This is a genomic window from Nocardioides sp. 31GB23 (assembly GCF_040012395.1).
Taxonomy (GTDB): Bacteria; Actinomycetota; Actinomycetes; order Propionibacteriales; family Nocardioidaceae; genus Nocardioides; species Nocardioides salarius.
Genome location: NZ_JBDYKJ010000002.1, coordinates 56,307 through 112,360 on the forward strand (window position 1 = coordinate 56,307; position 56,054 = coordinate 112,360).

Sequence of the window (56,054 nt, forward strand, 5' to 3'; positions counted from 1 at the left end):
CGCCGCGGGTGCTGCCCACGGCGCAGCCCGACGGGGAGCGGATCCTCACCTGGGAGCAGGTCTACGACCTCGACGAGCTGCCCACCGAGCTGATCGTGGTCGGCTCCGGCGTCACCGGGGCGGAGTTCGCCAGCGCCTACCTGGCCCTCGGCGTGCCGGTCACCCTGGTCTCCTCGCGCGACCGGGTGCTGCCCGGCGAGGACGCCGACGCCTCGCTGGTGCTGCAGGAGGTCTCCGAGCGCCGCGGCATGAAGGTGCTCTCGAAGTCGCGCATGGAGTCGGTGACCCGCGACGGCGACGTCGTCACCGTCACCCTCACCGACGGGCGCACCGTGCAGGGCTCGCACTGCATCCTGGCGCTCGGCTCGGTGCCCAACACCGCCGACCTCGGTCTCGAGGAGTCCGGGGTGGTGCTCAAGGACGGTGGCTTCGTCAACGTCGACCGGGTCTCGCGCACCTCCGCGCGCGGCGTGTACGCCGCCGGCGACTGCACCGGGGTGCTGATGCTCGCCTCGGTGGCCGCGATGCAGGGCCGGATCGCGATGTGGCACTTCCTCGGCGACACCGTGCACCCCCTCGACCTCAAGAAGGTCTCCTCCAACGTCTTCACCGCCCCCGAGATCGCCACCGTCGGCTGGTCGCAGCAGGCCGTCGACGCCGGCGAGATCCAGGCCGAGGTCGTGATGCTCCCGCTGGGCGGCAACCCCCGGGCCAAGATGCAGGGGGTGCGCGACGGCTTCGTCAAGCTCTTCTGCCGCCCCGGCACCGGCATCGTCGTCGGCGGCGTCGTGGTGGGCCCCCGCGCCAGCGAGCTGATCCACCCGGTGGCCCTCGCGGTCGCCGAGTCGATCACCGCCGACCAGCTGGCCCAGACCTTCACCGTCTACCCCTCGATGAGCGGCTCCATCGCCGAGGCCGCCCGCCGGCTGCACCGGGTCTGACGCCGCAGGGTCCCGGGTGGAGTTCGAGCTCGAGGGGCCTGTGGTCGAGTGGCGCGGTCCTGCGCCGTTCTACTTCGTGCAGGTCTCCGCCGAGGACTCCGAGGACCTCAAGGAGGCGGCGAAGGGCGTGGAGTACTGGGGCCAGGTCCCGGTGCTGGCCCGCCTGGGAGACGTCGAGTTCCGCACCGCACTCTTCCCCAAGGGCGGCCGCTACCTGGTGCCGCTCAAGGTCGCGGTACGCCGGGCGGCCGGGGTCGAGCACGGTGAGGTCGTGACCGTGCGGCTCGACGTCGTTCGCGGCTGAGGTGGATCAGACCGGCAGACCGTCCTGACGAGCCTCACGCGACACGCCGACGGCGGCGTACGGATCGTCAGGACGGCTGCAGCACCCGCTCCTCGTGGGCGTGCCGGCGCGCGGTCGGCGCGGCGCGACGGCCGGTCGCGACCAGCGCCAGCCACACCGTGAACCACAGCTCGGCGACGACCGAGGGCACCGCGACGATCGCCAGCATCAGGTCGGCGTACGCCTCGTAGTCGCTGAGCACCAGGTGCACGACGGTGTCGGTGGCGTACGCCGCTCCCGCGAGCACCAGCAGCCACGCCAGCGGGCGCGGGGCGCCGGTGGCCCGCAGCAGCAGGAGCCCGACGAGCACCAGGTGCACGCCGAAGGCCGAGAGGCCCACGACCCACAGGAAGTCGAAGGACTGCAGGGCCAGCGGCACCGAGCTGTCCGCGGCCCCGGGAGTCTCGACCAGCTCGAGGGCCACGAAGAGCGCCACCATCGACGCGCCGAGCAGCACCGTGTAGGTCAGCCGGAACCACGCCGCGAGCAGCGCCAGGTCGGGCTGGACCGCGCGCAGCAGCACGAGCAGCGCCCAGGCGATGACCACGTCGAGCAGGAAGATCGCCAGGAAGGCGGCCGCCCCCAGCCGCATGGACGTCTCGTGCTCGACGAGCGCCGCGGCCGTGGCGGGGGCGTCGCCCGGGTCGAGCACCTGGTCCAGCGCGATGAAGTTGGCGAAGATCGCCAGCACGAACAGCAGGGCGTAGGAGACCGCGGCCCAGCCGGCGGCGGTGCGCGCCGAGGTGCGCGGCGCCGTGGTCGCGGCGCTCACGGGGCCACCACGATCTTGCCGCGCACGTGGCCGTCGACGAGGTGGTCGATCGCCTTGGCGGCCTCCTCCAGGGCGTAGGTGCGCTCCAGCACCGGTCGCAGCTCGCCCCGGTCGGCCATGTCGGCCAGCGTGGCGAAGTCGGCGGCGGTCTCCTTGCTGAGCAGCGAGGTCAGGCGCTGGCGGACGAAGGGGGAGAGCGCCATCGCGCCGAGCTGGCGGTGGGTGCCGCCGAGCCAGCGGTCGCCGCCCTCGCCGCCGGCGATCACGAGCGTGCCGCCGGGCGTCAGGCAGCGGCGCAGCAGCGAGAGGCGACGCAGTCCGGCGAGGTCGATGATGACGTCCCACTGCTCACCGGTGGCGTCGATCTCGTCGCGCGTGTGGTCGATGACGCGGGCCGCCCCCAGCGAGCGCACCAGGTCGGCCTTGGCGCCGCTGGCCACGCCGGTGACCTCGGCGCCGCGCGCGGCCGCGACCTGCACGGCGTACGACCCGACGCCGCCGGAGGCGCCGATGACCAGCACCCGGTCGCCGGCCTCGACGCCGGCGCGGCGGACGACCTGGAGGGCGGTGGCGCCGGAGACCGGCAGGGTCGCTGCCTCCTCGAAGGAGAGGCTGGCGGGCTTGCGAGCCAGGCGGCTGACCGGGACGACCGCGAAGTCGGCGTACGAGCCGTTGGCGGTGCCGATCACCTCGTCGCCGATCGCGAACGACGTCACGTCGGCGCCGACCCGGTCGACGACGCCGGCGACGTCGCGGCCCACGACGGGGAACTTGGGGCGGCGCAGCCCGAAGGCCAGGCGCACGGCGTAGGGCTGCCCGGCCATCAGGTGCCAGGTGCCGCGGTCGACTCCCGCGGCGCGTACCCGCACGAGCACCTCGTCGGGCCCGGGGGTGGGGGCCTCGATCTCGGTGAGCTGCAGGGTCTCGGTGCCGCCGTAGCGGTGCTGCGTGATCGCACGCATCGTGATCTCCGTTTCTTACGTCGTAAGGTTGTGGTGCCCACCGTAGGCTTACGGTGTAAGTTCAGTCAAGGACCAGATCGGGTATAGGAGGCACGGATGGGCAGGAGCGGCCTGACTCGGGCGGGCATCGTGGCGGCGGCGGTGGGGGTCGCCGACGCAGAGGGGGTGGCGGCCCTGTCGATGCGCTCGGTGGGCAAGCGGCTGGGGGTGGAGGCGATGTCGCTCTACCACCACGTGGCCAACAAGGAGGACCTGCTCGACGGCATGGTCGACGCGGTCTTCGCGGAGTTCCACGCCCCCGAGGTCGGGGGAGCGTGGCGCGAGGAGATGCGCGCGCGCCACCACTCGGCGCGCGCGGTGCTGAAGAAGCACCCGTGGGCGGTGGGCCTGATGGACGCGCGCCGCAACGCCGGCTTCGAGACCCTGCGCCACCACGACGCGGTGCTCGGCTGCCTGCGCGAGGCCGGCTTCTCGTTGGCCCTGACCGGGCACGCCTTCGCCGTCCTCGATGCGCACCTGTACGGCTTCCTGGTCCAGGAGCTCAGCCTGGCCTTCGACGGCGAGCAGGACCTCGCCGAGCTGGGGGAGCAGATCCTCACCGCGCTGCCCGAGGGCCAGCTGCCCTACTTCCGCGAGTTCACCCTCGAGCACGCGCTGCAGCCGGGCTACGCCTTCGGCGACGAGTTCGAGGTCGGTCTGGAGCTGCTGCTCGACGGGCTCGCGGCCCGGCTCGAGGGGTCCTAGTCTGTCGAGATGCCCGACGACGAGGTTCTGCACCGCGCGCTGGCGCACGCCCGGGCCTGGCGGGCCGGCGCCCCCGAGCACCCCGTGGGGCCGAGCGCCGGCGTCGAGGAGATGCTCGCGACCTTCGGGGGCCCGCTGCCCGAGCAGGGCAGCGACCCCGCCGCGGTGGTCGACGAGCTGGGCGTGGGCGCGGTCCCGGGGCTGCTGAACATCCAGTCGGGCCGGTTCTTCGGCTGGGTGATGGGCGGCACCCTCCCGGCCGCGCTGGGCGCCGACTGGCTGGTGAGCGCCTGGGACCAGAACGCCGGCCTGCGCGACGCGATGCCGGCGGTCGCGGCGCTCGAGCAGGTGGCCGGGGCGTGGATCCTCGAGCTGCTAGACCTGCCGCGCGAAGCCGACGTCGGCTTCGTGACCGGCGCGACGATGGCCAACTTCACCGGGCTCGCCGCGGGCCGGTTCGCGGTGCTCGACCGCGTCGGGTGGGACGTTCACCGCGACGGGCTGACCGGTGCGCCGCGGGTGCACGTGCTGGTCGGTGCCGAGCGGCACGACACGGTCGACCTGGCGCTGCGCTACCTGGGGCTGGGCGCCCCGTCGGTGGTGGCGGCCGACGACCAGGGCCGGATGGACCCGGCAGCCCTGGCGGCCGCGCTGGCCGACGTACCCGACGGGGCGCCGCTGATGGTGTGCCTGCAGGCGGGCAACCTGCACTCGGGTGCCTTCGACTGCTTCCTCGAGCTCGTCGCGGCGGCCCACGACCGGGGCGCCTGGGTGCACGTCGACGGCGCCTTCGGGCTGTGGGCGCGGGCGACGCCACGACTGGCCCACCTCGCGCGCGGGGTCGAGGCTGCCGACTCGTGGGCCACCGACGCCCACAAGACCCTCAACGTCACCTACGACTGCGGCGTCGCGGTCGTGCGCGACCCGGTGGCGGTGCGCAGCGCGATGGGCGTGCACGCGAGCTACCTGCCCGACGCCGTCGGCCCCGGCAACCCCTACGAGAAGGTGCCCGAGCTCTCGCGGCGCGCCCGCGGCGTGCCGGTGTGGGCGGCGCTGCGCTCGCTGGGCCGCACCGGCGTCGCCGCCCAGGTCGACCGGCTGGCCGAGCGGGCGCGCGGCATCGCCGACGGGCTGGCCTCGGTGGCGGGCGTCGAGGTGCTCAACGACGTCGTCTACACCCAGGTCTGCCTCGCCGTCGGCGACGGCCGCACCCAGGAGGTCTGCGCCGAGCTGACCGGCTCGGGCGAGGTGTGGATGTCACCGTCGCGCTGGCAGGACCGCGACGTCGTGCGCGTCTCGGTCTCCAACGCCGCCACGACCGACGACGACGTACGCCGCACGGTGGCGGCGGTGCGCGCGGCCGTGGCCGGGTGCGGGGGCTAGGAGGGGAGCAGCCTCCAGTGCCCCTCGGAGACCACCTCGACGGTGCCGTCGACCACCACGATGGCCGTCTGGTCGTCGATCGCGTAGGCGGGCCCCGCGATGTCGGCCGCCCACTGCTCTGCCTCGGCCATGGAGTTGCCCGGCATGCCGTCCCTGGCGAGGTGCGGGCAGATCGAGAAGTCGACGAGGCCCAACGTGCTGTCGTCGCCGCCCGGTGGCCGCCACTGGATGAAGTCCTCCCCGACCTCGGGGGTCATCACCATGCTGCCGGCGCTCAGGCCCACCCAGGTCGTCTCCTCCAGCGAGGACAGCAGGTCGGCCAGGCCGGACTCCCGCATCCAGTGGCACAGGTACAGGACGTCCCCTCCCGCGGCCAGCAGGACGTCCGCCTCCCTGACCAGGGGCACCCAGTGCTCCTCGTGGATGCTGGGCAGGGCGGTGAGCTCCAGCACGCCGACGGACCGCCAGCCCAGGTCGACCATCGGGTTGCTCGACCTCCCGCTGATGAACTCCCAGGCCTTCACACCGGGACCGACCGACGGGTGCCCGTACTGGGCCGTGGGGATGCAGAGGGCGGTGGACTCGGCGATCGGCTTGCCCACGAGGTCGACGAGCGCCTGACGGATGCTCGTGTTGGTGACGCCCCCGGAGGTGAGGAGGAGCTTCACCATGCCTCCCGGCGGGTCCGTGGGTCGTGCGCGGCGGCGGCCGGGCTCATCCGGCCTCGACCTCGGAGCGGTCGCCCGACCAGAGGGTGTGGAAGACGCCGTCGCGGTCGGTGCGCCGGTAGGTGTGGGCGCCGAAGAAGTCGCGCTGGGCCTGGATCAGCGCGGCGGGCAGGCGCTCCGAGGCCAGCGCGTCGTACGACGCCAGCGCGGAGCCGAAGGCGGGGGCGGGGACGCCCGCGGTGACGGCGAGCGCGACGACGCGGCGCCAGGCGGCCTCGCCGTCGCGGACGGCCTCGGCGAAGTAGGGGTGCGCGAGGAGGGTGACCAGCGACGGGTCGTCGTCGTAGGCCTCGGCGATGCGGTCGAGGAACCTGGCGCGGATGATGCAGCCGCCGCGCCAGATGCGGGCCATCGCGCCGAGGTCGATGTCCCAGCCGTGCTCCTCGGCGCCGGCGCGGATCAGGTCGAAGCCCTGGGCGTAGGCGACCACCTTGGAGGCGTAGAGGGCGGCGCGCACGTCGTCCTCGAAGCCGTCGGGTGCCGCGGGCACCTCGGGGCGGTCGGTGAAGGTGCGGCGCACGGCGTCGCGGTGCTCGGCCGACGAGGAGAGCGCCCGGGCGAAGACGGCCTCGCCGATCGCGGTGGTCGGGACGCCGAGGCCGAGGGCGTTCTGCACCGTCCACACGCCGGTGCCCTTGGAGCCGGCGTGGTCGAGGATGACGTCGACCAGCGGCCCGCCGGTCTCGGCGTCGTCCTGGCGCAGCACCTCGGCGGTGATCTCGATGAGGTAGGACTCCAGGTCGCCCTCGTTCCACTCGGCGTAGACGTCGGCGAGCGAGGCGGGGTCGTGGCCTCCGATGCGCCGCAGCAGGTCGTAGGACTCGGCGATGAGCTGCATGTCGGCGTACTCGATGCCGTTGTGGACCATCTTGACGAAGTGGCCGGCGCCGTCGCTGCCGACGTGGGTGACGCAGGGCTCGTCCTGGGCGACCGCGGCGATGGAGCGCAGGGCGGGGCCGATGGCCTCCCAGGCCTCCTTCGAGCCGCCGGGCATCAGCGAGGGGCCGTTGAGCGCGCCCTCCTCGCCGCCGGAGATGCCGCAGCCCACGAAGTGCAGGCCGCGCTCGCGCAGCTCCTCCTCGCGGCGGATGGTGTCGTGGAAGTCGGCGTTGCCGCCGTCGATGATGATGTCGCCCTCCTCGAACCGCTCGGCGAGCTGCTCGATGACAGCGTCGGTGCCGGCGCCGGCCTGCACCATGATGATCGCCGTACGCGGCGTGGCCAGGGAGGCGACGAAGTCGTCGATGGTCTCCGCAGCGACGAAGCCGGCCTCGGGGTGCTCCTCGACCAGCGCGTCGGTCTTGGTGGTGGTGCGGTTGTAGACCGCGACCGTGTTGCCCTCGCGGGAGGCCAGGTTGCGGGCGAGGTTGGAGCCCATCACCGCCAGCCCGATGACGCCGATGGTGGCCTCGCCGCTGGTCTGGGTGGTCTGCTCGGTGTCGCTCACAGTGCTCCTCGAGTGGTCGGTGGCGTGCTCCTCTCGACGGTAGGAGGTGCTACCCAGTCGCCGCCTCGCCCTGCCGGTGGTGGGCGCGGAACTGCTGGGGGCTGGTGCCCGTGTGGGAGCGGAAGGCGGTGTTGAAGGCGGTCAACGACCGGAAGCCCGAGCTGTGCGCCACGTGGCTGACGGTGCTCGTGCGCCAGGCTGGGTCGAGAAGGCGCGACACGGCACGCTCGAGCCGCTGCTCGCGGATCATCTCGGCAGGGCTGGTCCCGGCCCGGCGGGTCGCCTTCTGCAGCGAGCGCAACGACGTCCCCAGCAGGGCGGCGAGGTCGTCGGGACCGAATCCGGGTGAGTCCGAGCGCTCGCGGACCAGGGCGAGGGCCTGGGCCGGGAGGTCGGTCGGCTCACGTCGGGGCAGCACCAGTGCTGCCGCCTCGCAGGCGCGGAGGAAGGAGTCGGCGTCGAGGTCGGCGCTCTGTGCCGCGACCTGGCGGAGCATGGCCGCGAAGACGGCACCGGGGCCCCGGCCCAGGTCCCAGACCACGGGCCGGTCGGCGGGCTCCGCGCGCCACCAGGCCCGCGGCAGGCTCAGCACGAGCGCGTGCGCGTGGGCGTCCTGCACGAGCTCGAAGTCGCGCTCCATCGACACCGCGCCGGCCAGCCCGGGGGAGAGGTCGTGCCGGTCGCCGGCCGCGACGATGCGCACCGTGCCCGCGGTCGGCAGGACCACGCGGAGGCTGTCGTCCCCGTCGTGGTCGACGTCTCGCGCCTGCCGGCGGTAGCGCACGGCGTCCGACCAGAACTCCACCAGCTGGACCGCCCCGCACCGCTGCACCTTCGTGCCGCCGCTGAACCCCGTCGGAGAGCCGAAGTCGAGGCTCAGGCGGCCGTGGTTGTCGGTGACGTGGTCGCGCCAGGCGCCGGCGCGAGCAGCCGGCGAGAAGGCGGCGGTGTCGGTGCCGCCGACGAGGTAGTCCACGCTCACGACGAGCACCTGCGGGGCCGTGCGTGCATCCGTCCTCCTTGGGCGCGAAACGGTGAGACCGACCCGAGCGGCATGACTACCGTCACATCGTAGGAGCACCCACCCGACGTACCGGAGGAACTGTCATGGAGCACGTGGAAGTCAACGGGACCCGCCTCGCCTACGTGGATGCGGGGCCGCGCGACGGCGAGGTGGTGCTGCTGAGCCACTCGCTGTTCTTCGACCACTCGATGTTCGAGCCGTTGAGCGCGCTGCTCAACGCGGCCGGCTACCGCACCGTCGCGTACGACCACCGGGGCCAGGGCGAGAGCGCTGCGGCGTCGGCGCGTGAGGAGCTGTCGATGGACAACCTCACGACCGACGCGGCCGCGCTGATCGAGGCGCTGGGCATCGGGCCGGTGCACGCCGTCGGCAACTCGATGGGTGGGTTCATCACGCTGCGCCTGGCGGCGCGCCACCCCGAGGTGGTGCGCACGGTCGCCGCGCTCGGCGCCTCGAGCGAGGAGGAGCACAAGCTGGAGGAGTTCGCGCCCCTGGTGGAGATCCTCGGCCAGGGTGGAGGAGCCCCCGTCATCGACGTGCTGCTGCACATCATGTTCGGCGACGCGAGCCTCGCGGCGGGCGGGCCGGTGGTCGAGCACTGGCGCGAGAAGATGACCGCGCTCGGGCCCTCCATCGGGGATGCCGCCCACCAGGTCATCCACCGCACCCGCATCGTCGAGGAGCTGGACGGCTGCCGGGTGCCGGTCCTGGCGATCGCGGGCGAGCAGGACCACGCCTACCCCCAGCCCATCTCCGGGGAGAACATCGCCCGGGCCGCCGGTGGACGGGACGAGACCGTGGCCGACGCCGGTCACTCGCTGGCCCTGGAGAAGCCGCAGGAGGCGGCCGACCTCCTGCTGCCCTTCTTCAAGTCGGCCTAGGGCTTCCTGCGTACGACGCGCCGGCGCAGCGTGGGGGAGGAGACCACCTCGTAGCCGGCGTCGAGGAAGACCTGCAGCAGCCCCACCGACGCCTCGTCCCAGATCACGGTCTTCCCGGGCTCCGGCTCGGTGGGGTAGCCCTCGAGCACCCGGGCGCCCACGTGGCGCCCGTGCTCGACGGTGGCGGCGGCCAGCTCGTACATCAGCCCCTCGCGGCGGAAGCCCTTGCGCACCACGAAGCAGGTGACCGACCAGACGCCCTCGAGGTCGGGGTCGGTGCGCATCCACGCCTTCTGCCGGTTCCAGATCCGCGGGTAGTTCTCCCGCGGCTCGACCGCCACCCAGCCGGCCGGCTCGCCGTCGACGTACCCGATGAGCCCCGAGGTCGGGCCGGACGTGCCGCAGGCGGTCTGCTCGAGCAGGGCGGTGTCGCGCTGCTCCTGGGTGGAGTCGCGCCAGATCCAGCCCGCCACCTTCAGCCCCTGGCAGCGGCACTTGCGGGCGCCGCCGGCGGCGAAGACCGCCTCGACGTCCTCGGTCGTGGCCTCGTTGGCCGGTCGCCAGGTGAACTCGGGCATGCCGGATCGTCTCAGTCGCGCCAGAACAGGTGGTGGACCACGCCGTCCCGCCCGGGTACGACGTCGCGGTGGTAGCGGTCGAGCAGCTCGTCGGGGGAGTCCCAGAGCCGCGTCCCGCCGCCCAGCTCGAGCGGTGCCACCGAGACGTGGAGCGTGTCGACGAGCCCGGCGTCGAGGAACTGCCGCACGGTGGTGGCGCCACCACCGAGACGGACGTCCTTGCCGTCGGCCGCCTCGAGGGCGCGCGCCAGCACGGTCGCGGGGTCGCCGCCCAGGAAGTGGAAGGTCGTGTCGGAGAGCGTGAAGGACGGCCGCTCGTGGTGGGTCATCACGAAGACCGGGGTGTGGAACGGCGGCTCGTCGCCCCACCAGCCCTGCCACTCGTGGTCGGTCCACGGGCCGCGCTGGGGGCCGAACTTGTTGCGCCCCATGATCTCGGCGCCGATGTCGCGGTGGAACTCGCGCACCAGGTAGTCCTCCAGGCCGCGGCTGCCACCGCCGTCCGCCCGGCCGGGCCAGCTCGCGGTGCCCAGGGCCCAGCCGAGGAGGGTCTGCGGGTCGGCGTGGCCGAAGGGGCGCTCGAGGCTCTGGCCCTCGCCGGCGGCGTACCCGTCCTGAGACACCCCGAAGTTGTGGACCCTGACCAGCTGCGTCATCGCTGCTCCTCACCGCAGATGCGTGGTTGACACGATGGCAGACCGGGCGGGCGCGCCGCACTCATCGCTGACGCGTCGAGGGTCAGGCGTCCTCGGTCAGGGTCGTGGGCGGCAGCCAGTCGGCGCCGAGCAGCTCGGCGAGGTCGGTGAGGCCGGTGGTGTCGCTGCCGACGGTGTCGGAGGCGGCGGCGATGCGCTCGACCATCACCCTGCCGACCTGCTCCTCGACGGTGCCCTCGGCGTAGGCGATGTGCCACGGCGAGACCTGGTGGTCGCGGTGGGTGCGGCCGGTGACCTGGCGCCCGGCGATGCCGGAGAAGCGGGCCTGGTGGAAGACGCCGACGCGGGGCTCGGTGCTGGCCTGGCGGCCGTCGGCGAGGCTCTCGCCGGCGTGCAGACTGATGGAGGCGACGGTGGTGAAGACGCAGACCTTGGCCTGCCCGGTCTGGAACCGCAGCCGCTCGGCCTCCGGGTCGAACCGGTCGCGGCCGTAGATCGTGGCGACCTCGATGCCGGAGTCGCGCAGCCGGTCGGCGATGGGGTCGGCGGCGGTGGCGACGAACTCGACCGAGCAGCCCACCTGCCGCTCGGCCTGCACCTGCTGGGCGATCCAGTCGACGGTGGAGTCGACGCGGATCAGCCCGGCCTTCTGCCGGAAGCGCAGCAGCGCGGCCCGGCCCTTGGCGGTGTTGCGGCCGCGGCGGGCGATGTCCATCTCGCGGCAGAACTCGCCCCACTCGGCCTCGTACGCCGCCCGCTCGGCCGGCGTGAGGGTCACCGGCATGCCCGAGATCGGCACCGACCCCCACGGGGCGGCGCGGTGCAGCATCGCCGGGGGCTGCTCCTCGTCGAGCCAGCCGCGCACCAGTTTGAGGTCGGCGGCGCGGCGGGCCGGGTCGGTGGTCCAGGTCGCGCCGTAGCGACCGTGCTCGACCTCGACGCCGTGGCGCTCGAGCGCGGTGGCGAACGCGACGCCGGGCTGCGTGGCCGAGGTCCACTCCTTCATGGGCTCGTCGAGCACCTGCGCGTAGGCCGGGGCGAGGTAGGGCAGCTCGAGGGGCGTGTGGCCGGGGGTGGCGGTGGTGGCGATGACGAACGGCGCCTTGTCGTGGGGCTTGGCGTGCCCGGAGATGCGCGCCCAGAGCTTCCACCGCTTGGTCGTCGTACGCCGCAGCGCGTGGGCCTCGTCGGCGATGATCACGTCCCAGGTGTGGTCCTTGACCTTCTCGAGCCGGTCCCAGGTGATCACCACCCACTCGAGCCCGCCGTCGCCGAGCGCGGTGATGGTGCGGCACCAGTGGCCGATCGTGATGGCGGCTGGCCGGTCGGCGACCACGAGCACGCGTTGCGCGCCCCGGAGATCGCCGACCGCCGTCGCTCCGAGGACTGCCGAGATCGTCTTGCCGACGCCGGGCTCGTCGGCGAGCAGGAACTGCCGCCCGCCCGCCGCGGCCCGCTCGGCGATCGCGTCGGCCGCCTCGAACTGGAGCCGGCGCGGCTCGAGCGAGTCGGTCGGCTCGGGGGAGGGCGTCGGGTCGTTGGGGTTGAGCGTGTTCTCGATGAACCGCCCCAGCGTGTGTGGCCCCGGCGCGTACGGCGCCAGGTGCGCCGGCAGCGCGCGCCCGACGTGGAGGTGGGTCTTGACCGCCGGGTGCCAGCTCGCGCCGTCGACTTGCGTCCCGTACGGCACGTCCAGCACCCACACCCGCTCGCCCGGCCCGGCGACGGGCAAGGGCCGGGGTGCGCTGCTCTTGCGCGAGCCGCCGCTACGTCGACGCGCACCGGATCGACGAGAGTTGGCCATCCGCTGACGCTATCGGGGCCGCGACTGGGAACCGGGTCGGCACGCCAAGTCGAGTTCTCCGATGATGGCTCCATCGCGGGGCTAGGGTGCCGAGCACTGGTCTTTACTTTCGCAAGGGGAATCGCGTGGCTGAGGAGTCCTGGCATGAAGCTCGTCTGATCCCGACCTCAGGGATCTCTGGGGTGGAGGAGCAGGAGCGACGAGCGACCTCGGCCCTGCTGGCGGTCATGAGCGTCGTCAAGGAGTTCGGCCGTGCCCTGCTCGGTCCGGTCGGGGCCATCGCTGGCAACGTCGAGACGTTCATCGAGGTCCCGTTCGCTGTGGGCGACGGGAGGAAGGTGATCCCGGACGGCCTGGTCAGGGTCACCCGCGGCCAGCGTTCCTGGACCGCGCTGGTCGAGGTCAAGACCGGCAAGAACGAGCTCGACACCGCGCAGCTCGAGAACTACCTCGACGTCGCCAAGGAACAGGGCTTCGATGCGCTCATCACGATCAGCAACGAGATCCCGGCGGTGGCAGGTCAACACCCCACGAAGGTCGACAAACGGAAGCTCAAGAAGGTCGCGCTCCACCACTGGTCCTGGACCTACATCCTCTCGACGGCGGTGATGCAGAAGGAGCATCGCGGCGTCACCGACCCGGAGCAGGCGTGGATCCTGGGCGAGCTGATCAGGTATCTGGAGCACCCGCGTTCGGGGGCCATGGAGCTCGAGGACATGGGTTCCGCCTGGGTGCCCGTCCGCCAGGCCGTGACAGCCGGCACGCTGCGCGCCAACGACCAGCAGGTCCCTGAGGTGGTCGCACGCTTCGACGCGCTCCTCCGGTACACCGCGCTGCGCCTCGGCAGGCAGCTCGGCACCGACGTCCTCCACGTGCTCAGCCGCAAGGAGCAGGCCGATCCCTCGCTGCGGGCGCAGGCGCTGACGGCGAGCCTGGTCGAGAACGGCTGCCTCGCGGGCACCATCCGTATCCCGCACACGGTGGCACCCCTGGAGATCCGGGCGGATCTGCGCGCCGGACGCATCACCGCCTTCCTGGACATCGACGCCCCCAAGACCGGGAGGCCCGCCACCCGAGTGAACTGGCTGGTCCGGCAGCTCAAGCACGCCCCGGAGGGGGTCCGCATCGAAGCCTTCGCGGTGGGCGCGCGAGGGCCCGGTGCGACGGAGCTCTTGGCCAAGGTGCGTGAGGACCCCTCCTGCATGGTCGCGGATCCCAAGCGGGACCTACGTGGTTTCCGGGTCGAGATCAGCGCCCCGCTGGGCACCAAGCGTGGCCGCGGCCGTGGGGCCTTCATCGACTCCGTCATCGACCTCGTCGACGACTTCTATACAGACGTCGTCCAGCACCTCAAGGCGTGGACCGCTTCGCCGCCCAAGATGCGTGAGACACCGGCCGAGGAGCCCGACGTCAGCCCTCAGCTGGTCTCGACGTCGCTCTCTTCGCAGGACGGACAGGACGAGGCGTAGGGGCGGACGGGCGGGTGAGAGCTGGTGGGTGCCCAGCGGCTCTGTTTCCATGAGCCATGGCTTTCGACCCGCCCGCTGCACGCGACCTTTCCGGCGCAGAACCCTTCGATGGCCTTGACGCATCCGTCGTTGACTTCTGGAGGTTCGCGATGAGCGACCTCCGCACCAACAACGTCCGGGGTTACCTGGCCGAGTTCCTCGTCGCGCGCGCCGTGGGCTCGACGAGCCCACGGGTGGAATGGGCCCCATGGGACGTGACTGCGCCAGACGGGACCAGGATCGAGGTGAAGTCGTCTGGATTCCTCCAGTCGTGGGCACAGAGGAGGTTGAGCACTCCGAGGTTCCAGGTCTCGGCGGCCTACGGATGGGATGCAGGGACGGGCGCCTGGTCCGAGGAACAGGGATTCAACGCAGACGCCTACGTGTTCTGCCTCCACACGGCGAAGACTCACGATGAGTACGATCCGCTCGCCCTTTCTCAGTGGCAGTTCTACGTCGCGGCACGCCAATCGATCGAGGACCTGGCCGGAGCCGCCATGGGCCTCCCAAGGCTCGCGAGGGTCGCCGGTGACCCAGTGCTCTATGCGGGCCTGCGGGACGCGATCGCTGTCGCCGCAGAGAGGACTCGGCTCATCAACTGGTCATGACCGACCTGTGTGCGAGGCGTCCGGCACGTGGCGTCACGACGCAGGTACTCGATGGGCGTCAGACCCTCTCGAGATCTTCGGCAAGCCGCACGACTGCGTCGCCTATCGCAGAGGAGGCCTCGATGAGTCTGTCGGACGAAACACGTCCGCCGTCGACTTGGAGCGACCGCAGGATCGCCTTGACCCGGGCGCTCTCGGCCGCGACGGCGCGGTAGATGGGCGACTGGTTGTCCCCGTTCGCGGCTGCCAGGGCTAGTTCCGCAACCTCGATGAACTTGGCGTTCATGACGTCGAAGTACTGCTGGAGGACCGCGACGATCTGCGCCTGGTTCTCGAACTCGGCCGGGTCGAAGGCGTCGTCGCCGCCAGCGCGGTCGTGCAGAACCTGAGCAGCGTGGTTGCAGGACTGGACATCGCCGCTCTCGTTGTAGGTGAAGAGCGCCACTGCGGCATCGTTGGCGTACTCCACCGCGGCCTTCGTGTAGCCGGACAAGCTGTAGAAGAGCGCTGCTCCGCGACCGTGGGCGGCTCCGCGAAGTTGCTGGATGACGGGAGCGCCGATCGGCGTCGCGTAGTGCTTCACCTGGGCCACTGCATCGGTCGCCCGGACGTCGAGGCCGCCGTCCGCGCCTGGAGGAGTCATCTTGGCGTCCTCGAAGCCGAGCTTCTGCATGTGCCAGGCCGCGAGGGCCTCGGCCTGCTGCCAGGAGGAGACGGCAGGACCGGCCTGTTCGTCAGGCACGGCTTCGATCTGCGGCGCGTCGCGTTCGAGGGCCGGGACTTGCTCAGCCGGGACAGACACCGCCCGCGTGGGAACATCGTCCTGGGGAACCGCGACAGGCATCGGGCTAGGTGCAACCGGGGCAGCCGGCACCTGGGGCGCGGCGATGGGCGGCACCGGCTCTTGGGCAGACCGCCACCGGAGGTAGTCACGGTTGACGAAGAGGCCATAACCGATGAGGACGAGCCACAGGACCGCCGCGTAGCCTGCGCCGACCTCCTGCATGAGCTCGACGGGCGTCAACAGCAGGACGAGGCCGAGGAGGCTGAACGCGGTCGTGACGAAGGCGCGGCGCTTCCAGGCGGTCGAGCGGACACGGACGGCGCAGTAGATGAAGCCGATGCATGAGAACGATCCGACTCCCAAGGCCACCGCCAGGAGCCAGGCACTATGGCGGACCTTCCACGCGAGGCTGCGAGTGGCGAAGGAGGCGGTGTCGGACATGCGGGAAGTCTGTCAAACACTGCCGACACTCGTCCGACAACGTTGGCTGTCCCCCCGCTGGGTAGCAGCGTCCCGCCCGCTCAGCCGGCCGCGCGGATCGAAGCGGGATGCTTGTTTCGTCCTCCATCTCCCGGCGCGACACTCGCGGCGGAAAGACGCACCACATCGTTGGCAACCGTGGCGGCACGACGGCCAACGGTGTTCGCCGTCGTGCCTGAAGCGGTGGCTGACCATCGACGAGCGGAAGCCACGCGGCCCGGTGGCTCGGGCTAGCCGGTGGGCGAGTCCGAGGCGCTTCGAGGCCAACAAGCCAATCAAGCTTTTCGAGCAGGAGAACGAGGTCTGCGCCGGGCGGCTGCCTATCTCGCGCGGGCGCATCTGCCGGGTAAATGATGTACCCGATCGTCCGCGAGCTGGCCGTCGACGCGATTCCCGTCGCGGTGACGTGCCGGATGCTGAAGATCGCCCGCCAACCGTACTACCGCTGGCTGGCCTGTCCGGTGACCGTAGCCGCTGGCGGCGGCCTACCGAGCGAACGCGTTGTTCGATGCCCACCGCGACGACCCCGAGTTCGGGTACCGGTTCCTGGTCGACGAGGCACGCGTAGCCGGTGAGCCGATGGCGGAGCGGACCGCGTGGCGGATCTGCTCGCAGCGCGGCTGGTGGTCGACGTTCGGCAAGAAGCGCGGCAAGAACGGCAAGAAGCCAGGGCCGCCGGTTCACGACGACCTTGTGCGCCGTCACCGACGACAAAGGCTCGGGTTCGGCACGAGTTCACCGCGCGTCGTTGTTCCGGCGGTGTACCGCGACCCCTTGACAGAGTGAGGGCGGGTGGCGCAAGCTCGGTGGTACACCATCGGAACAACGGGAGTCGTCGTGAAGTTCTACACCTCCACCAAGAGTCGTAACCAGGGCCGCGAGAGTTGGTCCGTCATCTTCCGCCATCCCACGCGACTCGATGCTGGTACTGGCAAGCCGGGGCGGCGGGTCCGTCGAGGGCTCGGCACCACCGACGAGGCGGAGGCGACTCGGCTGATTGAGCAGCTGAACGAGATCCTGCGGACGCCGGAGCTCTGGGAGCCGACGGCGAGGGCAACCGCCAACGGCCGCTTCGATTCGCGGGTGGTCGACATCTTCTACGACGGGCTCGAGGCCACCAAGGTGGACTTCCGCGAGCTGCGGGAGGCGATCCTGCCGCTCCCTACGGCGGACGGAGGTTACCGCACGGTGCTGCTACTCGGTACCACCGGTGCCGGCAAGACCACGGTCGCCCGCCAGCTGCTCGGTACGGACCCGGCGATCGAGCGTTTCCCGTCGACCTCGACCGCCAAGACCACGGTGGCCGACACCGAGCTGATCACCACGGGTGGGGGCCTTTACCGCGCGGCGATCACGTTCGTGCCCCGCGACGAGGTGATCGACTACCTCACGGAGAACGTCTCGGAAGCAGCGCTGGCGGCCTACCGCGGCCGCAGTGATGAGGAGATCGCACGGCTGCTCCTCGACCACGTGAACCAGCGCTTCCGCTTCAGCTACGTGCTGGGCAGGGGAGCGCCGCAGGACGAGGACGACCTGGCGGACGACGCGGTGGAAGACGACGCAGTCGACGAGGACGACATCGATCCGGATGAGTACGGACAGGTCGATCTGGCCGTCACTGCGGAGGTGATCGCCACTGCCGTGACGCGTGTGAAGGCTGTGGTCGAGCGGCACGCCAGCAACGTGATCGAGAACCTCGCCGACATCGAGGAGGATGAGCGCGTCCTGGCCGAGTACATCGAGGAAAGCCTCGACACGGACCTGCGCCAGTCCGACGAGTTCCACGAGATCGTCGACTCCCTGGTCGATGAGATCGAGAAGCGCTTCGCCACCCTCGAGGTCGGCGAGCTGAAGCGCAACCGCCAGGGCTGGCCGATGACTTGGTCTTGGGAGTCGGAGGACCGTGCAGCGTTCATTAAGGTGGTTACGCGCTTCTCCAGTAACTACGCGAAGCTGTTCGGACGTCTCCTGACGCCGCTGGTCAACGGCATCCGGGTGAGTGGGCCGTTCGAGCCGGAGTGGGCCTCGGAGCCGGTTCGGCTGGTGCTGGTCGACGGGGAGGGGCTTGGGCACACCCCGAAGTCGGTCGCCACGCTCTCGACCCACGTTGCCGAGCAGCTCCAGGAGGTCCACGCTGTGCTGCTGGTCGACAACGCCGCTCAGCCGATGCAGGCGGCCCCAGTCGCGGCCTTGAAGGGCATCGCAGTGTCCGGCAACGCGTCGAAGCTCCACATCGTGTTCACGCACTTTGACCAGGTGCAGGGCGACAACCTGCCCACGTTCTCCGCCAGGGAGCAGCACGTGCTTGCGTCGGTTGAGAATGTGCTCAAGGCGATCGGCGACGAGCTCGGCCCCTCGGCGGAGCGGGTGCTGCGTCAGCGGCTCGACCGTGCTCGCTTCTTCGTCGGCGGCATCCAGGACAAGCTGGACGCGAAGCGGAAGCTCGGAGCCCGCTCGATCAAGGAACTCGACGACCTGCTCTCGCTGCTCGCTCACCCGGAGCAGGCTGCTGCAACCGGTCCCAGCCGTCCGGTGTTCGACCGCATGAACCTGAGTCTCGCGGTCATGGAAGCGGCCAGAACGTTCCACACCCGGTGGCACGGTCTGCTCGGGCTGGATCTGAACCCCGATGCACCGAAGGAACACTGGACCCGCGTCAAGGCGCTCAGCCGGCGTCTGGCCGAGGGCTGGAGCGATGAGTACGACAACCTCAAGCCGGTCGCGGACCTGCGCTACCACCTCCAGCTGCAGGTGTACCTGATGCTTCAGCGCCCGGTGCGCTGGGAGAACGGCGAGCCGAGCGACGATGAGAAGCAGGCCATCATCGACGCGATGTCCAACGCCGTCACGAACAGGCTCGTCGAGCTGTCCAAGCGCCGGCTGGGGGAGGACGTCAGGCTGGGGTGGCAGGAAGCCTATGCCCAGCGGGGCCCGGGCTCGACGTTCGTCCGCGCGCGCATCATCGCCTCGGACGTCTACGACCGAGGCGCTCCTGTCCCCACCGTCAGCGCCTCTCCCGACCAGAACCGCTTCCTCAAGGACGTGGCCCAGGTCGTGAGCGACGTCGCGGCCGACTTCAACGTCGTCCTCGAGTAGGGGCATGACCCTGTGGTCAGTACTCACCCGCTGCACCGGCAGGACCGAAAGCCGTCGGCCGAGTGGGGCGTTCGCGAGTTGGCGGTAACCGAGACTACCCCGTTTCGGTCGTCCAGACGTCTTGCTCCCACGACTCGATCGTCGCCTCCTCGGCGTACGGCAAATCGTCGCCCTCTCCGGCGTCCCACGTCGCGGTGAAGGTGAACGTGCCCTGCACGACCGCATCGCCTTGCAGGTCGAGAATGGTGGTGGTCCAGCCGTGGGGGTTGTCGCGGACAAGCGAGGCTGCAAGATGTGACTCGAATTCGCCCGAGAAGGTGAACTCGAAGCGCGCTTTGGAACGTAATGACTCGGCAGCGGTGATGTCGACGCGGAAGTAGTGGGCGGTGGGCGGCCCAGATGTCGTGGGGCCCCACACCTCCTCGTCTCCTGTGCCCTCAAGTGCCGATTGCACCCGGTCGTGGATCTGCTGCCACAGGTCAGCGATCGGCGCCTGGACGACAGTTTGAATGGGCACGCCGCCAAGGGTCTCGAGCAGCTGGGCCGCCCGCTTGGACGAGTACTCGAGCTCGATGGCGGTCTCCAAGAGTTCCCCGCCGCCCACCTCGACCTCGACAACCCTGTACAGGGCAAAGTCGGCGAGGTCGTCCCCTGCCGCCGCCTGTTTGCGCACGATCGATGGCATGTTCTCCTTGAAGAAGGTGCGGGTCTGCTCGTCGTCGAGGTCGGCAGCGCTCAGGGTCACGAACGCCGCGGCTAGTCCACGACGGTTGGTGAACTCGCGAACACGCCGCTCGACTTCCGGCTTGAACCGCTGCGCCGTCCTGAGGTGCGATGCCACGACGGGCAGGTGGGTCATGTCCAGGCTGCCCTTGGTCCCGGGGCCGTTGCAGCGTCCGCAGATCGGTGCCAGGTTCGCCGGGTTGTTGAGGTCGAAGTCGTGCGGGAGTCCCAGGCGCGATAGGGCTTGTTCGAGCGCGCGCCCCCTGAGCGTCTTCGGGATGATGTGGTCGGTCTCGATGTCGGCGAAGTCCTTCAGCTTGCCGCACCAGTAGCACCTGCTCTTGTAGAGGCTGTGCAGCACCGACCGGAGCACATCGGGGTCCTTGCCGCCGTAGCTGATGGCCGAGGTACGGGACGCCTTCCTGTACTCGGTCATCTAAGGCCGCCTTGCATATGCGTGCGGTGACGGCACAGGGCAGAGCTCCACCCTCTGGCGGCCGCGCGAGTCGGGAACACCACACAAGCGTATGTGGGGGTGGCCGGCGGATGTGCCGCCTCTGAGGAGAGCTATGCCGGAGGCGGTCGCATAGCTTTGGCGGCACCCCACAGCGGCGGCACAAGTTGTACACCGGGTGGTCGCGAAGCGCGAGCACGGAACGAGATCAAGTGGTGGGTGTCGGGATTGCTCGCAGCGTCGAAGCCAAGGAGGTTCTCGAGCACCTGCTCTGGCGAGTACACAACATGATTGCTAGCGGCGTGAGACTTGCTGGATCGGTCGTAGAGGGGGCTTCCGGTCCATTGAGCAGCCCAGTCAGGATGACCCACTCGGGCGATGCACCCGACGAAGCCTCGATCTGCACCTGCAAACTCGCCACCCGGGAAAAGCTAGGACGGTCTTCCGACGACATCTGTGTACTTGTTGCTTCTGCTGGCGAAGGCTTCGCGGGTCCCCTCCAAGACATCGATAGCGGATTGACCAATCTCTAGTTCAGCGAGCGAGCCACATCGGTAATGGAACTGCCCGTCAAAGGTCGCCACAATGATCTGGTCGGCGTCACCAACAACGGCGAAGTTGGGATTGTGCGTCACTGCGATGATCTGTCGCCTCCGAACGGCCTCCTGCAGAGCTGGGACGAGGACGTTTCGAACGGTCTGATTGTCGAGATTCTCCTCTGGCTGATCGAGCAATAGCGGACGCTCCGACTTGTCGACGAGGAGGTAGAACAGCAGCAGAACTAGCCCACGCTGGCCTGGTGAGAGCTCTGAGAGTTCTGCGCCATCCGAGCGGATGATGTACTGGCTCTGGAGCCACTCAAGGCCGTAGATGGCGCTCAAGAGGTCTGCAGGCGTATGACCGCTGCGCATGATTGAGTCCAAGGACCGCGATGCGCCGTCTGCTCTGCCGCCTTCGCGACCCAGACGGTCGACCAGCGCCGTTAGCGCTACCCAGAGTTCCTCAGCCTCGTTGAGGCTGACATGTCCGAGGAGCAAGCTGTCTCGGTCCGGCGCGTTCATGTCGGGGAGCTGTCCGAGCCTCTGGCGATTCACCATGTCTGACCATCGGTTGGCGAAGTCGCGGACCCTGAACTCGACGTCGAACGCTAGCCGGGCCTCCTTGGCCAGATCATTGTTCTCCACGAACTCGGTCGCAGGCTGGTATGCCGCTCGCTGGAGTTCCATTACAGAGGTAAGCGCCTCGTGAACGTCCTGGAAGGCTTCGCGCAACTCCATAGTGGCTCCGGCAATGGCTTCGGGAATGCCCGCTAGTTCGATCTCCAGCGCGGATATCCCTCTGATGCTCTCCGGATCGCCCGGCTCACCCGTCAGCCCTTGCTGTTGGGCGCGCAAGTCCGACTGGCGTGTCAACAATGCCTGGGCTTCCTCGTTCAAGGACTGAAGCCCCAGCTGCTTCTCGACCACACCCTTGGATGCAACCGCGAGTTGATCGTCCAGGCCTCCCGACTCAGTCTGGGTGCGCTCCAAACCTTCAATCTCTTCTGCCCGTGCGGCGATCCATGCCGTAACGGCCGAGTCCTCGTAGGAAATTTCGAGGAGGGACTCCGAGGCGGCTCCGATCCGGGCCCCGACGTCGTCCGCCGCCGCTCGCGCGTCCGCTATGGCTGATTGCAACCGAACTCGGAGCTCGGACACTGCGGTCATGGTTGCGCGGACTTCGTCGCTGTGACGGTGAATTTCCTCAATAGCGTCGACCACGGTTTGCCTGTTCTCGCGCGCGGCCCGGAGATCGGCGGCCTGCTGTTGCTGTTCGGCATTGCCGCCCGACTCGATCTCTGTCGTGACTTCCTCAAGCGCAGCCAAAACCTCTGCGAGCTGTGCTTCCAAATCTCGGCGGCGCCTAGGAAGGTCGAGCAATTCAAGTTCGACGCGTCTATGACGCAGTGCAGAGAGGGCCTCCGCGCTACGAGTGATCCTCGCGCGTGCCTCGGCCAAGGCAGTCCGGAAGGAGGTCCCTTTTTCCTGTAGCAATTGCCGGAGGCTAGTGGCCGAACCTCGGTCCGCGTCTTCGATGTGACGGAAAACGACTCTCTCGATCTCGCCTTCAAAGTCTTGCTTTGTCGAACTGTTCGGGTCAGCTGAACAGACCTTCTCGATGAGAGACTGCGGCAGATAGTCAACGCGGATGGCAGAGGCGGGAGCGAAGTCATCGTTCAGACCCGAGGACGAGGTCGACCCATCCGCCCACTGAACCTCGGAACGGTAGGCGCTCGCCACTGAGCGCTGAGCCCCGAAGCGCTTGCTGTTTAGGAAGGAGAAGTCCTCGTGACGGTCGCTGTTTGACGCCAGGGCAATGCTGTCCAGAAGGGCGGACTTGCCTTGTCCCTTGTTGCCGATGACAACGACGAAGCCCGGATTCATCTCGAGGTCGGAGTCGAACAGCCGCGTCTCGGCCTGGTCGTCAACCGGCCGTAGGCGAACCTGCGTGATGACCGAGCGGGGCGAGTGAGCGACGCGGGTAAGGACGTCGGGGCGTTCCGCAGTTGTCACCCTGTGGTCGTACTCCTGGAGCGCCTGCCGCAGGCCCTTGAAGGACGGATCGGCATTTACCCACGTGAAGCAGTTCCCCAGCCTCGTGTGAGAATCGGACTCTGCCCACGTGTGAGCGTCGCTGCAGTCCAAGAGATGGTGGCGGACGGTCGCCGCCCGGAGCGATTCGAGAGACTTTACGAATGCCTCTCTAGTCTTCGCTGCTGTGAAGACCGCCTGCACGCTGTTGATGATTGTCTTCTTTTGCGCGATGGACCCGACACTCCACTTGATCGTGTCCCACTCAACCTTTCCCAACGCAAGCATGACGTGCTCGCGGAGGTAGGAGTTGTCCGCGATGCCCTTGCGGAGCAGCTCGAAGTTCACGTTGAGGTTGTTGAAGCCAACTTCAAGCGGAGACTTGTGTGCGAAGTCTCCCTTCTTGTCGTCAGGAGTTGACTCGATGATCCTCTGGCCGAGGCGGTCCATTGAGGCTCGTGTCGGTACCTCATTCCAGTCCACCGGCTCTAGGTCCGGGGTCAACTGGTATCGGCATCGCATGATCGATCCGAGCTGTTGGGCCAGGTCATCGATTGCTTCGCTTGGGTCCAGGATGAGATGGACGTTGATTCGCTTCAGACTGCCTTCGCTACCGCTGAAGGTGTCACAGCGAACTTCAATGACTGGGAAGATCTCGTCAATGTTCGCCAGGCGGCCTTCCTCTTTGGCGGCCCGGACCTTGTTATATCCGTCGAGGAACCAGTAGTCGTTGATCCCGAGGACCCGCATGTCCTGAGGCAGGGCCTCCAACTCATTGATGAACCGGGGCCAGCGGTCTGCTTCGGCACCCTTATAGTCCTGCACGATGGAGTCGGGAGTATGAACGTGTAGGTCCCACATCCGCCACTCGGAGCCGCGTGGATATGCGCTCAATGCCTGTCCCTCCCCCGTGCGGAGCCTGCCGAGTCCTCAGGTTATGCCCGGCCGTTCCTAGGTAACGGGATTTCGGGCATGCACCCCCACGCCCATACAGACAGGCAGGCTCGTGGTGCGACCTTGGAGATCCCGGGCATTGGGAGGGAGCGCGTCTTACTGGGCGGTAGGACGCTGGTCCGCCGGGTCCGTTGTGCCTGAACTGATATCGCGTTCACGCAGGTCAGCGTGGGTGCGGCGGGACTGTCGGTGGCTGGTGCTTGAGTGGGTGCATGCTGATCGAGACGGACCTCGCGGGTGGTCCGGTTCGGGTGGATGACCTGGACCGGGACTCGGTGCTGTGGTTCGCCGAGCAGGCCAAGGCACGTGAGGCCGCGGCGGCGTTGGCGGTGCTGCACGCGACGATCCGCTGGTGCGAGACCAACACCGTCGAGGACCCGAAGTGGGCGGCGGGGTTCGGGGAGGTCGGCGGCGACCTGGACTGCCCGGAGAAGATCGGTGGCGACGGGCGACCGATGGTCGCGGCGTTCTCCGCCGAACCCCTCGCCGCGGCGATGGAGATCTCCACGACCGCCGCCCTGACGTTGATGGCTGACGCGCTGGAGCTGGCGCACCGGCTGCCGCGGGTGATGGCCCGCGTCGAGGCCCTCGAGGTGCCGGTGTGGCGCGCCCGCAGCATCGCCCAGGCCACCTCGTCGCTCTCCCCCGAGGCGGCTGCCTACGTCGACGCCGAGATCGCCGCCCGTGCGCACCGGGTCGGGCCCGTGGTGCTGGCCCGGCTCGTCGAGACCGCCCGGGCCCGCTACGACACCGACGCCCATCAAGAGGCCGAAGAGTCCGCGCGGGAGACGTGGGACGTGACGCTGACCCACGGCGACGGCCGCGACCAACGGTGGTTGGGGACCTCGTGGATGCAGATCACCGGCGACACCGCCACCCTGGCCGACCTCCACGACCTCGTCGGTCGGATCGCCCACGACCTGCTCGCCACCCACCCCGACCTGTCACTGGCGCGGCGTCGGGTGCTGGCGCTGCAGGTCATCGTCGACCGCGCCCGCGCCCACGGCGACACCCCCGCACCCGGGCGTCCGTACAAGGCCTACGTGCACCTCACCGCAACCCCCGACGGCGACATCACGCCGCTGGGACGAGTGGAGGACCACGGCCCCGCGACCAGCGCAATGATCCGCGACTGGCTCACCGGCGCCCGGGTCACGGTGACCCCGGTCCTCGACCCCGACCGCGGCGACCCCGTCGATGCCCACGACCCGCCGCAGTGGATGCACGAGCTGGTCATCCAGCGCGACCAGCACTGCGTCTTCCCCGACTGCCGCCGCCCAGCCAGGCGCTGCGACCTCGACCACATCGACCCCTACGACCCCCACGGACCACCCGGCCAGACCCACCCAGGCAACCTCGCCCCCTTGTGCAGACGACATCACCGGGCCAAGACCACCACCGACCCCACCAAGCAGTGGCGCTACCGACGCATGGACCACGGCCACTACACCTGGACCGGACCCCAGGACCAACGACTCGTCGTCGTCCCCGGCATCGGGACCTACTCGCCCCTCTGAAGCCAGAGGGGAGGGCTACTGACGACCCATCATCCCGGCCTGCGACACCCCGGCGCGCGTGCCTGCCTCGGCCTTCGCGACGCTGCTCAACCAGCCCGACGTCGACGCGTTCGCCGTCGAGCTCCACGAGTGCATCGCCGCGTCGTCGGCGGCGTACCAGGGCACGTAGCGGTCGCCCACCCGCACCTGGCGCACGTCGGGCGCCTCGCCGTCGTCGAGGCGCACCGCGTCGTTGCGACAGACCTCCACCTCGCGCTCGGTGCCGTGCGGGGGAGTCCACGACACCGTCGTCACCGCCGGGCCGTGCTGGGGGTTGAAGAAGCACGGCCCGCGACGCTCCGGCAACGGCTCGTCGGCCCGCAGCGCCAGCACCGCCGCCCGCGCGTAGCGGCCCTTGTTCAACAGCTCCTCGACCGAGCCGACCTCCTGCACCGTCGACGCCCCCTCCAGCGCCGCGGCGGCCGCCGCGTACGCATCGAGCGCCTCCTGGTGGAAGTCGCGCACCTCGTGGCTGTGCGAGCCCTCGAGGTCGACGTCGAGCTCGGCGACCTGCTCCCCGAGCACCGTCACGTCCTCGCGCGCCAACCGCCTGGCCGAGCGGAACTCCTCGGCCGCCTGCAGCTCCCGCTCACGACGATCCCGACGGGCTCCCCACGGTGTCCTCATGACTCTTCTTTACCCTGCGCCCCCGATCTCATGCACCCCGGGCCACCGGCCAGCAGACCAGCGTGCGCCACTGCTGCGGGTCCGGCTCGGCCTCCGGGTCGCTCAGGTAGGACTCCCACGGCGGCCCTGCCGGCACCATGCCCTGCTCGCCCATCCACGACTCCATCGCGGCGTACGTCTCGACGACCTTGTCGTAGGGGCCCGTGTGCAGCGCCTGCGCCACCTCGCCGCCCGGCAGCAGCCGGTCGTGCACCCCCTCCGCCTCGCCCGTGCCGCCCGTGGCCCCCGTCGCCGCCGAGACCGGGAAGCCCGCCTCGACCTCCACCGTCTCGCCCGGCATCGACGGGAACAGCCCGAACGGTGGGCCGACCAGGTCGACCCCCGCCGCCGCGGCCGCCGCCGGCACCGCCGAGAAGGCCCGCCCGAAGAGGCTCGGCAGGTCGGGCGGTGCGACGTCGCCGTGCACGGCGAGCGCGGGCTGCGGCGCCAGGGTGACGATCTCGACCGGTGAGGTGACCATGCTCCACCCTGCGCCTCCGGATCTCCCAAGACAACCAACCGGCGCCACCGCGCGTCGTACGCTGCACACTCCCGTCTCGAGAAGGCTCCCCCCCATGCCCCGTCGCACCGCGCTGCTCGCGCTCCCGCTGGCCGCGCTCCTGGCTACCGCCCCCACCACCCTCACCAGCACCGCCTCCGCCGCCCCCGAGCGCGACGAGCGAGCCGCCGACGTGGTGCTCGAGGGCCGCGGGTTCGGCCACGGCAAGGGCCTCTCGCAGTACGGCGCCCGGGCCGCGGCCGCGCAGGGCCGCACCCACCAGGAGATCCTCGACTTCTACTACCCGGGCACCCAGCGCGGCGCCGTCGACGGCGACGTCGAGGTGCTCATCAGTGCCGACACCACCACCGACGTCAAGGTCCGCCCCGCCCGCGGCCTGCGGGTGCGCAGCGTCGGCACCGGCCGCAGCCGCTGGCTCGCCCGTCTCGCCCCCGACGCCCGCGCCTGGCGGATCACCTCGGCCACCCGAGGACGCAGCAACGTCGAGGCCAAGGTCAAGGGCGGCTGGAGCCGCGTGCGCACCCTCGCCGGTGACGCCGAGCTGCTCGCCAAGGAGCCGCTCGCCCTGCTCCTGCCCCGCGGCGCCCGGGCCACCTACCGCGGCGCGCTGCGCTCGGCCTCCACCGGCGCCGGCCGCGACCGCGACACCGTCAACGTCGTCGACTTCGAGGACTACCTGCGCGGCGTCGTGCCCGGCGAGGTCCCCGCCCTCTGGCCCACCGAGGCCGTGCGCGCCCAAGCCGTCGCCGCCCGCACCTACGCGGCGTACGAGCGCGACCACGCGCCCGCCGCCCGTCACTACGAGCTCTGCGACACCTCCGCCTGCCAGGTCTACCGCGGCGTCGACGCCGAGCACCCCGGCTCCGACGCCGCCGTGGCCGCCACCGTCGGCGTCGTCGTGACCGCCGACGGCGCCCCCGCCTTCACCCAGTTCTCCGCCAGCAACGGCGGCTGGACCCGGGCCGGCTCCTTCCCCTACCTCCAGGCCGTCGAGGACCCCTGGGACACCGCCCCCGAGGCCCAGAACCCGTACGCGCAGTGGAGCAGGACCCTCACGCCAGCCGCCCTCGAGAAGGTCTGGCCCGGCTCCGGCAGCTTCGTCTCCCTCGAGGTCGTCGCCCGCGACGGCAACGGCGCCTGGGGCGGGCGCGTGGTGCGCGTCGAGGTGACCTTCACCGGCGCCATTCGGACCGCGACCGGCGACCAGTTCCGCAGCTGGCTGGGGCTGCGCTCCGACTGGTTCCGCCCGCAGCCCTAGGGGCGGGCTCCTAGACGACGCCGACCGTGACCCGGCCGGCCTCGACGTGCCAGCGCTGGTCGAGGCGCACCCCGGCCAGCAGCCGCCGGTCGTGCGAGACCAGCAGCAGCGCCCCGTCGTACGACGCCAGCGCCTGCTCGAGCTGCTCGATCGCCGGCAGGTCGAGGTGGTTGGTGGGCTCGTCGAGCACCAGCAGGTTGACCCCGCGCGCCTGCAGCAGCGCCATCGCCGCGCGGGTGCGCTCGCCGGGGGAGAGGCGGCCGACCACGGCGCCCACCTGGTCGGCCTTGAGGCCGAACTTCGCCAGCAGCGTGCGCACCTCGGCCTGGGTCATCTCGGGCACCGCCCGCTCGAACGCCTCACCGAGCGCCAGGTCGTGGTCGAGCCCGGTGCGGGCCTGGTCGATGACCCCCACGGCCACCGACGCCCCCAGCGACGCCGACCCGCTGTCGGGCTCGGCCCAGCCCAGCAGCAGCCCCAGCAGCGTGGTCTTGCCGGCGCCGTTGGGCCCGGTCACGCCGATCCGGTCGCCCGCCTCGACCTGAAGCGAGACCGGCCCGAGCGTGAAGCCGCCCAGGTGACGCGTCGCCTCGTTGAGCGTCGCCACCACCGCGCTCGAGCGCGGCGCCGCCGCGATGTCGAACTGCAGGCGCCACTCCTTGCGCGGCTCCTCGACCTCGTCGAGCCGCGCGATGCGCGACTCCATCTGCCGCACCTTCTGCGCCTGCTTCTCCGAGGACTCCGTGGCCGCCTTGCGCCGGATCTTGTCGTTGTCGGGGCTCTTCTTCATCGCGTTGCGCACCCCCTGCGAGCTCCACTCGCGCTGGGTGCGCGCCCGCGCCACCAGGTCGGCCCGGGTGCCGGCGTACTGCTCGTAGGCCTCGCGGGCGTGGCGCCGGGCCACCTCGCGCTCCTCGAGGAACGCCTCGTAGCCGCCGTCGTAGACGCTGACCTGGCCCTGGGCCAGGTCGAGCTCGACCACCCGGGTCACGCACCGGGCCAGGAACTCGCGGTCGTGCGAGACCAGCACCACCCCGCCCCGCAGCCCCTGCACGAAGGCCTCGAGCCGGGCCAGCCCGTCGAGGTCGAGGTCGTTGGTCGGCTCGTCGAGCAGCACCACGTCGAAGCGGCTCAGCAGCAGCGCCGCCAGCGCCGCGCGCGCCGCCTGCCCGCCCGACAGCGCGGTCATCGGCGTGGCGGTGTCGACGTCGAGGCCGAGGTCGGCCAGCACCGGGCCGAGCCGGTCCTCCAGGTCGGGGGCGCCGCTGCCCAGCCAGCGGTCGAAGGCCACGCCGTACGCGTCGTCGGCGCCGGGCTCGCCCGAGCCGAGCGCGCCGGCGGTGCCCTCCATCTCGGCGGTGGCCTCGGCCGCGCCCGTACGCCGCGCGACGTACTGCGCCACCGTCTCGCCCGGCACCCGCTCGTGCTCCTGCGGCAACCAGCCCACGAAGGCGTCCCTCGGCGCGCAGGCGACGCTGCCGGCGAGCGGCGTCGTGGCGCCGGCCAGCAGCCGCAGCAGCGTGGACTTGCCGGCACCGTTGGCGCCGACCACCCCGACCACGTCGCCGGGGGCGACGGTCAGGTCGAGCCCCTCGAAGAGCACCCGGTGGCCGTGGCCGCCGGACAGGTCCTTGGCGACGAGGGTGGCGCTCACGGGCCGAGCGTAGGCCATCGCCGTCGAACTACAGATCTGTAGTTCCGCGCCGTCGATTGCACACCGCTGTGGCCCGTGGTGCGATGGGGGCTGGTGTGGTCACTCCAGCCACATCCTTCCCCCTCGTCGGTGTCTTCCGGGAGCCCTTCATGCGCGCTGCGCCGCTCTGCCTGCGGGCAGCGCTGCTGCCCGCGCTCGCCCTCGCCCTGGTGTCGGTCGGCGCGCCGCCGGCCGTGGCCGCGAAGGACTCCTGGAAGGTGCCCGCGAAGGCGAGCATCACCGTGCGCGGCCACGGCTTCGGGCACGGGCACGGCATGTCGCAGCACGGCGCCGAGGGCGCGGCACGACGCGGGCTGAGCGCCTCGAAGATCCTGGACTTCTACTACCCGGGCACCACCGCAGGGAAGCGCGGCGGACGGGTCAGCGTGCTGATCTCGGCCGACACCACCGACGACCTCGTGGTCCGCAGCCGCGACGGGCTGCGCGTGCGCGACCTCGGCTCCGGCGCCACCACCCGGCTGCCGACGAAGATCGGCGGCCGGACCCCGGCGCTGTGGCGGGTGCGGCAGAACCACCGCGACCGCACCCGCGTCTCGTGGCGCACCTCCGCCGGCGGCAAGGGCTCCTGGACCAAGTGGCGCGACCTCAAGGGCCCCGGCGAGCTCAGCGCCGGCAACGCGCCGGTCACCCTGGTCACCCCCTCCGGCGACCGTGCCTACCGCGGCCGGCTGCGCGCGCTGCCGCCCAGCGCCGGCTCGAAGGCCCGCGACACCGTCAACAAGCTGCGCCTCGACGACTACCTGCGCGGCGTCGTGCCGCTCGAGATCCCCGCGTCGTGGAGCCCGGCCGCCGTGCGCGCCCAGGCGGTCGCCGCCCGCAGCTACGCCGTCTTCGAGCGGCGCACCCCGCGCGCCGCGCACTACCAGCTCTGCGACACCTCCTCCTGCCAGGTCTACGGCGGGGTGCGCGCCGAGCAGCCGGGCTCCGACGCCGCCGTGCGCGCCACCGCCAAGCAGGTGCGCCTCGCCGACGGCCAGGCCGCCTTCACCCAGTTCTCCTCCAGCAGCGGCGGCTGGACCGCCGCCGGCTCGCGGTCCTACCTGCGCGCCAAGCCCGACCCGTACGACGACTGGGCCGGCAACCCGCACCACGACTGGTCGGTGACCCTCACCGACGCGCGCCTCGAGAGCGCGTTCCCCGCCGTCGGCGACCTGCGCTCGATCAAGGTCCTCGACCGCGACGGCAACGGCCAGTGGGGCGGGCGGGTGCGCTCGGTGCGCCTGGCCGGCACCCGCGGCACGGTCACGGTGAGCGGTGACGCCCTGCGCTTCGGGCTGGGGCTGAAGTCGCCGTGGGTGACGTTCCGGGTGCGCTCGCGCTGAGCGCGGCCCGCGGCACGACCGACCGCACGACCAGGCCCACCAGCAGCGCCCAGAAGGCCGCCCCCACGCCCAGCACCGTGACGCCGCTGGCGGCCACCACCAGGCAGGCCACCGCCGCCACCCGCTCGGCCGGGTCGGCCAGGGCGTCGGCCAGCGACACGGCCAGGGTGCCCAGCAGGGCCAGCCCGGCGGCGGCCTGCACCACCCCGTCGGGCGCGGCGGTGACCAGCGCGGTCAGGCCGGCCGCGGCGACGGCCAGCACCAGGTAGGTCACCGCGGCCCCGACCGCGCCCCGCCACCGCTGCGACCGGTCGGCGCCGCCCTCGGGCCCGGCCACCATCGCCGCGGTGATCGCGGCGAGGTTGACCGCGTGCCCGCCCAGCGGCGCGGCCAGGGCGGTGCCGAGGCCGGTGACCACCATCGTCTCGCGCCACGGCACGCGGTAGCCGTTGCCGGCCATCACCGCGACGCCCGGCACGTTCTGCGAGGCCATCGTGACCACGTAGAGCGGCAGCGCGATGCCGACCAGCGCGGGCACGCTCCACGTCGGGGTGGTCCAGGCCAGCGCGGGCGTCGCGTCGGCCAGGGCGACCTCGCCCGCGGTCTCGACCAGCACCACGACCAGCGCCACCACCAGCGAGGCCGGCACCGCCCACCGCGGGAAGAGCCGCTGCCCGACCAGCCAGGCCAGCACCACCGGGCCGACGAGCAGCGGCGCGGCGGCCACGCCCAGCACCGGCTCGAGGCAGATCGGCAGCAGCACCCCGGCCAGCATCGCCCGGGCCAGGCTCGGCGGGATCCGTGCCACCAGGTCGCCCAGGGCCGGCACCAGCCCGGTCAGCGCGATCAGCGCCGCGGTGGCCAGGAACGCCCCCACCGCCGCCGACCAGCCGCCGGCGACGGCGCCGGTCGAGACCAGCAGCGCCGCCCCGGGCGTCGACCAGGCCAGCGAGAGCGGGGTGCGGTGGCGCACCGCCAGCCACGCCATGCCCAGCGCCTGGGCCACGCACAGCGCCAGCAGCCCCGACGCCGCCTGGGCCGGGGTCGCGCCCACCGCGGCCAGGCCGGCCAGCACGACCACGAAGGAGCTGCTGAAGCCGACGACGGCCGCGACCACGCCGGCCACGACGGGGGAGTGGTCCTGGGACATGCCGTGCCTCCCGGGGAGTACCGTTCTGTTTGTGGAACGATCCTACGACGCCGGCGCCTCGGCCGGGGCCCGCATCCGCCAGCTGCGCAGCGAGCGCGGGCTCTCGCTGAGCGCCCTGGCCGCCGCGGCCGGCATCGGCAAGGGCACCCTCTCCGAGCTCGAGGGCGGCCGGCGCAACCCCACGCTCGAGACGCTGTACGCCGTCGCCGGCCCGCTCGGCGTACCCCTCGCGGCCCTGCTCGAGGACCACGACGGCGCGACCGCCAGCGACGAGGCGCTCACCGCCCGCCGGCTGCACGTGGCGACCGAGGACGGCACCACCACCGAGGTCTACCTGGTGCAGGTCGCGCCCGGGCGCACCCGGCGCTCCCCGGCGCACGCGCACGGCGCCCACGAGCAGCTCGTGGTGCTCACCGGGCGCTGCCGCCTCGACGTCGACGGGGCCGTCGTCGAGCTGGGGCCGGGCGAGCACCACGCCTGGGCCGCCGACGTGCCGCACTCCTACACCGCTGGCCCCGCGGGGTTCAGCGGCGTCGACGTGATCCGCACGCCGGACTGAGGGCCGGCTGCGAGGCTCAGGCCAGCACGACCACCAGGTCGCCGCCCTCGACGGCCTGGGTGCCACCCAGCGCCACCCGCTCGACGGTGCCGGCGACCGGCGCGGTGATCGCGGCCTCCATCTTCATCGCCTCGATCGTGGCCAGCGTCTCGCCAGCAGCCACCTGCTGGCCCTGCTCGACCACCACCGTGACGACCCCCTGGAACGGGGCGGCGACCTGGCCGGGCACGCCCGGGTCGGCCTTCTCGGCGGCCGCGACCTCGGAGGCCACCGAGGTGTCGCGCACGCTCACGGGCCGCATCTGGCCGTTGAGCAGCGCCATCACGGTGCGGTAGCCGCGCTCGTCGGGCTCGCTGATCGACTGCACGCCCAGCAGCAGGGTCTTGCCCTCGTCGAGCTCGACCTCGTGCTCCTCGCCCTGGCGCAGGCCGTAGAGGTAGTCCATGGTCGAGAGCACCGACACGTCGCCGTAGGTCTCGCACGACTCCAGGTAGCTCGTCGTCGGGCCGGGGAAGAGCAGCTCGTTGAGCGCGCGGCGGCGCTGCGCGGAGGAGCCCGCCAGCCGCTCGGCGTCCTCGGGCGAGAGCTCCTCGGCCGGCGGCGTCCACGACCGGCCCTCGAGCGCCCGGGTGCGGAACGGCTCGGGCCAGCCGCCCGGCGGGTCGCCGAGCTCGCCGTTGAGGAAGCCGATGACCGAGTCGGGGATGTCGTAGGAGCCGGGGTCGGCCGCGAACTCCGCGGGGTCGGCGCCCAGGCCGACCAGGGACAGCGCCAGGTCGCCGATCACCTTCGACGACGGGGTCACCTTGGGCACGTTGCCGAGGATGTCGTTGGCGGCGGCGTACATGTCCTCGACCTGCTCGAACTTCTCGCCCAGGCCGAGCGCGATCGCCTGCTGGCGCAGGTTGGAGAGCTGGCCGCCGGGGATCTCGTGGCGGTAGACCCGGCCGGTCGGGGCGCTGAGCCCCGACTCGAAGGGCGCGTAGACGCGGCGGGTCGCCTCCCAGTAGGGCTCCAGGGCGTTGACCGCGGCCAGGGACAGGCCGGTGGGGCGCTCGGAGTGGTCGGTGGCCGCGACCAGCGCGGCCAGCGAGGGCTGCGAGGTGGTGCCGGCCATCGACGCGGTGGCCGCGTCGACGGCGTCGACCCCCGCGTCGATCGCGGCGGTCAGGGTGGCCAGCTGACCACCGGTGGTGTCGTGGGTGTGCAGGTGCACCGGCAGGTCGAAGCGCTCGCGCAGGGCGGTGACCAGGGTGCGTGCCGCCGGGGCCCGCAGCAGGCCGGCCATGTCCTTGATCGCCAGCACGTGCGCGCCGGCGTCGACGATCCGCTCGGCCAGGCGCAGGTAGTAGTCGAGGGTGTAGAGGTGCTCGCCGGGGTCGGAGAGGTCGCCGGTGTAGCACAGCGCCACCTCGGCGACGGCCGTGCCGGTGGCGCGCACCGCGTCGATGGCCGGGCGCATCTGCTCGACGTCGTTGAGGGCGTCGAAGATGCGGAAGACGTCGAGCCCGGTCGCCGCCGCCTCCGCGACGAACGCGTCGGTCACCGAGGTGGGGTAGGGCGTGTAGCCCACGGTGTTGCGCCCGCGCAGCAGCATCTGCAGGCACACGTTGGGCACCGCCTGGCGCAGCTGGGCCAGCCGCTCCCAGGGGTCCTCGGAGAGGAAGCGCAGCGCGACGTCGTACGTCGCCCCGCCCCAGCACTCCAGCGACCACAGCTCGGGGGTGGTGCGGGCGACGTGGGGCGCCACGGTGAGCAGGTCGCGGGTGCGCACCCGGGTGGCCAGCAGCGACTGGTGGGCGTCGCGGAAGGTGGTGTCGGTGACGGCCACCTCGCGCTGCTCGCGCAGCGCCTTCGCGAAGCCCTCGGGGCCCAGGCGCAGCAGCGCCTGGCGGCTGCCGTCGGGCGCCGGCACCGCGAGGTCGGTCGGCGGCAGCTTGACGGCCGGGTCGAGGCTGACCGGGGCCGGGCCGTGCGGCTGGTTGACGGTCACCTCGGCGAGGTAGGTCAGCAGCTTGGTGCCGCGGTCGCCCGAGCCGCGAGCCGAGAGCAGCTCGGGGTGGGTCTCGATGAAGGAGGTGGTGACCCGTCCGGCCGCGAAGTCGGGGTCGTCGAGCACGGCCTGGAGGAAGGGGATGTTGGTGGCCACGCCGCGGATGCGGAACTCCGCCACGGCCCGCCGCGCCTTCTCGACGGCCTTGTCGAAGGTCCGGCCCCGGCAGGTGAGCTTGGCCAGCATCGAGTCGAAGTGGGCCGAGACCTCGGCGCCGGTGTAGACGGTGCCGCCGTCGAGGCGCACGCCCCCGCCGCCGGGGGAGCGGTAGGTGGTGATCTGGCCGGTGTCGGGGCGGAAGCCGTTGGAGGGGTCCTCGGTGGTGATCCGGCACTGCAGAGCGGCCCCGCGCAGCACCAGCGTGTCCTGCGAGAGCCCCAGGTCGGCCAGGGTCTCGCCCGAGGCGATGCGCAGCTGGGCCTGCACCAGGTCGACGTCGGTGACCTCCTCGGTGACCGTGTGCTCGACCTGGATGCGCGGGTTCATCTCGATGAAGACATAGTTGCCCGCCGGGTCGAGCAGGAACTCCACGGTGCCCGCGTTGCGGTAGCCGATCTCGCGGGCGAAGCGCACCGCGTCGGCGCACATCCGCTCGCGCAGCTCGGGGTCGAGGTTGGGCGCCGGGGCGATCTCGATGACTTTCTGGTGGCGCCGCTGCACCGAGCAGTCACGCTCGAAGAGGTGCACCACGTCGCCGGCGCCGTCGGCCAGCACCTGCACCTCGATGTGGCGGGGCTCGACCACGGCCTGCTCGATGAAGACGGTCGGGTCGCCGAAGGCGGCCTCGCCCTCGCGCATGCAGGTCTCGACGGCCTCGCGCAGCTTGTCGGGGTCGTCGACGCGGCGCATGCCGCGCCCGCCGCCACCGGCCACGGCCTTGACGAAGAGCGGGTAGGGCAGCTCCTCGGCGGCGGCCACCAGGGAGTCGACGTCGGTGGACGGCTCGACGGAGGCCAGCGTCGGCACGCCGGCCGCCTTGGCCGCGGCGATCGCGCGGGCCTTGTTGCCGGTCAGCTCGAGGACCTCGCTGGTGGGCCCGACGAAGGTGATGCCGGCCGCGGCGCACGCCTCGGCCAGGCCGGGGTTCTCGGAGAGGAAGCCGTAGCCGGGGTAGACCGCGTCGGCGCCCGCGCGCACCGCGACGTCGACGATCGCCTGCGGGTCGAGGTAGGCACGCACCGGGTGGCCGCGCTCGCCGATCTCGTAGGCCTCGTCGGCCTTCAGCCGGTGCTCCGACCAGCGGTCCTCGTGGGGGAAGACCGCGACGGTGCGCGCCCCGAGCTCGTAGGCGGCGCGGAACGCGCGCACCGCGATCTCGCCCCGGTTGGCCACCAGCACCTTGGAGAACATGCCCCGCAACCTACCGAGACCCGGGCCCGGGCGTCGGGGGTGTCTCAGGCGCGGAGCTCAGCCACGGAACTGGGCCAGCAGGTCGGGCGTGGCCGCAGCGGCGAGCTCGACCGCCACACCCTCGGGCACGTCGGGCACCACGACCCGCTGCCGTCCACCGGCCGTGGTGGCCACCAGCGTGGTCAGCCCCGCCCGGCGCTGGAACCACGAGTCCTGCAGGTTCCAGCCGATGACGTGCTCGACGCCCAGCACGTCGCGCCGGCAGGTCAGGCTGCCGCTCTGCGCGACCAGGCGCCCGCCGAGCAGGGCGTGGCCCAGGGTGCGGGAGCGGTCCAGCGCCAGCAGCGCGCCGGCGACGGGCGCCAGCACCGCGACCCCCAGCAGCCACGCCCCGATCCCGGTCTGCGCGACGACCACCACCGCCGCCACGGCGACGGCCAGCGCGGGCACCAGCGCCCGCACCCAGCGGCGTCGTACGGCGGCGGGGCCGTGGGGCCGCAGCGGCGCGGCGGCCGGGGCGTGGTCGCCCAGCACCTCGCCGGCCACCCCGACGACGACGGCGCGCGGGGCCGGCGGCACCAGCTCCATCTGCGACTGGCCCTCGCCCTGCAGGCCGGTGACGATGCTGGAGAGCCGGGCGGCGCCGGCCAGGCGCAGGTTGACCGGCTGGGCGATGGAGACCCCGGCCAGGCGGGCGTCGTCGACGCTGGTCTCGCGGGTGGTGGTCAGGCCGCGGCGCAGGTGCCAGCTGCCGTGCTCGTGGGTCAGCGTCAGGCCCCAGTTGGCGACCAGGTAGCCGCCGACGGCCAGCACCGAGACCGCGACTGCCAGCGCCAGCAGCGCCGCGACCACCATGGCGACGCCGGCCACCGCGAGGTCGCCCGCGTCGAGGGGCAGGGGGAGCTGGGTCAGCGCCGTCAGCAGCGCACCGGCGATCGCCAGCCCGGCGCTCGTCAGGGGTGCGTAGCGGCTCCAGGTCGGGTCCAGGCGCAGCACCGGGCGTGCCGGCGTGGCCTCTGCCTCGAAGCCGGCCTCGGCCTCGGCCGCGGGCTCGGCTGGCTCGTCGGTGGGCGCGGCCGCGCTCTCGCGCAGCAGCTGGGCGCGCAGCTCGCGGGCCGGGCCGGCGCGCAGCCCGTCGAGGTCGAGGTCCTGCTCGCTGGCGCCGGTGCCGATGCGCACGGTGGCCAGGTCGAGGACCCGCTGGATCAACGAGGCCGAGGTGTCGACGGTGCGTACCCGGTCGAGCCGGGCGGCCAGCAGGTGGCGCTGCAGCAGCCCGCGACGCAGCTCGACGCGTCCGTCGTGGATCCGGTAGGCGGTCGTCAGGTAGCGCAGCACGCCCAGCGCGACCGGGACCAGGACGCCCAGCAGCTCCCAGCGCAGGCCGAAGCCGCCGCCGGAGGTGGAGCCGAAGACCACCACGCCGATGAGGACCGGCATGAAGCGCAGCACCTCGCGCACCGGGTGGACCAGCAGCATCCGCCGGTCCAGGCGCTGCCAGTCCGCGCTCACCGCCGGCCCTCGCTCACGTCGCGTCCCCGGCGACCGCGTCGGCCTTCTCGGTCAGCTCGGCGACCAGCTGCTCGGCGGTGCGCCGGTCGAGGCCCGCCACCGAGAGCGCCCCGGCGGCCGAGGCGGTCGTGACGGTGACGTTGGCCAGCCCGAAGAGCCGTTCCACCGGGCCCTGGTTCCAGTCGACCGTCTGGATCCGAGACATCGGGGCCACCCGGCGCTCGCGCGACCACCAGCCGGTCTGGGTGTAGACGGCCGTCTCGGTGACCTCCCAGCGGTGCACCCGGTAGCGCCACGCGGGCACCACGGCGATGTACGCCGCGTCGAGCAGCACCAGCGGCGTGATCATCCACCAGCGCAGGTCGAAGAGGCCCAGGACCGGACCGAGCACGACGACGAGGGCCACCAGGGCGACGGCCTCGATCGTCGCGGTGGTGACCCACATCGTGCGGGCCCGCGGGTGGAGCCGGTGCAGCGGCGGGCGCAGGCCGGTCGTGGCGATCAGCCCTTCAGCTCGCAGATGACCTCGCCGTTGGTGACGGTCACGCCCACCTCGGCCTTCAGCCCGGTCACCGTGCCCGCCTTGTGCGCCTTGAGGGGCTGCTCCATCTTCATCGCCTCGATGACCACGACGGTCTCGCCCTCGGCGACCTCCTGGCCCTCCTCGACGACGACCTTGACCACGGTGCCCTGCATCGGGCTGGTCACGGCGTCGCCGCTGGCGGCCGCACCCGACTTCTTGCCCTTGGCCCGCTTGGGCTTCTTGGCCGCGCCGGCGGACGCACCGCCGCCGAGACCGCCGATGCCCGCGGGCACGACGACCTCGAGGCGCTTGCCGCCGACCTCGACGACCACGGTCTGGCGCTCCTCGGGCTCCTCGGCCTCGGCCGAGTCGCCCGAGTAGGGCTCGATCTGGTTGTCGAACTCGGTCTCGATCCACTGCGTGTAGACGTCGAAGGATCCCTCGCCGCTCGGGTTCGAGGCGCCGACGTACGCCGGGTCGGTGAGCACCGCGCGGTGGAAGGGGATGACGGTCGGCATGCCGTCGACCACGAACTCCTCCAGGGCCCGGCGCGAGCGCTCGATGGCCTGGGTGCGGTCGCGGCCGGTGACGATCAGCTTGGCGATGAGGGAGTCGAAGGACCCCGGGACGGTCTGGCCGTTCTCGTAGCCGCCGTCGACGCGGACGCCGGGGCCCTGCGGCGGGGACCACGCCGACAGGGTGCCGGGCGCGGGCATGAAGTTGCGCCCGCCGTCCTCGGCGTTGATGCGGAACTCGATGGAGTGCCCGCGGATCTCGGGGTCGTCGTAGCCGAGCTCCTCGCCCGCGGCGATGCGGAACATCTCGCGCACCAGGTCGATGCCGGTGACCTCCTCGGAGACGCAGTGCTCGACCTGGAGACGGGTGTTGACCTCGAGGAAGGAGATGGTGCCGTCCTGGGCGACCAGGAACTCGCAGGTGCCGGCGCCGTAGTAGCCGGCCTCGCGCAGGATGCGCTTGGAGGACTCGTAGAGCTCGTCGAGTTGCTCGTCGCTGAGGAACGGCGCGGGGGCCTCCTCGACCAGCTTCTGGTTGCGGCGCTGCAGGGAGCAGTCGCGGGTGGAGACCACCACGACGTTGCCGTGCTGGTCGGCCAGGCACTGGGTCTCGACGTGGCGCGGCTTGTCGAGGAACTTCTCGACCAGGCACTCGCCGCGGCCGAACGCGCTGACCGCCTCGCGGACCGCCGACTCGAAGGCGTCGGGGATCTCCTCGAGGGTGCGGGCCACCTTGAGGCCACGACCGCCACCGCCGAAGACGGCCTTGATGGCCACCGGCAGGCCGGCCTCCTTGGCGAAGGCCACGACCTCGTCGGCGTCGGCGACGGGGTCCTTGGTGCCCGGCGCGAGCGGCGCCTGGGCCTTGTCGGCGATGTGCTTGGCCTTGGCCTTGTCGCCCAGCGCCTCGATGGCCGCGGGGGGCGGGCCGATCCAGGTCAGCCCGGCGTCCATGACGGCCTGGGCGAAGTCGGCGTTCTCGGCCAGGAAGCCGTAGCCGGGGTGCACCGAGTCGGCGCCCGCCTTCTGGGCCACGGCGATGATCTTGGCGATGTCGAGGTAGGAGTCGGCCGGCGTCGCGCCGCCCAGGGAGTGCGCCTCGTCGGCCATCCGCACGAAGATGGCGTCGCGGTCGGGCTCGGCGTACACGGCGACGCTGCCGATGCCGGCGTCCTTGCAGGCCCGGATGACCCGGACCGCGATCTCGCCACGGTTGGCGATGAGGACCTTCTGCAACGGCTTGACTTGCGACACCCTGGCTCCTGACTCACGACGGCACGGTGTCCCGGAGTCTAGGGGTAGCCGGGACCGGCGTGACCGGTGCCTCGCGACGTGGACTCAGCCACAGGGGTGTGATGCGGGGCACCGTGCGGACGATAGTCATGCGGGGTCCGTCCACCCACGAACTCGGAGGCCCACGTGCTGGACGTCCTCTCCCGCGAGCGCATCGTCGCCCGCCCCGGCTACTCCCGCTGGCTGATCCCGCCGGCGGCACTGGCCGTGCACCTGTCCATCGGTCAGGTCTACGCCACCAGCGTCTACAAGAGCGCGCTGGTCCAGCACTTCGACACGACCCTGACCCAGGTCGGCTTCGTGTTCTCGCTGGCGATCGTGATGCTCGGCCTCTCGGCCGCGCTCTTCGGCACCTGGGTCGACCGCAACGGTCCGCGGGCCGCCATGGTCGTCGCCGCGCTCTTCTGGTCCTCGGGCTTCCTGGTGGCGGCGCTGGGCATCAGTGCCGGCCAGCTGTGGCTGGTCTACCTGGGCTACGGCGTGCTCGGCGGCATCGGCCTGGGCATCGGCTACATCTCGCCGGTCTCGACGCTGATCAAGTGGTTCCCCGACCGCCCGGGCCTGGCCACCGGCATGGCGATCATGGGCTTCGGTGGCGGCGCGATGGTGGCGAGCCCGGCGAGCGGGCGGCTGATGGCGCTCTACGACTCCGGCTACGACTCCTCCGACCCGGGCTCGGTGGCCAGCGGCGGCGCCGTCGCCGCGCTGTTCGTGACCCTGGGGCTGGTCTACCTGGCCTTCATGCTGTTCGGTGCCCTGATCGTGCGGGTGCCGGCCGACGACTGGGCGCCCGAGGGCTACGACCCCTCGGAGAAGAAGCAGCAGAAGATGGTCACCGACGCCTCGGTCTCGGCGAACACCGCGATCCGCACCCCGCAGTTCTGGCTGCTGTGGACGGTGCTCTTCTGCAACGTCACCGCCGGCATCGGCATCCTCGAGCAGGCCTCGCCGATGATCCAGGACTTCTTCCGCGAGGGCGGCTCCTCCACGGTGAGCGCCGCTGCGGCCGGCGGCTTCGTGGGCGTGCTCTCGATCTGCAACATGGCCGGGCGCTTCGTGTGGTCCTCGACCTCCGACAAGGTCGGCCGCAAGCCGATCTACATGGTCTACCTCGGGGTCGGCGTGGCCCTCTACCTCGCGCTGGCGCTGGGCGGCTCGGGCTCCATCGTGCTGTTCGTGGCCCTGGCCGGCGTCATCATCAGCTTCTACGGAGGCGGCTTCGCGACGGTCCCGGCCTACCTGCGCGACCTGTTCGGCACCTTCCAGGTCGGCGCCATCCACGGCCGCCTGCTGACCGCCTGGTCGGCGGCGGGCGTGGCGGGCCCGCTGATCATCAACGCCTTCCTCGACGCCCAGGGCGAGCCGGGCAAGCTGGTGTCCGGCGACTACCGCCCGGCGCTGCTGACCATGGTCGGCGTGCTCGTGGTCGGCTTCCTGGCCAACCTGGCGATCCGCCCGGTGGCCGAGAAGTACCACGAGCCCGAGACCCGCACCGACAAGGAGACGAGCGACGCATGAGCGAGCAGAAGCAGGACCACGCCCAGAACCAGGCACAGGGCCACTCCGAGAACCACACCGTGAGCATCGCGGTGTCGTGGGGCCTGGTGGGCATCCCGCTGGCCTACGGCCTGGTGGAGACGCTGCGCCGGGCGGCCAACCTCTTCTCGGGTTAACAATCGTTAACCACGTGGGTAGCATGGCGCTCATGACGAGCACCGGTTTCGAGCTGTCCCGCGAGCACGAGGAGTTCCGCGCCAGCGTGCGCGAGTTCGCCGCCGCCGAGATCGCGCCACACGCCGCGCAGTGGGACCGTGACCACCACTTCCCGGTCGACGTGGTGCGCAAGATGGGCGCGATGGGCCTCTTCGGCCTCACCGCTCCCGAGGAGTTCGGGGGCGCCGGTGAGGACGGCGACTTCACGAGCCTGTGCGTGGCGATCGAGGAGATCGGTCGCGTCGACCAGTCGATGGGCATCACCCTGCAGGCCGGCGTGGGCCTGGGCATCAACCCGCTGCTCACCTACGGCACCGAGGAGCAGAAGAAGCAGTGGCTGCCCGACCTGGTCGCCGGCGAGCGGCTCGCGGGCTTCGGGCTCACCGAGCCCGGGGCCGGCTCCGACGCCGGGGCCACCCGCACCAAGGCGGTGCTCGACGGTGGGGAGTGGGTCCTCGACGGGTCCAAGCAGTTCATCACCAACTCGGGCTCCGAGATCACCTCCCTGGTCACCGTCACCGCCCGCACCGGCACCCGCGAGGACGGGCGGCCCGAGATCTCCACGATCATGGTGCCGGCCGGCACGCCCGGCTTCACCGCCGAGAAGGCCTACGACAAGCTCGGCTGGCACGCCTCCGACACGCATCCGCTCAGCTTCGAGTCCTGCCGGGTGCCGGCAGAGAACCTGCTGGGCCAGCAGGGCCGCGGCTACGCGCAGTTCCTGGCCACGCTCGACGACGGCCGGGTGGCCATCTCGGCGCTCTCGGTGGGCTGCATCCAGGCCTGCCTCGACATGAGCCTGGCCTACGCCGGCGAGCGCCAGACCTTCGGCGGCCCGATCGGGCGCAAGCAGGGCGTGGCCTTCCAGATCGCCGACCTCGAGGTGATGCTGCACGCCAGCCGGATGCTCACCTACCGCGCGGCGGCGCTCAAGGACGCGGGAGCGCCCTACCGGGAGTTCAAGCAGGCCGCCGCGGTCGCCAAGCTCTACTCCACCGAGTCGGCGGTCACCGCCACCCGCATCGCCACCCAGGTCTTCGGCGGGTACGGCTTCATGGAGGAGTACCCGGTGGCCCGCTTCTACCGCGACGCCAAGGTGCTCGAGATCGGGGAGGGCACCTCGGAGGTGCAGCGGATGCTCATCGCACGGGGTCTGGGCCTGCCCGTCGAGTGAGGGGCCGATAGCCTGGGCCGCATGGGTGCCCGCCGACAGCGTCTCATCGGCGAGGCCGGACGCTTCCTGGCCGTCGGCGGCCTGGCCACGATCGTGGCGCTGGTGCTCTTCAACCTGCTGGTGCACGGCTTCAACACCGGCGACCACGCGCTCCTCGACGACCGGCCGATCCTGGCCTACGTGCTGGCCAACACCGTGGGCATGGTGATCAGCTACCGCGGCACCCGGATGTGGGCCTTCCGCGACCGGCCGACGCGGCACGCCGACGGCGGCCGCTCGGCGTTCGTGGCCATCAACGTCGCGACCATGACCCTCCCCGTGCTCTGCCTCTACGTCAGCCGTGACCTGCTCGGGCTCGACGACCCGATCAGCGACAACATCTCCGCCAACGTGATCGGGCTGGCCCTCGGCGTCGCCGCGCGCTTCTGGCTCTTCCGCAGCCTGGTCTTCCGCCGACCGATCAACCTCGGCGACATCTACCCGGCCGAGCGGGCCAGGGCGGTCGACCCCGGGGCGCCGGTCAGCCAGGCGCGGGTCCCCAGAGACCCGTCCACGAGTGGCCCAGCTCCGCCACCAGCAGTCGGAGGCGGGGCAGGCTGAGGCCCACCACGTTGTGGTGGTCACCCTCGATCCCGCTCACGAACGCCCCGCCGAGGCCGTCGATGGTGAACGCCCCCGCGACGTGCAGCGGCTCGCCGGTGGCGACGTAGGCCTCGATCTCGGCGTCGGAGACGTCGGCGAAGTGCACGGTCGTCGAGACCGTCGCCGCCGCGACCCGGCCGGTGGCGGTGTCGTGCAGGCTGTGGCCGCTGTGCAGCACGCCCGTGCGTCCGCGCATCGCCCGCCAGCGCTCGACCGCCTCCGGGGCGCCGCTGGGCTTGCCCAGCGCCCGGCCGTCGAGCTCGAGGACCGAGTCGCAGCCCAGCACCAGGGCCGCGGCCGGCACCTCCGGGCGGCCCACCACGGCCGCGGCCTTGAGCCCGGCCAGCGCGCCGGCGACGTCGACCGGGGCGAGGTCGCCGACCTGCGACTCGTCGACGCCCGAGACGACGACCACCGGCTCCAGGCCGGCGCTGCGCAGGGTGGCCAGGCGGGCTGGAGAGGCGGAACCGAGGACGAGCACGGGGGCGGGGCGGGGGGTGGGCGCGGTCACGGTGCGCCACCCTACGGCGCGGGTCCGCGAGGGTGCCTTGGCACACTGGCACCGTGCGCGCGCCCCGTCCCCTGCTGCTGGTCGTCGCCCTGGTCGCGGTCATGGCGGCCGCGGCGCTGGTGCTGAGCAGGCTCGGCGGCCCCGGACCGCAGGAGAGCAACCTGCTGGCCGAGCGGGGGCAGTACGTCGACCCCGGGGCCAAGGCGGTCGCGGCCGCGGCCCAGGCGCGCGCCGACGGCGACGTCGCGCGCGCCGAGCTCTTCGAGGAGCTGGCCTCGGTGCCGTCGGGCATCTGGTTGACCCCCGAGCAGCACCCGGTCGGCGTGGTCGGTGACTACGTCACCGCCCTGGTGACCGGCGCCGACGAGCTCGACGAGGTCCCGCTCCTGGTCGTCTACGGCGTGCCCGAGCGCGACTGTGCCGGCCTGCTCTCCGCCGGTGGCCTCTCGCCGGAGGACTACCCGACCTGGGTCGGCGAGATCGCCACCGCGCTCGAGCTGGCCCCCGGGCCGGCGGTCGTCGTGCTCGAGCCCGACGCCCTGGCCACCGCCCAGGAGTGCGGACGCCGCGCCGACCGGGTCGAGCAGATCGCGACGGCGGTCGGGCTGCTCGCCCGGTCCGGGGTGACGACGTACGTCGACGCGGGCCACTCCGACTGGGTGGGCGCGCGGTCGATGGCGCGGCTGCTCGAGGAGGTCGGGGTCGAGCGGGTCCGCGGCTTCGCGACGAACGTGTCGAACTTCCAGCGCGACGACGACGAGCGCGCCTACGCCGAGACGCTCGACGAGCTCGTGCCCGGCGAGCAGCACTGGCTGATCGACCGCGGCCGCAACGGCAGCGGGGCCAGCGAGGACTGGTGCAACCCGGCGGGGGCCACGCTCGGGCAGCGTCCCGGCTTCGTCGACGACGGCACCGGCCTCGACGCCTTCGTGTGGGTCAAGCCACCGGGGGAGTCCGACGGGACCTGCGCCGGCGGCCCGCCGGCGGGCGAGTTCTGGCCGGAGGGCGCCTGGCGCCTGGCGGGGGACCAGGGGACCTAGGTGGGCGGCCCCCAGGTGGGACTGGGAGGGACTCCGTGGAGGGTGAGGGGGCCCGTTGTTAGTCTTCGGCCATGACAGCGGACGCGTGGACCGCGGTGATCGTCGAGGACGACCCGGACGTCCGCGACCTCATCGACATCGTGCTCACCCAGTCCGGCTTCCAGACCGTCCTGGCCGAGGACGGACCCTCCGGGGTGGAGGCGGTGCGCCGCCACGATCCGCTCATCACCACCCTCGACGTCAACATGCCGGGGATGGACGGCTTCGCGGTCGCGAAGCGCCTGCGAGAGTTCAGCAACACCTACCTGATCATGATCACGGCGCTGGCCGACGAGATCGACGTGGTGCAGGGCTTCGAGGCCGGCGCCGACGACTACCTGGTCAAGCCGTTCCGGCCCCGCGAGCTGCGGGCGCGCGCCGACTCGATGCTGCGCCGCCCGCGCGAGCGCGTCGAGCAGCCGGTGCCGCCCGCCGCTGCGCCCGAGACCCCGGCGCCGGCGCGCGAGCCGGAGTCGTGGGCCGCCCAGGCGGCCCGTGACCTGCAGGAGCAGTCCCTGCCCCCGCGGCAGGCGACCCCGCCGGCGCCCCGCCACGCGGCGCCGCCGCCCCCGGTCGAGCCCCCTGAGCCCGTCAGCCACCTGCACGCCGTCGCCCAGCCGCACCCGCCGGAGCAGGCCGGTCCGGCAGCCGACGGCTCGTGGGTGCGCTTCAACGGCCTCGCGCTCAACAACGAGACCCGCAGCGTCACCGTGGGCGGGACCGGCGTCGAGCTGACCCGCACCGAGTTCGACCTGCTCGCCTCGCTGCTCAGCACCGGGCGACGGGTGCGCTCCAAGGCCGACCTGGTGCTGACGATGCGCGGGCAGCAGTACGTGACGTCCTACTTCGTCAACGAGGCCGACAAGCGCTCCGTCGAGGTGCACATCGCCAACCTGCGCCGCAAGATCGGTGACGACAGCACCAACCCGCGCTTCGTCGAGACCGTGCGCGGCGTCGGCTACCGGCTGGCCGAGGCGACCTGAGGGTCCCGCGGGACTGGTCGCCAGTGCGAGAGGCGCGGGCTCGGTCCGCGATTCGCTAGGCGATCTGGCTGGTGCTGGCGGGCTCGAAGGTAGTTCCATCCCCACGCGATGAGGACGAACGTGAGCACCGCTACTGGCTGCGCATGCCTGAAATCTGGCACAGATGCCCACCGGCCCAACCGCCATCCGCTCATGCCTCGCACGGGGCGGCTAGCGAGTCATGAGTCCGTCAGGCGCGTTCGATCTTCCGGGACGACCATGACCGGAAGGTCGAGCGCGTCGCTGAGGATCGTCTGGAGGTCGCCCCGGTCCGGCAGCGGCGGCGCCATTCCTACGATCAGACCTGAGCCGTCGCCGCAGCCGTAGCTCGAGGACCAGCGATCGCGATGCCCGTACTCGCGCAGCACACCCTGCAGCTGCCGCTGCGCACGTTGGATGTCCAGCCGCGAGTAGTCGACTGACTCGACGATGACTGTGACTCCGTCGGGCCGTGTTCCGTTGAGCGCGAGCACTTCTTGGGGTGCCGGGGCCTTCCACTGAAGCAGAACAGCGCCTGCGTCCTGCCAGAGGGCGATCCCGGCGGCGCCTGACAGGTCTCGGGTTGCGCTCCGGACGTCGTTGAGCGCTGGCTGAAGCAGCCATTGCAGGACCTGGCGGACCTGTCCGTCGGCGTCCACCCCCGCTGTCGCCGCCGTGGGGTCCCATTCGAAGACGTGGGCCACGCCGACTTCCCGCAGCTGCGCCACCACGGCGGGGTCGGCGTAAGAATCCGGGTCCCCGCTGTCATCTACGACGAGGGCCACCACCCCGAGGGGACTGGGCGCGGCGTGGCGCACCTGCACCGAGCTGAGCGTGGTGAGTCGACGTAGGACCTGCTGTTGAGTCTCGAGGTCGGCGATCGTGGTGGTCTCGGTGAAGACCCGGTTCTCGGTGGGGCACTCGAACAGCTGGTCCTGCGGTGACGGTGCGGCGGTCGCCGGCCGCGGCTGCACCGGACGTGGTGTGGGGCCGGAGCCTGCCAACGACTGGCTCCCCACCGCGATCGCCACCACGAGACCTGCCACGCCGAAGGCGGTGCCGAACGCGCGTCGTCGGCGGGCCCGCCGTACGCGGGCATGGATGGCGCGTGGAGCGTGAACCGTCGGTCGTAGGGACCCCGACATCCGACGCAGGGCGTCGTGCAGGTCGTCCTCCGGTGTCTGGTTCATCAAGTCCCTCCCACTTCCTCGCGCGCTTCGGCGCGTGCTCGCATCCGGGACAGCCCGCGCGAAAGATGACTACGTGCAGTGCCGATGGAGCAACCGAGCTGCTCAGCGAGCCCGTCGTAGTCGAGGTCCCCCAGCACCCGCAGCACCACCGCTGTCCGCTGCTGAGGAGTCAGCGTGTTGAGCGCGTCGATGAGCCACGGGTCGACCGGGTCGACGATCTCCACGGGGGCCTGGCAGTCGGGAACCACACCAGGCAGCACCTCGCGCCGCGAGCGACGAGCCCTGTCGATGTTGAGCCGCACCAGCGTGGTCCGCGCATAGCCGCCGGGGTTGTCCGACGCCAGTCGCCTCCACCGCACACCGACCCGTGTCAGCGACTCCTGAACCAGATCCCAGGCGTCGTGCGGGTTGCCAGCAAGTGCATGAGCGAGCCCGAGCAACCGGGGCGTCTCCGCCTCCACGAATGCCTCGAAGTCCCTGCTCACGTCAACCTTCCTGCTGCGTCCACAGTCCCCTCCCATAGTCAACGCCGGCGAGACCTACAACGTTGAGATGTTCGGGGATCAGTTGTTGAGGGCGGCGGGACTGGCGCTCGCGGGTGGGTTAGGTTCGCTTGCGCAGGGTAAGGGGTTCGCGATGCCGACCCTGGAGGAGAGCCGTGGGACACCCACCACTGTCCAAGCAGATGCGCGCACGCGTCATCGTCGTGATCGTGTGCTCGGCACTGCTGGTGCTGCTCATGCTTCCGCTGGCGGTCTTGTCGATCGCGCGCGGTGACGACCACGCAAGGACCGCCGGGATCATGGCCATCGGTCTCGGGCTCCCTGCCGTGTTCGGCGCCGTGACGTGGTGGGGAGTTCGTCGCTGGCGAGCTGATCCGGACGTGCGTCGCCGTGAGCCGAACCGGGCTGCCTCTCGCATCCTCCTGCTCGGTAACCTGGGCGTGTTCATCGCAGGCGACCTCGTGCGCAGGCTTGTGGGAGGTCCAAGTTGGCTGGCCTGGCTGGCCGCGGGGCTTGTCTTCCTCGTCGGCGCTCTGGTCGTCTTCTACGCCGCGAAGCGTCAGGACCCGCGTCTGCACCTCTTTCGGAGACCAGACCCACTTCCCGAGGACGGGGACAGTCCCGACGACAAGAGGTCTGCTGCGCCGCAGGAGAGCCCAGGTGCCAGCCCATCGGCCAGGGCGCCGGCGCCGAGCACGAAGTCGCGGCGCACCTGGACTCGGCTCGGGCGCTACGTGTTGGCCGCACCGGTAGTCGCTTTGATGGCTGTCGCGTTGCTGAACGATCCTGGCCGCCTTGGCGAGAGGTCGAGTGCGGCGGACATGCCGGTCGCGGGCTTCGTGGGCATCGCCGGGGTCATGACAGCCCTCTTCGCTGGCATGTGGGCAATGTCGGAGTACAGACACCGCACGATCATCGCCATCATTCAAGTAGCCGTCGTCTGGCTCGGCGGGCTGCTCTTCGTGACTGGCGTTCGTACCGAGACGACACTTCTGGATGTGGCGGAGGACGTGGTTCTGCTAGCCACCACGTTGCTCCAGGTCGTCCCCGTGCGGCGTGAAGGCGAAGCCAGCACCAGCGAGCTGTCTCCGGGCGCGGTGAATCACCCGATCGGTAGCAGGGCGGACGGCACGTCCTGACCACACGACGCGCGCTCAGCTGCCACAGGCAGCGCGACCGAGCCGACGCGGGGCGCGGTGCGTCAGGGGGAACGAGGTGATCTGTTCCCTCTCGGCGATGACCCGCTCCGTGTCCTCCGGGAAGGCGAACGGGCCGAAGGGCGCCGGCGGTCTGGCGGCCGCCCCAGCGGGCATCGCGTCCACTTCCCACGGACGCCGGGCGAGGACCAGGGTCGGCCGGGTCTCGTCGAGACGTACCCAGCGGGAGGGACGCCTAGTTGGCGTTGACGGGGATCTTGGCCTTCTCGGTCTTCTTCTCGGACTCGAAGATCGCGATCGGCACGGTCTGCTTGACCGTGCGCTGCACGAAGCTGCTGCTGCCCGGCCGCTCCTGGATCGAGACCTTGGCGGTGAAGGTGAGCTCGATGCCGCGGGTGTCGAGCGAGGTGCCCTTGATCTTCTGGTTGCGCAGCTCGAAGGCGCCCTTGGGCGAGGTGATGAGCATGCCGTACTTGGTGCTCACGGGCTGCGGGTCGAGGGTGATGGTGCGTGCCGAGGCGTCGAGCTCGTAGGGCCGCTGGGTCTTGCCGCCGTCGCTGGTGATGGTGCGCGAGGTGACCTTGATGCGGTCGAGGTAGACCTTCCGCTTGGTGGCGAACGGGTCGCGCAGCTTCTTGGTGAGGTCGTAGGCCTGGAAGGTGAAGGAGAAGAACTTCGCGCCGCGCGGGTACCACTCGTTGGTGCGCGGCGTCGACTTGGTGGGGTAGAGGGTGTAGACGAAGTCGACCCCCTTGACGCCGTCGACGGAGATGTGGCTCTGGAAGGTGCCGTCGCGGGTGAACTGCGAGTCGTAGAGGTCGGCGGTCGCGCTGGCGCTGGGCGTCTCGGCCTCCACCGGCTCGGAGCCGCGGTCGAGCAGCGAGCACGCGCTCAGCCCCAGGCTGAGCGCGAGAGCCGCCCCGAGCAGGCCCAGGCGGTGACGGGTCCTGCCGACGTGGTGCCTGCTCATGCCTTGAACCCCCGGTAGCGCCTGCTGGCCTTGATGATCATCCACGCGGTCTGCAGGACGGTGATGATGCCCAGGACGGGCCAGCCGATGGCCAGCACGTCGGACTTCTGGTCGATGTCGAGCGGGCCGTAGACCCAGCCGACGAACAGGCCGACCAGGAGCACCCCCACGACGAGGAAGGGGTAGGTCCAGGCCACGCCCTTGCCGCGCTCGGCCTTGGCCTGGGCCGCCCAGTTGTCGGTCTGCTGCTTGGAGAAGAACTTCAGCCAGGCCCGCACGAAGTGGCCCATCCGGGTCATCATGTAGAGCTCGGCCGGGAAGACCAGCAGCACGAACAGGTAGTCGCGACGGTTGCGGAACTGCATCGAGTGCGCGACCCGGAAGTTCAGCCACACCGCGGCCACCGGCGGGATCAGCCACAGGGGGCTGAACACGAAGGCGTCGAGCTGCAACGACCACATCAGCAGCACGATGAACAGGAAGCGAGTGGTCATGTTGATGACCATCGACATGTGCTCGAACCAGCGCAGCCGCAGGTTGGGGTGGAAGGGTTGGCCCTTCGTGTCGCCGCGCTGGCCGGGCCACATCAGGTCGATGGCGCCGAAGTTCCACTTCACCTGCTGGGCGTCGAGCGAGCGCAGCGTGGTCATCCCGCCGACGTGGGCGCGAGCGCGCGCCGAGATCTTGGTCAGGTAGCCGGCGGACTTGATCTGCAGCGAGAGCAGCGAGTCCTCGACCTCGGAGTCGCTGACCCACGGCGTGCGCTGGTGGCTGTCGCGCATCACGTCGCGCAGCGCCTGGGTGGAGAAGATGGAGAACTGCCCGCCCAGCACCGCCATGTTGCGACCCTTGAGCAGGTTCTGCATGTTGAAGGCCGAGAACTGCGCGCGCTGGCCGGCGATGAGGAACTTCGACATCACGCCCTCGAGGGCCGAGTCGTCGATGGAGTAGATGGCCGAGATGCCGCCGATGCGGTCGTCGCTGGAGATCTCGTCGACCAGGTGCTGGATGGCGTCGGGCTCGGGCGTGGTGTCACCGTCGACGCCCAGCAGGTAGTCCATGTGCTCGACGAGCGAGTAGCCGTAGTTGAGGGCGCCGACCTTCTTGTCGGGGTTCTTGCCGATGTCGTGCACGTAGATGACGGTGCTCTGCTCACCGGTGGGCGTCATCCGGGTGTGCGGGCCGGCGTAGTGGCTGGCGATCTCGACCGACTCGTCGCTGGTGTTGTTGACGATCAGGTGCACGACGTCGGGCAGGCGGGTCTGCTGCAGCAGGGAGTCCAGGACGCCCGCGATCGTCTCGGCCTCGTTGTAGGCGGGGATGATGCAGCCCACGGTGGCCTGCACCGTGGGGATGGCGTCGAGGCCGTCGAGGAAGTCCTCGGCGTAGGCCTCCAGCGCAGGATCGGGGCGCTGGACGAAGCCGCTGGGGGCGCTGAGGTCGTTCGCGAGCCGCTGGTCGGCTCGGAGGTCGTCGCTCATCTGCTCATCTTCCGTCGTCCGTGGCCCTGGCTGGGCCGGCGTCGTGGCTTGAAGTCTCGCGTGCCGACCTCAAGGCATCCCCGGGTTTGACGAAAGATTGGCTTGTCAGTTCCTCAAGGCAGCGCGCTGGCGCGCCAGGCGCCCGGGCCGTGCGACAGCGGGCGGCGTACGCCGCGCGCCGGCGACGACCACTCGGGCCGGCGCGGGCGCGGCGCCGCGTCGCCCCCGCCCAGCGCGGAGAGGACGGCGACCACGGCCGCCACCTCCTCCGGCGTGGCGGAGGCGTCGAGGATGCGCAGCGCCGGACGGGCCGGCTGCTCGTCGGGGGTCGGGGCGGCCATCAGAGCGGGATGTTCCCGTGCTTCTTCGGCGGCAGGCTGGCGCGCTTGGAGCGCAGCAGCCGCAGCGCGCGGACCACCTCGGTGCGGGTCTCGTGGGGCTGGATGACCGCGTCGATGTAGCCCCGCTCGGCCGCGATGTAGGGGTTGGCCAGGGTGGTCTCGTACTCGTCGATGAGCTCGGCGCGACGCGCCTCGACGTCGCCGCCCTCGGCCTCGACCTGCGCCAGCGTCTTGCGGTGCACGATGTTGGCCGCACCCTGCGCGCCCATCACCGCGATCTGGGCGGTGGGCCAGGCGACGTTGATGTCGGCACCGAGGTGCTTGGAGCCCATCACGTCGTAGGCGCCGCCGTAGGCCTTGCGGGTGATGATGGTGACCAGCGGGACGGTGGCCTCGGAGTAGGCGTAGATGAGCTTCGCGCCGCGCCGGATGATGCCGTTCCACTCCTGGTCGGTGCCGGGCAGGAAGCCGGGCACGTCGACGAAGGTGAGCACCGGGATGTTGAAGGCGTCGCAGAAGCGCACGAAGCGCGCCGCCTTCTCGCTGGCGTCGATGTCGAGCGTGCCGGCGAACTGCATCGGCTGGTTGGCCACCACGCCGACCGGACGGCCCTCGACGCGGCCGTAGCCGATGATGATGTTGGGCGCGAAGAGCTCCTGGACCTCCAGGAACTCGCCGTCGTCGACGACCGAGCCGATCACGTCGTGCATGTCGTAGGGCTGGTTCGCCCCGTCGGGGATGATCGTGTCGAGGGCGCGGTCCTCGTCGCTGATCTCCAGCGCGGCGGGCTCGTCGTAGACGACCGGCTCGTCGAGGTTGTTCTGGGGCAGGTAGGAGAGCAGCGCCTTGACGTACTCGATCGCGTCCTCCTCGTCGGTGCCCATGTAGTGGGCGTTGCCCGACTTGGTGTTGTGCGTGCGCGCGCCGCCGAGGTCCTCCATCGAGACGTCCTCGCCGGTGACGGTCTTGATGACGTCGGGACCGGTGATGAACATCGCCGAGGTCTGGTCGACCATGACGGTGAAGTCGGTGACGGCGGGGGAGTAGACGTGCCCGCCGGCGCAGTTGCCCATGATCATCGAGATCTGCGGGATGACCCCGGAGGCGTGCACGTTGCGGCGGAAGATCTCGCCGTAGAGCCCGAGCGAGACGACACCCTCCTGGATGCGCGCGCCGGCACCCTCGTTGATGCCGATGATCGGGCAGCCGGTCCGGATGGCCAGGTCCATCACCTTGGTGATCTTCTCGCCGTAGACCTCGCCGAGCGAGCCGCCGAAGACCGTGAAGTCCTGGCTGAACACGCACACCTGGCGCCCGTCGATGGTGCCGTAGCCGGTCACCACGCCGTCGCCGTAGGGGCGGTTCTTCTCCAGCCCGAACGCCGTGGAACGGTGCCGCGCCAGCTCGTCGAGCTCGACGAAGCTGCCCTCGTCGAAGAGCATCTCGATGCGCTCGCGGGCCGTCTTGCGTCCCTTGGCGTGCTGCTTCTCGACCGCCTTCGCGGACCCGGCGTGGACAGCCTCGTCCAGCCTCCGGTCCAGGTCGGCGAGCTTGCCCGCCGTGGTGTGCAGGTCGATGTCCTGCGGGACGTCGGTGCCCTCGCCTGGCTGTGCGCTCACGTGTTCCGGCCTCCTGACTGGGCCCGTCCGTCTGGCCCTCGCGTCTGCTCGTGCGTCAATGTAGTGCCCGTGCCCGACACCGCGCCCCGGCGCCCACCCCTCGACGAGCCCCTTGACACCACCCGCCTGCAGGTGCCCGGGCTGAGCGTCGAGGTGGTCGAGGAGTCGCCCTCGACCAACGCGCTGGTCGCCGGGCGCGCCCGCGAGGGGGCGCCCGAGGGCCTGGTCGTCGTCACCGAGCACCAGACCGCCGGTCGCGGACGCCTCGACCGCGCGTGGACCACGCCCGCGCGCTCGGCCCTGACGTTCTCGCTGCTGCTGCGCCCACGGGTGCCCGCCGAGCAGTGGCCGTGGCTGCCGCTGCTCACCGGCCACGCCGTGGCCGGCGCGCTCCGCTCGCACGCCTTCCCCGCCGGGGTCAAGTGGCCCAACGACGTGCTGGTCGACGACCGCAAGGTCGCCGGCATCCTCGTCGAGCGGGTCGAGACGCCCACCGGCCCGGCCGCCGTGCTGGGCATCGGCCTCAACGTGCGGCTGCCCGCCGACCTGCTGCCGGTGCCGACCGCCACCTCGCTGCTGGTCGAGGCCGAGGAGCGGGGCGTCGACCTGCCCGCGCGCGGCCCCCTCCTCGTGACGCTGCTCGAGACCCTGCGCGCCGCCTACGACGACTGGCAGGAGGGCGGCGACGCCGCCGCCGACCGGTTGCGGGCGGCGTACGCCGACGCGTGCGTGACGCTCGGTCGGCAGGTGCGCGTCGAGCTGCCGGGGGCCGACGCGCTGGTGGGCACCGCGGTCGGGGTCGACCGCCACGGCAGGCTGCTCGTCGAGCCCGCGGAGCAGGCCGGCGGGGGCGCCGCGGTGGCGCTCTCGGCCGGCGACGTCGTGCACGTGCGTCCGGCGTGAGCGACGTGCGTCACTCCGGGTGAGAGGATCGGGGTCGTGCCGATCAACCGCAAGCTGCTCAACTCCGGAGAGAGCGTCGTCGTCTCGACCCGCACCCACCCCAAGGCGCTGCTGCTGCCGCTGCTGGTCCTCGTGCTGCTGCTCGCCCTGGGAGCCGTCGTCGAGACCCGCACCTCCGGTGACGGCGGACGCGTCGTGGCGTGGGTCGTGTGGGTCGTCGTCGGGCTGGGCGTCCTGCGCTTCACCGTGTGGCCGTTCCTGGAGTGGTGGACCGGCCACTACACCTTCACCGACCGCCGGCTCATCACGCGCACCGGTGTGCTGACCCGCCGCGGCCACGACATCGGTCTGGGCCGGGTCAGCGACGTGGCCGTCGAGCTGCACCTGACCGACCGGCTGCTGGGCTGCGGCACGCTGGTGATCAGCGACGCGAGCACCCACGGCCAGGTCGTGCTGCCCGACATCCCGCGTGTCGAGGAGGTCCAGCGCCGCCTGCAGGTGCTGCTGCACCAGGAGTCCGGTCGGGACGAGCGCGCGTGAGCGACGAGAGCAGGGTCCGGGTCACCCACACCGACCTCGAGAGCGCCATCCTGCGCGAGCGTCCCTCGCTCAGCGGCACCGAGCTCGCGCGCTCCGCCGAGATCAGCACCGAGCAGGCCAAGCGGCTGTGGCGGGCCCTGGGCTTCCCCGAGCACGCGGACGACGTCGTGGCCTACCTGCCCTCCGACGCGCAGGCCATCTCGACCCTGCTGGGGGTGATGGCCGGGGGCGTGCTCGACGACGACCTGGCGGTCAACATGACCCGGGCCCTGGGCCAGACCATGGCCCGCCTCGCCGAGTGGGAGGTCACCGCGCTGGTCCAGCGCGTCGAGCAGCTTCACGAGACCGGGGCTGCGGGTGCCGAGGGCGCCGAGGGCGGGGTGCCCGGATCGAGGGTGGGCTCGGCCCTCCAGCTCGTCGAGGAGCTCAGCGAGCCCTTCGAGGAGCTGCTGATCTACGCGTGGCGCCGCCACCTCGCCGCGGCCGCCGCCCGCATCGAGGCGCTGGCGGCCGACGACGAGGACCTGCACACCGTCGAGCTCACCGTCGGCTTCGCCGACATCGTCGGGTTCACCGCCTTGTCCAACACCCTCACCGAGGAGCGCATCGGCGACCTCGTCGAGCTGTTCGAGATGCGCTGCGCCGACGTCGTGGCCGCCCAGCGCGGCCGGGTCATCAAGAGCATCGGCGACTCCGTGCTCTTCGTGAACGACGACCCCCTGAGCGCCTACGACACCGCCGAGGGGATCATCAACGTGATCGGTCGCGACCCGCGGATGCCCGACGTGCGCGTCGGCCTGGCCAGCGGCTCGGTGGTGCTGCGGCTCGGCGACGTCTTCGGCCCGCCGGTCAACATGGCCGCGCGGCTGACCAACGTCGCGCGACGCAACCGGATCATCACCGACGAGGCGACCTCGCGGCTGCTGCCCGAGGACCAGTTCGAGACCCGCCGGATGGCGGCGCGGCCGGTGCGCGGCTTCGGCATCGTCGAGCCCGTCGCCGTACGCCGGCACTGAGGCCGGCCCGGGCCCGGGTCTGTTACCGATCTGTGCATCTCGAGGGCTTGTGCGACGCCCCGTGTCCTTTACCTGCCGCGCCGAGCGGGGGTAAAGGTTCGTCGGCGTGGCGATTGTCATGAAAATGCCAGTGACATTTTCTCCCATTTACTACCGACCGGTCTTCACCCTTCCTAGGATCGGTGCATGATCAATGTCCAGGAGATCAGCCTCGACCCCGACACCCGACGAGCCTGGCGCGCAGGCGACGAGATCGCCCTGTCGCGCAAGGAGTTCGACCTCGTGCACGCCCTCATCGCCCGCGCCGGCGACATCGTGACCCGTGAGGAGCTGATGCGCGACGTGTGGCACACGTCCTTCTGGACGAGCTCGAAGACCATCGACGTGCACCTCGGCTGGGTGCGCCGCAAGCTGGGCGACGACAGCCGCAACCCGCACCTGATCACCACGATCCGCGGCAAGGGCCTGCGCTTCGAGAAGGTCGGCCCCGCCGCCTGAGCCACCCGACCAGGTCCTAGGCTGGCGCCGTGCCCGAGCCAGCCGCGTCCACGCCCGCCACGTCCGCGTCCGCGTCCGCTCCGACCCTGGCCGTCATCGGCGGGGGACAGCTGGCCCGGATGATGGCCCAGCCGGCGATCGCCCTCGGCCTCCCGCTGCGGCTGCTCGCCGAGGCGCCAGGCGTCTCGGCCGCGCAGGTCGTGGTGGACCACCAGGTCGGCGACCACCGCGACCTCGAGACGCTGCGACGCGTCACCGAGGGGTGCGCGGTGGTGACCTTCGACC

At 71.4% G+C, this 56,054-nt stretch carries 51 protein-coding genes (2 of these 51 cut by a window edge); 25 read left to right on the top strand and 26 right to left on the bottom strand.

Translation table 11 applies throughout. The features are described 5' to 3' along the window. Positions 1-941, top strand: partial view of an NAD(P)H-quinone dehydrogenase gene (locus ABKW28_RS00905; protein ID WP_348605689.1) — the 3' portion only. Its footprint begins 454 nt before the window's first position; 941 of the gene's 1,395 nt are visible here — the last part of the coding sequence; its start codon lies off the left edge, out of view; it ends in the stop codon at positions 939-941. A gap of 16 nt (positions 942-957) precedes the next feature. Continuing rightward, positions 958-1,245, top strand: coding sequence for a DUF1905 domain-containing protein (locus tag ABKW28_RS00910; RefSeq protein ID WP_348605691.1), 288 nt, complete (start codon positions 958-960; stop codon positions 1,243-1,245). A 67-nt stretch (positions 1,246-1,312) separates the two neighbouring features. On the opposite strand, the gene ABKW28_RS00915 is transcribed toward ABKW28_RS00910, so the two are convergent. Next, a complete protein-coding gene (locus tag ABKW28_RS00915) occupies positions 1,313-2,056 on the bottom strand; it encodes a DUF4386 domain-containing protein (RefSeq protein ID WP_348605692.1) in 744 nt (247 codons plus the stop codon). Beyond that, positions 2,053-3,018: an NAD(P)-dependent alcohol dehydrogenase gene (locus ABKW28_RS00920; RefSeq protein WP_348605694.1), complete on the bottom strand. Its 966-nt coding sequence runs from the start codon at positions 3,016-3,018 to the stop codon at positions 2,053-2,055. The genes ABKW28_RS00915 and ABKW28_RS00920 overlap by 4 nt, the downstream gene beginning before the upstream one ends. A 96-nt stretch (positions 3,019-3,114) precedes the next feature. On the opposite strand from ABKW28_RS00920, the gene ABKW28_RS00925 reads away from it, so the two are divergent. Together ABKW28_RS00925 and ABKW28_RS00930 are read left to right on the top strand one after the other, a co-directional pair. After that, positions 3,115-3,762, top strand: coding sequence for a TetR/AcrR family transcriptional regulator C-terminal domain-containing protein (locus ABKW28_RS00925; RefSeq protein ID WP_348605696.1), 648 nt, complete (start codon positions 3,115-3,117; stop codon positions 3,760-3,762). A gap of 9 nt (positions 3,763-3,771) precedes the next feature. Continuing rightward, positions 3,772-5,145 (top strand): pyridoxal-dependent decarboxylase, encoded by a 1,374-nt coding sequence (locus ABKW28_RS00930; protein ID WP_348605698.1) that lies wholly within the window; start codon positions 3,772-3,774, stop codon positions 5,143-5,145. On the opposite strand, the gene ABKW28_RS00935 is transcribed toward ABKW28_RS00930, so the two are convergent. Genes ABKW28_RS00935 through ABKW28_RS00945 form a run of 3 tightly spaced genes read right to left on the bottom strand, consistent with a single transcriptional unit; the run spans position 5,142 to position 8,302 of the window. Continuing rightward, positions 5,142-5,816, bottom strand: coding sequence for a Type 1 glutamine amidotransferase-like domain-containing protein (locus tag ABKW28_RS00935; RefSeq protein WP_348605700.1), 675 nt, complete (start codon positions 5,814-5,816; stop codon positions 5,142-5,144). The two genes, ABKW28_RS00930 and ABKW28_RS00935, sit on opposite strands and share 4 nt — an antisense overlap. 43 nt (positions 5,817-5,859) lie before the next feature. After that, positions 5,860-7,320 carry an NADP-dependent phosphogluconate dehydrogenase gene (gene gndA, locus ABKW28_RS00940; RefSeq protein WP_348605702.1) on the bottom strand — a complete coding sequence of 487 codons (1,461 nt, stop codon included), beginning with the start codon at positions 7,318-7,320 and terminating at the stop codon, positions 5,860-5,862. 49 nt (positions 7,321-7,369) lie between these two features. Further along, a complete protein-coding gene (locus ABKW28_RS00945) occupies positions 7,370-8,302 on the bottom strand; it encodes an AraC family transcriptional regulator (protein ID WP_348605704.1) in 933 nt (310 codons plus the stop codon). Positions 8,303-8,427: 125 nt separating this feature from the next. Here ABKW28_RS00945 and ABKW28_RS00950 point away from each other — a divergent pair, with 125 nt between their 5' ends. After that, entirely contained in the window at positions 8,428-9,225 is a 798-nt protein-coding gene (locus ABKW28_RS00950) for an alpha/beta hydrolase (protein ID WP_348605706.1), read from the top strand. Here the strand turns inward: ABKW28_RS00950 and ABKW28_RS00955 are convergent. The 3 genes from ABKW28_RS00955 to ABKW28_RS00965 all read right to left on the bottom strand — a co-directional run bounded on the left by ABKW28_RS00955 (position 9,222) and on the right by ABKW28_RS00965 (position 12,263). Then, positions 9,222-9,803, bottom strand: coding sequence for a GNAT family N-acetyltransferase (locus tag ABKW28_RS00955; protein ID WP_348605708.1), 582 nt, complete (start codon positions 9,801-9,803; stop codon positions 9,222-9,224). The genes ABKW28_RS00950 and ABKW28_RS00955 overlap by 4 nt on opposite strands. A gap of 11 nt (positions 9,804-9,814) precedes the next feature. Beyond that, positions 9,815-10,459: a dihydrofolate reductase family protein gene (locus tag ABKW28_RS00960; RefSeq protein WP_348605710.1), complete on the bottom strand. Its 645-nt coding sequence runs from the start codon at positions 10,457-10,459 to the stop codon at positions 9,815-9,817. An 82-nt stretch (positions 10,460-10,541) separates the two neighbouring features. Further along, positions 10,542-12,263, bottom strand: coding sequence for a helicase (locus ABKW28_RS00965; protein WP_348605713.1), 1,722 nt, complete (start codon positions 12,261-12,263; stop codon positions 10,542-10,544). Positions 12,264-12,445: 182 nt separating this feature from the next. On the opposite strand from ABKW28_RS00965, the gene ABKW28_RS00970 reads away from it, so the two are divergent. Both ABKW28_RS00970 and ABKW28_RS00975 read left to right on the top strand, forming a co-directional pair. After that, entirely contained in the window at positions 12,446-13,732 is a 1,287-nt protein-coding gene (locus ABKW28_RS00970) for a hypothetical protein (protein WP_348605716.1), read from the top strand. Positions 13,733-13,788: 56 nt separating this feature from the next. Then, positions 13,789-14,379 carry a hypothetical protein gene (locus ABKW28_RS00975; protein WP_193667100.1) on the top strand — a complete coding sequence of 197 codons (591 nt, stop codon included), beginning with the start codon at positions 13,789-13,791 and terminating at the stop codon, positions 14,377-14,379. Positions 14,380-14,437: 58 nt separating this feature from the next. Here the strand turns inward: ABKW28_RS00975 and ABKW28_RS00980 are convergent, their stop codons facing one another. Continuing rightward, positions 14,438-15,604 (bottom strand): restriction endonuclease, encoded by a 1,167-nt coding sequence (locus ABKW28_RS00980; RefSeq protein WP_348605718.1) that lies wholly within the window; start codon positions 15,602-15,604, stop codon positions 14,438-14,440. A 540-nt stretch (positions 15,605-16,144) separates the two neighbouring features. Between ABKW28_RS00980 and ABKW28_RS00985 the strand changes: the two genes are divergently transcribed. Then, a complete protein-coding gene (locus ABKW28_RS00985) occupies positions 16,145-16,429 on the top strand; it encodes a hypothetical protein (protein ID WP_348605720.1) in 285 nt (94 codons plus the stop codon). Between the two features lie 51 nt (positions 16,430-16,480). Beyond that, positions 16,481-18,739 (top strand): hypothetical protein, encoded by a 2,259-nt coding sequence (locus tag ABKW28_RS00990; protein WP_348605722.1) that lies wholly within the window; start codon positions 16,481-16,483, stop codon positions 18,737-18,739. A gap of 94 nt (positions 18,740-18,833) precedes the next feature. Here the strand turns inward: ABKW28_RS00990 and ABKW28_RS00995 are convergent, their stop codons facing one another. Together ABKW28_RS00995 and ABKW28_RS01000 are read right to left on the bottom strand one after the other, a co-directional pair. After that, positions 18,834-19,898, bottom strand: coding sequence for a hypothetical protein (locus ABKW28_RS00995; RefSeq protein WP_348605724.1), 1,065 nt, complete (start codon positions 19,896-19,898; stop codon positions 18,834-18,836). A gap of 449 nt (positions 19,899-20,347) precedes the next feature. After that, the gene (locus tag ABKW28_RS01000) at positions 20,348-23,380 is read right to left on the bottom strand and encodes a TrlF family AAA-like ATPase (protein ID WP_348605726.1); all 3,033 of its coding nucleotides are present in this window, start codon (positions 23,378-23,380) and stop codon (positions 20,348-20,350) included. Positions 23,381-23,652: 272 nt separating this feature from the next. On the opposite strand from ABKW28_RS01000, the gene ABKW28_RS01005 reads away from it, so the two are divergent. Continuing rightward, a complete protein-coding gene (locus ABKW28_RS01005; RefSeq protein WP_348605728.1) occupies positions 23,653-24,957 on the top strand; it encodes a DUF222 domain-containing protein in 1,305 nt (434 codons plus the stop codon). A gap of 15 nt (positions 24,958-24,972) precedes the next feature. Here the strand turns inward: ABKW28_RS01005 and ABKW28_RS01010 are convergent, their stop codons facing one another. Then, entirely contained in the window at positions 24,973-25,623 is a 651-nt protein-coding gene (locus ABKW28_RS01010; protein WP_348605730.1) for a hypothetical protein, read from the bottom strand. A gap of 28 nt (positions 25,624-25,651) precedes the next feature. Then, entirely contained in the window at positions 25,652-26,143 is a 492-nt protein-coding gene (locus tag ABKW28_RS01015; protein WP_348605732.1) for a GyrI-like domain-containing protein, read from the bottom strand. A gap of 94 nt (positions 26,144-26,237) precedes the next feature. On the opposite strand from ABKW28_RS01015, the gene ABKW28_RS01020 reads away from it, so the two are divergent. Then, a complete protein-coding gene (locus tag ABKW28_RS01020) occupies positions 26,238-27,440 on the top strand; it encodes a SpoIID/LytB domain-containing protein (RefSeq protein ID WP_348605734.1) in 1,203 nt (400 codons plus the stop codon). Between the two features lie 10 nt (positions 27,441-27,450). Here the strand turns inward: ABKW28_RS01020 and ABKW28_RS01025 are convergent, their stop codons facing one another. Next, positions 27,451-29,094, bottom strand: a complete 1,644-nt coding sequence (locus tag ABKW28_RS01025) for an ABC-F family ATP-binding cassette domain-containing protein (protein WP_348605736.1) — start codon at positions 29,092-29,094, stop codon at positions 27,451-27,453. A 149-nt stretch (positions 29,095-29,243) separates the two neighbouring features. Between ABKW28_RS01025 and ABKW28_RS01030 the strand changes: the two genes are divergently transcribed. Next, entirely contained in the window at positions 29,244-30,476 is a 1,233-nt protein-coding gene (locus ABKW28_RS01030) for a SpoIID/LytB domain-containing protein (protein ID WP_348605741.1), read from the top strand. Here ABKW28_RS01030 and ABKW28_RS01035 read toward each other — a convergent pair. Beyond that, entirely contained in the window at positions 30,397-31,626 is a 1,230-nt protein-coding gene (locus ABKW28_RS01035; RefSeq protein ID WP_348605742.1) for a benzoate/H(+) symporter BenE family transporter, read from the bottom strand. The genes ABKW28_RS01030 and ABKW28_RS01035 overlap by 80 nt on opposite strands. Before the next feature lie 31 nt (positions 31,627-31,657). Between ABKW28_RS01035 and ABKW28_RS01040 the strand changes: the two genes are divergently transcribed. After that, the gene (locus ABKW28_RS01040) at positions 31,658-32,185 is read left to right on the top strand and encodes a helix-turn-helix domain-containing protein (RefSeq protein WP_348605743.1); all 528 of its coding nucleotides are present in this window, start codon (positions 31,658-31,660) and stop codon (positions 32,183-32,185) included. Positions 32,186-32,201: 16 nt separating this feature from the next. On the opposite strand, the gene ABKW28_RS01045 is transcribed toward ABKW28_RS01040, so the two are convergent. The 4 genes from ABKW28_RS01045 to ABKW28_RS01060 are packed head-to-tail and all read right to left on the bottom strand — an operon-like array spanning position 32,202 to position 39,392. Beyond that, a complete protein-coding gene (locus ABKW28_RS01045) occupies positions 32,202-35,588 on the bottom strand; it encodes a pyruvate carboxylase (RefSeq protein WP_348605745.1) in 3,387 nt (1,128 codons plus the stop codon). 57 nt (positions 35,589-35,645) lie between these two features. Beyond that, positions 35,646-37,100 (bottom strand): PH domain-containing protein, encoded by a 1,455-nt coding sequence (locus tag ABKW28_RS01050; RefSeq protein ID WP_348605748.1) that lies wholly within the window; start codon positions 37,098-37,100, stop codon positions 35,646-35,648. Between the two features lie 13 nt (positions 37,101-37,113). Next, positions 37,114-37,545 carry a PH domain-containing protein gene (locus ABKW28_RS01055; protein ID WP_348605750.1) on the bottom strand — a complete coding sequence of 144 codons (432 nt, stop codon included), beginning with the start codon at positions 37,543-37,545 and terminating at the stop codon, positions 37,114-37,116. A 56-nt stretch (positions 37,546-37,601) separates the two neighbouring features. After that, a complete protein-coding gene (locus tag ABKW28_RS01060; RefSeq protein WP_193667116.1) occupies positions 37,602-39,392 on the bottom strand; it encodes a biotin carboxylase N-terminal domain-containing protein in 1,791 nt (596 codons plus the stop codon). 165 nt (positions 39,393-39,557) lie between these two features. On the opposite strand from ABKW28_RS01060, the gene ABKW28_RS01065 reads away from it, so the two are divergent. The 4 genes from ABKW28_RS01065 to ABKW28_RS01080 are packed head-to-tail and all read left to right on the top strand — an operon-like array spanning position 39,558 to position 42,918. Further along, the gene (locus ABKW28_RS01065) at positions 39,558-40,949 is read left to right on the top strand and encodes an OFA family MFS transporter (RefSeq protein ID WP_307823052.1); all 1,392 of its coding nucleotides are present in this window, start codon (positions 39,558-39,560) and stop codon (positions 40,947-40,949) included. After that, complete coding sequence (locus tag ABKW28_RS01070; protein ID WP_193667118.1) at positions 40,946-41,104, top strand: hypothetical protein; 159 nt, start codon at positions 40,946-40,948, stop codon at positions 41,102-41,104. The genes ABKW28_RS01065 and ABKW28_RS01070 overlap by 4 nt, the downstream gene beginning before the upstream one ends. A 32-nt stretch (positions 41,105-41,136) precedes the next feature. After that, positions 41,137-42,318, top strand: a complete 1,182-nt coding sequence (locus ABKW28_RS01075) for an acyl-CoA dehydrogenase family protein (protein ID WP_193667119.1) — start codon at positions 41,137-41,139, stop codon at positions 42,316-42,318. Positions 42,319-42,339: 21 nt separating this feature from the next. Then, positions 42,340-42,918, top strand: a complete 579-nt coding sequence (locus tag ABKW28_RS01080; RefSeq protein WP_193667120.1) for a GtrA family protein — start codon at positions 42,340-42,342, stop codon at positions 42,916-42,918. Here ABKW28_RS01080 and ABKW28_RS01085 read toward each other — a convergent pair. Beyond that, positions 42,839-43,471: a nucleoside triphosphate pyrophosphatase gene (locus ABKW28_RS01085; protein ID WP_348605752.1), complete on the bottom strand. Its 633-nt coding sequence runs from the start codon at positions 43,469-43,471 to the stop codon at positions 42,839-42,841. The two genes, ABKW28_RS01080 and ABKW28_RS01085, sit on opposite strands and share 80 nt — an antisense overlap. A gap of 53 nt (positions 43,472-43,524) precedes the next feature. Between ABKW28_RS01085 and ABKW28_RS01090 the strand changes: the two genes are divergently transcribed. Both ABKW28_RS01090 and ABKW28_RS01095 read left to right on the top strand, forming a co-directional pair. Then, positions 43,525-44,511 carry a glycoside hydrolase family 6 protein gene (locus tag ABKW28_RS01090; protein ID WP_348605753.1) on the top strand — a complete coding sequence of 329 codons (987 nt, stop codon included), beginning with the start codon at positions 43,525-43,527 and terminating at the stop codon, positions 44,509-44,511. A gap of 71 nt (positions 44,512-44,582) precedes the next feature. Then, entirely contained in the window at positions 44,583-45,533 is a 951-nt protein-coding gene (locus ABKW28_RS01095; RefSeq protein ID WP_193667123.1) for a response regulator transcription factor, read from the top strand. 218 nt (positions 45,534-45,751) lie between these two features. Here ABKW28_RS01095 and ABKW28_RS01100 read toward each other — a convergent pair whose 3' ends face one another. After that, positions 45,752-46,741, bottom strand: coding sequence for a hypothetical protein (locus ABKW28_RS01100; RefSeq protein ID WP_348605755.1), 990 nt, complete (start codon positions 46,739-46,741; stop codon positions 45,752-45,754). Continuing rightward, a complete protein-coding gene (locus ABKW28_RS01105; protein ID WP_348605757.1) occupies positions 46,741-47,226 on the bottom strand; it encodes a SigE family RNA polymerase sigma factor in 486 nt (161 codons plus the stop codon). The genes ABKW28_RS01100 and ABKW28_RS01105 overlap by 1 nt, the downstream gene beginning before the upstream one ends. 200 nt (positions 47,227-47,426) lie before the next feature. On the opposite strand from ABKW28_RS01105, the gene ABKW28_RS01110 reads away from it, so the two are divergent. After that, positions 47,427-48,383, top strand: a complete 957-nt coding sequence (locus tag ABKW28_RS01110) for a hypothetical protein (protein WP_348605759.1) — start codon at positions 47,427-47,429, stop codon at positions 48,381-48,383. A gap of 253 nt (positions 48,384-48,636) precedes the next feature. Here ABKW28_RS01110 and ABKW28_RS01115 read toward each other — a convergent pair whose 3' ends face one another. The 4 genes from ABKW28_RS01115 to ABKW28_RS01130 all read right to left on the bottom strand — a co-directional run bounded on the left by ABKW28_RS01115 (position 48,637) and on the right by ABKW28_RS01130 (position 52,812). Then, entirely contained in the window at positions 48,637-49,371 is a 735-nt protein-coding gene (locus tag ABKW28_RS01115) for a hypothetical protein (protein ID WP_348605761.1), read from the bottom strand. After that, the gene (locus ABKW28_RS01120; protein ID WP_193667128.1) at positions 49,368-50,852 is read right to left on the bottom strand and encodes a glycosyltransferase family 2 protein; all 1,485 of its coding nucleotides are present in this window, start codon (positions 50,850-50,852) and stop codon (positions 49,368-49,370) included. The genes ABKW28_RS01115 and ABKW28_RS01120 overlap by 4 nt, the downstream gene beginning before the upstream one ends. Before the next feature lie 113 nt (positions 50,853-50,965). Then, the gene (locus ABKW28_RS01125; RefSeq protein ID WP_348605763.1) at positions 50,966-51,193 is read right to left on the bottom strand and encodes an acyl-CoA carboxylase epsilon subunit; all 228 of its coding nucleotides are present in this window, start codon (positions 51,191-51,193) and stop codon (positions 50,966-50,968) included. After that, positions 51,193-52,812 (bottom strand): acyl-CoA carboxylase subunit beta, encoded by a 1,620-nt coding sequence (locus tag ABKW28_RS01130; RefSeq protein WP_193667130.1) that lies wholly within the window; start codon positions 52,810-52,812, stop codon positions 51,193-51,195. Before ABKW28_RS01130 ends, ABKW28_RS01125 begins: the two co-directional genes overlap by 1 nt. 69 nt (positions 52,813-52,881) lie before the next feature. Here ABKW28_RS01130 and ABKW28_RS01135 point away from each other — a divergent pair, with 69 nt between their 5' ends. The 5 genes from ABKW28_RS01135 to ABKW28_RS01155 all read left to right on the top strand — a co-directional run. Continuing rightward, complete coding sequence (locus ABKW28_RS01135; protein WP_348605765.1) at positions 52,882-53,715, top strand: biotin--[acetyl-CoA-carboxylase] ligase; 834 nt, start codon at positions 52,882-52,884, stop codon at positions 53,713-53,715. A 36-nt stretch (positions 53,716-53,751) separates the two neighbouring features. After that, entirely contained in the window at positions 53,752-54,255 is a 504-nt protein-coding gene (locus tag ABKW28_RS01140; RefSeq protein ID WP_348605767.1) for a PH domain-containing protein, read from the top strand. Beyond that, a complete protein-coding gene (locus ABKW28_RS01145) occupies positions 54,252-55,271 on the top strand; it encodes an adenylate/guanylate cyclase domain-containing protein (RefSeq protein WP_348605769.1) in 1,020 nt (339 codons plus the stop codon). Before ABKW28_RS01140 ends, ABKW28_RS01145 begins: the two co-directional genes overlap by 4 nt. Positions 55,272-55,457: 186 nt before the next feature. Continuing rightward, complete coding sequence (locus ABKW28_RS01150) at positions 55,458-55,769, top strand: winged helix-turn-helix domain-containing protein (protein WP_193667134.1); 312 nt, start codon at positions 55,458-55,460, stop codon at positions 55,767-55,769. Between the two features lie 29 nt (positions 55,770-55,798). After that, positions 55,799-56,054: the start of a 5-(carboxyamino)imidazole ribonucleotide synthase gene (locus ABKW28_RS01155; protein ID WP_348605771.1), read on the top strand. Its footprint extends 941 nt past the window's final position; only the first 256 of its 1,197 coding nucleotides appear in the window; it begins with the start codon at positions 55,799-55,801; the stop codon falls past the right edge of the window.

What these genes read in the sequence shown, in the direction of transcription:
- ABKW28_RS00925 (WP_348605696.1), top strand. Translation starts at nt 3,115, where the DNA reads ATGGGCAGGAGCGGCCTGACTCGGGCGGGCATCGTGGCGGCGGCGGTG.
- ABKW28_RS01005 (WP_348605728.1), top strand. Translation starts at nt 23,653, where the DNA reads ATGCTGATCGAGACGGACCTCGCGGGTGGTCCGGTTCGGGTGGATGAC.
- ABKW28_RS00930 (WP_348605698.1), top strand. Translation starts at nt 3,772, where the DNA reads ATGCCCGACGACGAGGTTCTGCACCGCGCGCTGGCGCACGCCCGGGCC.
- ABKW28_RS01030 (WP_348605741.1), top strand. Translation starts at nt 29,244, where the DNA reads ATGCGCGCTGCGCCGCTCTGCCTGCGGGCAGCGCTGCTGCCCGCGCTC.
- ABKW28_RS01080 (WP_193667120.1), top strand. Translation starts at nt 42,340, where the DNA reads ATGGGTGCCCGCCGACAGCGTCTCATCGGCGAGGCCGGACGCTTCCTG.
- ABKW28_RS01150 (WP_193667134.1), top strand. Translation starts at nt 55,458, where the DNA reads ATGATCAATGTCCAGGAGATCAGCCTCGACCCCGACACCCGACGAGCC.
- ABKW28_RS01125 (WP_348605763.1), bottom strand. Translation starts at nt 51,193, where the DNA reads ATGGCCGCCCCGACCCCCGACGAGCAGCCGGCCCGTCCGGCGCTGCGC.
- ABKW28_RS00935 (WP_348605700.1), bottom strand. Translation starts at nt 5,816, where the DNA reads ATGGTGAAGCTCCTCCTCACCTCCGGGGGCGTCACCAACACGAGCATC.
- ABKW28_RS01115 (WP_348605761.1), bottom strand. Translation starts at nt 49,371, where the DNA reads ATGAGCAGGCACCACGTCGGCAGGACCCGTCACCGCCTGGGCCTGCTC.
- ABKW28_RS00920 (WP_348605694.1), bottom strand. Translation starts at nt 3,018, where the DNA reads ATGCGTGCGATCACGCAGCACCGCTACGGCGGCACCGAGACCCTGCAG.
- ABKW28_RS01035 (WP_348605742.1), bottom strand. Translation starts at nt 31,626, where the DNA reads ATGTCCCAGGACCACTCCCCCGTCGTGGCCGGCGTGGTCGCGGCCGTC.
- ABKW28_RS00995 (WP_348605724.1), bottom strand. Translation starts at nt 19,898, where the DNA reads ATGACCGAGTACAGGAAGGCGTCCCGTACCTCGGCCATCAGCTACGGC.
- ABKW28_RS00950 (WP_348605706.1), top strand. Translation starts at nt 8,428, where the DNA reads ATGGAGCACGTGGAAGTCAACGGGACCCGCCTCGCCTACGTGGATGCG.
- ABKW28_RS01110 (WP_348605759.1), top strand. Translation starts at nt 47,427, where the DNA reads ATGCGCGCACGCGTCATCGTCGTGATCGTGTGCTCGGCACTGCTGGTG.
- ABKW28_RS01100 (WP_348605755.1), bottom strand. Translation starts at nt 46,741, where the DNA reads ATGAACCAGACACCGGAGGACGACCTGCACGACGCCCTGCGTCGGATG.
- ABKW28_RS01015 (WP_348605732.1), bottom strand. Translation starts at nt 26,143, where the DNA reads ATGGTCACCTCACCGGTCGAGATCGTCACCCTGGCGCCGCAGCCCGCG.
- ABKW28_RS00955 (WP_348605708.1), bottom strand. Translation starts at nt 9,803, where the DNA reads ATGCCCGAGTTCACCTGGCGACCGGCCAACGAGGCCACGACCGAGGAC.
- ABKW28_RS01075 (WP_193667119.1), top strand. Translation starts at nt 41,137, where the DNA reads ATGACGAGCACCGGTTTCGAGCTGTCCCGCGAGCACGAGGAGTTCCGC.
- ABKW28_RS00965 (WP_348605713.1), bottom strand. Translation starts at nt 12,263, where the DNA reads ATGGCCAACTCTCGTCGATCCGGTGCGCGTCGACGTAGCGGCGGCTCG.
- ABKW28_RS01020 (WP_348605734.1), top strand. Translation starts at nt 26,238, where the DNA reads ATGCCCCGTCGCACCGCGCTGCTCGCGCTCCCGCTGGCCGCGCTCCTG.
- ABKW28_RS01055 (WP_348605750.1), bottom strand. Translation starts at nt 37,545, where the DNA reads ATGTGGGTCACCACCGCGACGATCGAGGCCGTCGCCCTGGTGGCCCTC.
- ABKW28_RS00975 (WP_193667100.1), top strand. Translation starts at nt 13,789, where the DNA reads ATGGCTTTCGACCCGCCCGCTGCACGCGACCTTTCCGGCGCAGAACCC.
- ABKW28_RS01120 (WP_193667128.1), bottom strand. Translation starts at nt 50,852, where the DNA reads ATGAGCGACGACCTCCGAGCCGACCAGCGGCTCGCGAACGACCTCAGC.
- ABKW28_RS01045 (WP_348605745.1), bottom strand. Translation starts at nt 35,588, where the DNA reads ATGTTCTCCAAGGTGCTGGTGGCCAACCGGGGCGAGATCGCGGTGCGC.
- ABKW28_RS01095 (WP_193667123.1), top strand. Translation starts at nt 44,583, where the DNA reads ATGACAGCGGACGCGTGGACCGCGGTGATCGTCGAGGACGACCCGGAC.
- ABKW28_RS01010 (WP_348605730.1), bottom strand. Translation starts at nt 25,623, where the DNA reads ATGAGGACACCGTGGGGAGCCCGTCGGGATCGTCGTGAGCGGGAGCTG.
- ABKW28_RS01070 (WP_193667118.1), top strand. Translation starts at nt 40,946, where the DNA reads ATGAGCGAGCAGAAGCAGGACCACGCCCAGAACCAGGCACAGGGCCAC.
- ABKW28_RS00960 (WP_348605710.1), bottom strand. Translation starts at nt 10,459, where the DNA reads ATGACGCAGCTGGTCAGGGTCCACAACTTCGGGGTGTCTCAGGACGGG.
- ABKW28_RS00980 (WP_348605718.1), bottom strand. Translation starts at nt 15,604, where the DNA reads ATGTCCGACACCGCCTCCTTCGCCACTCGCAGCCTCGCGTGGAAGGTC.